51 protein-coding genes and 1 tRNA gene (1 of these 52 only partly in view) are annotated in these 56975 nt (G+C 70.0%); 37 read left to right on the top strand and 15 right to left on the bottom strand.

Going from position 1 to position 56975, the window contains the following annotated elements:
* On the top strand, positions 1–3069 hold a 3069-nt coding region (locus RG19_RS01680; RefSeq protein ID WP_202905307.1), incomplete at its 5' end, for a YadA-like family protein.
* Between the two features lie 138 nt (positions 3070–3207).
* Positions 3208–5097: a S8 family peptidase gene (locus RG19_RS01685; RefSeq protein ID WP_058833743.1), complete on the top strand. Its 1890-nt coding sequence runs from the start codon at positions 3208–3210 to the stop codon at positions 5095–5097.
* 65 nt (positions 5098–5162) lie between these two features.
* Here RG19_RS01685 and RG19_RS01690 read toward each other — a convergent pair whose 3' ends face one another.
* The gene (locus tag RG19_RS01690; protein WP_058833744.1) at positions 5163–5681 is read right to left on the bottom strand and encodes an adenine phosphoribosyltransferase; all 519 of its coding nucleotides are present in this window, start codon (positions 5679–5681) and stop codon (positions 5163–5165) included.
* A 156-nt stretch (positions 5682–5837) separates the two neighbouring features.
* On the opposite strand from RG19_RS01690, the gene RG19_RS01695 reads away from it, so the two are divergent.
* Positions 5838–6206 (top strand): glycine zipper 2TM domain-containing protein, encoded by a 369-nt coding sequence (locus RG19_RS01695; RefSeq protein ID WP_058833745.1) that lies wholly within the window; start codon positions 5838–5840, stop codon positions 6204–6206.
* A 256-nt stretch (positions 6207–6462) separates the two neighbouring features.
* On the opposite strand, the gene RG19_RS01700 is transcribed toward RG19_RS01695, so the two are convergent.
* Positions 6463–7701, bottom strand: coding sequence for a PQQ-dependent sugar dehydrogenase (locus RG19_RS01700; protein WP_058833746.1), 1239 nt, complete (start codon positions 7699–7701; stop codon positions 6463–6465).
* 73 nt (positions 7702–7774) lie between these two features.
* On the opposite strand from RG19_RS01700, the gene RG19_RS17085 reads away from it, so the two are divergent.
* From RG19_RS17085 to RG19_RS01715, 4 genes are all read left to right on the top strand, one after another.
* Complete coding sequence (locus RG19_RS17085; protein ID WP_082672415.1) at positions 7775–7966, top strand: CPXCG motif-containing cysteine-rich protein; 192 nt, start codon at positions 7775–7777, stop codon at positions 7964–7966.
* 304 nt (positions 7967–8270) lie between these two features.
* The gene (locus RG19_RS01705; RefSeq protein ID WP_058833747.1) at positions 8271–8606 is read left to right on the top strand and encodes an EF-hand domain-containing protein; all 336 of its coding nucleotides are present in this window, start codon (positions 8271–8273) and stop codon (positions 8604–8606) included.
* A 212-nt stretch (positions 8607–8818) separates the two neighbouring features.
* Positions 8819–9619 carry an HAD family hydrolase gene (locus RG19_RS01710; protein ID WP_058833748.1) on the top strand — a complete coding sequence of 267 codons (801 nt, stop codon included), beginning with the start codon at positions 8819–8821 and terminating at the stop codon, positions 9617–9619.
* A gap of 249 nt (positions 9620–9868) precedes the next feature.
* On the top strand, positions 9869–10297 hold the full coding sequence (locus RG19_RS01715; protein ID WP_058833749.1) for a hypothetical protein: 429 nt from the start codon (positions 9869–9871) through the stop codon (positions 10295–10297).
* Positions 10298–10333: 36 nt separating this feature from the next.
* Here the strand turns inward: RG19_RS01715 and RG19_RS01720 are convergent, their stop codons facing one another.
* On the bottom strand, positions 10334–10549 hold the full coding sequence (locus RG19_RS01720; protein ID WP_058833750.1) for a hypothetical protein: 216 nt from the start codon (positions 10547–10549) through the stop codon (positions 10334–10336).
* A gap of 112 nt (positions 10550–10661) precedes the next feature.
* On the opposite strand from RG19_RS01720, the gene RG19_RS01725 reads away from it, so the two are divergent.
* The 8 genes from RG19_RS01725 (at position 10662) to RG19_RS01760 (ending at position 17094) form a co-directional block, all read left to right on the top strand.
* Positions 10662–11069, top strand: a complete 408-nt coding sequence (locus tag RG19_RS01725; RefSeq protein WP_058833751.1) for a copper resistance protein NlpE N-terminal domain-containing protein — start codon at positions 10662–10664, stop codon at positions 11067–11069.
* Complete coding sequence (locus tag RG19_RS01730) at positions 11066–11602, top strand: hypothetical protein (RefSeq protein WP_058833752.1); 537 nt, start codon at positions 11066–11068, stop codon at positions 11600–11602. The genes RG19_RS01725 and RG19_RS01730 overlap by 4 nt, the downstream gene beginning before the upstream one ends.
* A 96-nt stretch (positions 11603–11698) precedes the next feature.
* Complete coding sequence (locus RG19_RS01735; protein WP_058833753.1) at positions 11699–12547, top strand: hypothetical protein; 849 nt, start codon at positions 11699–11701, stop codon at positions 12545–12547.
* A 26-nt stretch (positions 12548–12573) separates the two neighbouring features.
* A complete protein-coding gene (locus RG19_RS01740; RefSeq protein ID WP_157515129.1) occupies positions 12574–13041 on the top strand; it encodes a hypothetical protein in 468 nt (155 codons plus the stop codon).
* Positions 13042–13247: 206 nt separating this feature from the next.
* Positions 13248–14276, top strand: coding sequence for a tRNA dihydrouridine(20/20a) synthase DusA (gene dusA / locus RG19_RS01745; RefSeq protein WP_058836353.1), 1029 nt, complete (start codon positions 13248–13250; stop codon positions 14274–14276).
* 222 nt (positions 14277–14498) lie between these two features.
* Entirely contained in the window at positions 14499–14846 is a 348-nt protein-coding gene (locus RG19_RS18105; RefSeq protein ID WP_238376571.1) for a hypothetical protein, read from the top strand.
* A gap of 56 nt (positions 14847–14902) precedes the next feature.
* The gene (locus RG19_RS01755; protein WP_058833755.1) at positions 14903–15589 is read left to right on the top strand and encodes a response regulator transcription factor; all 687 of its coding nucleotides are present in this window, start codon (positions 14903–14905) and stop codon (positions 15587–15589) included.
* Between the two features lie 77 nt (positions 15590–15666).
* Positions 15667–17094, top strand: a complete 1428-nt coding sequence (locus RG19_RS01760; protein ID WP_058833756.1) for an ATP-binding protein — start codon at positions 15667–15669, stop codon at positions 17092–17094.
* Between the two features lie 36 nt (positions 17095–17130).
* On the opposite strand, the gene RG19_RS01765 is transcribed toward RG19_RS01760, so the two are convergent.
* Together RG19_RS01765 and RG19_RS01770 are read right to left on the bottom strand one after the other, a co-directional pair.
* A complete protein-coding gene (locus RG19_RS01765; RefSeq protein WP_338037907.1) occupies positions 17131–17886 on the bottom strand; it encodes a M90 family metallopeptidase in 756 nt (251 codons plus the stop codon).
* Positions 17887–17899: 13 nt separating this feature from the next.
* On the bottom strand, positions 17900–18160 hold the full coding sequence (locus RG19_RS01770; protein WP_058833757.1) for a hypothetical protein: 261 nt from the start codon (positions 18158–18160) through the stop codon (positions 17900–17902).
* Between the two features lie 134 nt (positions 18161–18294).
* On the opposite strand from RG19_RS01770, the gene RG19_RS01775 reads away from it, so the two are divergent.
* From RG19_RS01775 to RG19_RS01820, 10 genes are all read left to right on the top strand, one after another.
* Positions 18295–19284 carry a biotin--[acetyl-CoA-carboxylase] ligase gene (locus RG19_RS01775; protein WP_058833758.1) on the top strand — a complete coding sequence of 330 codons (990 nt, stop codon included), beginning with the start codon at positions 18295–18297 and terminating at the stop codon, positions 19282–19284.
* Positions 19277–20068, top strand: coding sequence for a type III pantothenate kinase (locus tag RG19_RS01780; protein ID WP_058833759.1), 792 nt, complete (start codon positions 19277–19279; stop codon positions 20066–20068). The genes RG19_RS01775 and RG19_RS01780 overlap by 8 nt, the downstream gene beginning before the upstream one ends.
* A gap of 9 nt (positions 20069–20077) precedes the next feature.
* Entirely contained in the window at positions 20078–20854 is a 777-nt protein-coding gene (locus RG19_RS01785) for an SPOR domain-containing protein (RefSeq protein ID WP_058833760.1), read from the top strand.
* Positions 20855–20943: 89 nt separating this feature from the next.
* Positions 20944–21019, top strand: a tRNA-Thr gene (locus RG19_RS01790).
* A gap of 456 nt (positions 21020–21475) precedes the next feature.
* Complete coding sequence (rocF, locus tag RG19_RS01795; protein ID WP_058833761.1) at positions 21476–22399, top strand: arginase; 924 nt, start codon at positions 21476–21478, stop codon at positions 22397–22399.
* A 165-nt stretch (positions 22400–22564) separates the two neighbouring features.
* The gene (locus RG19_RS01800; RefSeq protein ID WP_058833762.1) at positions 22565–22720 is read left to right on the top strand and encodes an entericidin A/B family lipoprotein; all 156 of its coding nucleotides are present in this window, start codon (positions 22565–22567) and stop codon (positions 22718–22720) included.
* A gap of 235 nt (positions 22721–22955) precedes the next feature.
* Complete coding sequence (locus tag RG19_RS01805; protein WP_058833763.1) at positions 22956–23153, top strand: CsbD family protein; 198 nt, start codon at positions 22956–22958, stop codon at positions 23151–23153.
* 306 nt (positions 23154–23459) lie between these two features.
* Positions 23460–24812: a tryptophan--tRNA ligase gene (locus RG19_RS01810; RefSeq protein WP_058833764.1), complete on the top strand. Its 1353-nt coding sequence runs from the start codon at positions 23460–23462 to the stop codon at positions 24810–24812.
* Positions 24809–25123 carry a hypothetical protein gene (locus RG19_RS01815; RefSeq protein ID WP_238376572.1) on the top strand — a complete coding sequence of 105 codons (315 nt, stop codon included), beginning with the start codon at positions 24809–24811 and terminating at the stop codon, positions 25121–25123. The genes RG19_RS01810 and RG19_RS01815 overlap by 4 nt, the downstream gene beginning before the upstream one ends.
* An 86-nt stretch (positions 25124–25209) precedes the next feature.
* Positions 25210–26151, top strand: a complete 942-nt coding sequence (locus tag RG19_RS01820; protein WP_058833765.1) for an MBL fold metallo-hydrolase — start codon at positions 25210–25212, stop codon at positions 26149–26151.
* Here the strand turns inward: RG19_RS01820 and RG19_RS01825 are convergent.
* The 7 genes from RG19_RS01825 to RG19_RS18110 all read right to left on the bottom strand — a co-directional run bounded on the left by RG19_RS01825 (position 26135) and on the right by RG19_RS18110 (position 35226).
* Positions 26135–26518 (bottom strand): VOC family protein, encoded by a 384-nt coding sequence (locus tag RG19_RS01825; RefSeq protein WP_058833766.1) that lies wholly within the window; start codon positions 26516–26518, stop codon positions 26135–26137. The genes RG19_RS01820 and RG19_RS01825 overlap by 17 nt on opposite strands.
* A gap of 100 nt (positions 26519–26618) precedes the next feature.
* Entirely contained in the window at positions 26619–27434 is an 816-nt protein-coding gene (locus RG19_RS01830) for an SDR family NAD(P)-dependent oxidoreductase (RefSeq protein WP_082672418.1), read from the bottom strand.
* 2 nt (positions 27435–27436) lie between these two features.
* Positions 27437–28918: a dihydrolipoamide acetyltransferase family protein gene (locus tag RG19_RS01835; RefSeq protein ID WP_058833767.1), complete on the bottom strand. Its 1482-nt coding sequence runs from the start codon at positions 28916–28918 to the stop codon at positions 27437–27439.
* Positions 28911–29264, bottom strand: coding sequence for an SH3 domain-containing protein (locus tag RG19_RS01840; protein ID WP_058833768.1), 354 nt, complete (start codon positions 29262–29264; stop codon positions 28911–28913). Before RG19_RS01840 ends, RG19_RS01835 begins: the two co-directional genes overlap by 8 nt.
* Position 29265: 1 nt before the next feature.
* Positions 29266–30309 carry an alpha-ketoacid dehydrogenase subunit beta gene (locus tag RG19_RS01845; RefSeq protein ID WP_058833769.1) on the bottom strand — a complete coding sequence of 348 codons (1044 nt, stop codon included), beginning with the start codon at positions 30307–30309 and terminating at the stop codon, positions 29266–29268.
* Complete coding sequence (gene pdhA / locus RG19_RS01850) at positions 30306–31379, bottom strand: pyruvate dehydrogenase (acetyl-transferring) E1 component subunit alpha (protein WP_058833770.1); 1074 nt, start codon at positions 31377–31379, stop codon at positions 30306–30308. Before pdhA ends, RG19_RS01845 begins: the two co-directional genes overlap by 4 nt.
* Before the next feature lie 280 nt (positions 31380–31659).
* Positions 31660–35226 (bottom strand): pre-peptidase C-terminal domain-containing protein, encoded by a 3567-nt coding sequence (locus RG19_RS18110; RefSeq protein ID WP_082672419.1) that lies wholly within the window; start codon positions 35224–35226, stop codon positions 31660–31662.
* 244 nt (positions 35227–35470) lie between these two features.
* On the opposite strand from RG19_RS18110, the gene RG19_RS01860 reads away from it, so the two are divergent.
* The 3 genes from RG19_RS01860 (at position 35471) to RG19_RS01870 (ending at position 39725) form a co-directional block, all read left to right on the top strand.
* A complete protein-coding gene (locus tag RG19_RS01860; RefSeq protein WP_058833772.1) occupies positions 35471–36322 on the top strand; it encodes a tryptophan 2,3-dioxygenase in 852 nt (283 codons plus the stop codon).
* Positions 36323–36448: 126 nt separating this feature from the next.
* Positions 36449–38023, top strand: coding sequence for an AbgT family transporter (locus RG19_RS01865; RefSeq protein ID WP_058833773.1), 1575 nt, complete (start codon positions 36449–36451; stop codon positions 38021–38023).
* Positions 38024–38144: 121 nt separating this feature from the next.
* Positions 38145–39725: a peptide MFS transporter gene (locus tag RG19_RS01870; protein WP_058833774.1), complete on the top strand. Its 1581-nt coding sequence runs from the start codon at positions 38145–38147 to the stop codon at positions 39723–39725.
* Positions 39726–39908: 183 nt separating this feature from the next.
* Here RG19_RS01870 and RG19_RS01875 read toward each other — a convergent pair whose 3' ends face one another.
* The gene (locus RG19_RS01875; RefSeq protein WP_058833775.1) at positions 39909–40469 is read right to left on the bottom strand and encodes a Dps family protein; all 561 of its coding nucleotides are present in this window, start codon (positions 40467–40469) and stop codon (positions 39909–39911) included.
* 89 nt (positions 40470–40558) lie between these two features.
* Here RG19_RS01875 and hrpA point away from each other — a divergent pair, with 89 nt between their 5' ends.
* From hrpA to RG19_RS01895, 4 genes are all read left to right on the top strand, one after another.
* The gene (hrpA, locus tag RG19_RS01880) at positions 40559–44737 is read left to right on the top strand and encodes an ATP-dependent RNA helicase HrpA (protein WP_058833776.1); all 4179 of its coding nucleotides are present in this window, start codon (positions 40559–40561) and stop codon (positions 44735–44737) included.
* Positions 44738–44873: 136 nt separating this feature from the next.
* On the top strand, positions 44874–45167 hold the full coding sequence (locus RG19_RS01885) for a hypothetical protein (RefSeq protein ID WP_157515130.1): 294 nt from the start codon (positions 44874–44876) through the stop codon (positions 45165–45167).
* A 138-nt stretch (positions 45168–45305) separates the two neighbouring features.
* Complete coding sequence (locus tag RG19_RS01890) at positions 45306–45530, top strand: hypothetical protein (RefSeq protein ID WP_058833778.1); 225 nt, start codon at positions 45306–45308, stop codon at positions 45528–45530.
* 91 nt (positions 45531–45621) lie between these two features.
* Positions 45622–45840 (top strand): hypothetical protein, encoded by a 219-nt coding sequence (locus RG19_RS01895; RefSeq protein WP_157515131.1) that lies wholly within the window; start codon positions 45622–45624, stop codon positions 45838–45840.
* A gap of 59 nt (positions 45841–45899) precedes the next feature.
* Here RG19_RS01895 and RG19_RS01900 read toward each other — a convergent pair whose 3' ends face one another.
* Positions 45900–46412 (bottom strand): hypothetical protein, encoded by a 513-nt coding sequence (locus tag RG19_RS01900; RefSeq protein ID WP_058833780.1) that lies wholly within the window; start codon positions 46410–46412, stop codon positions 45900–45902.
* Between the two features lie 86 nt (positions 46413–46498).
* Between RG19_RS01900 and RG19_RS01905 the strand changes: the two genes are divergently transcribed.
* Both RG19_RS01905 and RG19_RS01910 read left to right on the top strand, forming a co-directional pair.
* Positions 46499–48616 (top strand): RelA/SpoT family protein, encoded by a 2118-nt coding sequence (locus RG19_RS01905; protein WP_425599716.1) that lies wholly within the window; start codon positions 46499–46501, stop codon positions 48614–48616.
* A 164-nt stretch (positions 48617–48780) separates the two neighbouring features.
* A complete protein-coding gene (locus RG19_RS01910) occupies positions 48781–50334 on the top strand; it encodes a hypothetical protein (protein WP_157515132.1) in 1554 nt (517 codons plus the stop codon).
* 7 nt (positions 50335–50341) lie between these two features.
* On the opposite strand, the gene RG19_RS01915 is transcribed toward RG19_RS01910, so the two are convergent.
* Positions 50342–52462, bottom strand: coding sequence for a glycosyltransferase (locus RG19_RS01915; RefSeq protein WP_058833782.1), 2121 nt, complete (start codon positions 52460–52462; stop codon positions 50342–50344).
* Between the two features lie 105 nt (positions 52463–52567).
* Here RG19_RS01915 and mrcB point away from each other — a divergent pair, with 105 nt between their 5' ends.
* The 3 genes in view from mrcB to yoaA are tightly spaced (at most 44 nt apart) and all read left to right on the top strand, a layout consistent with a single transcriptional unit that may run on beyond the window.
* On the top strand, positions 52568–55105 hold the full coding sequence (mrcB, locus tag RG19_RS01920) for a penicillin-binding protein 1B (protein ID WP_082672420.1): 2538 nt from the start codon (positions 52568–52570) through the stop codon (positions 55103–55105).
* A complete protein-coding gene (locus RG19_RS01925; RefSeq protein ID WP_058833783.1) occupies positions 55102–55644 on the top strand; it encodes a hypothetical protein in 543 nt (180 codons plus the stop codon). Before mrcB ends, RG19_RS01925 begins: the two co-directional genes overlap by 4 nt.
* 44 nt (positions 55645–55688) lie before the next feature.
* Positions 55689–56975 carry the 5' portion of a DNA repair helicase YoaA gene (gene yoaA, locus RG19_RS01930; RefSeq protein ID WP_058836360.1) on the top strand. Its footprint extends 720 nt past the window's final position, so 1287 of the gene's 2007 nt are visible here — the first part of the coding sequence; its start codon is at positions 55689–55691; its stop codon lies beyond the right edge, outside the window.

A 56975-nucleotide genomic window follows, 5' to 3' on the forward strand; every position in this document is an offset into this window, starting at 1 on the left:
GCATTCGGCAGCGGCGCGTTCGCCATGGAGCAGACCTCGACGGCGATCGGCTTCAACACGGTGGCCGCCGGCGTGGACGCGGTGGCGCTGGGCGCGTACTCGGAAGCCTGGGGCGAGGGCAGCCTGGCGCTGGGTGCGAATGCTTACGCAGCCGACGACGGCGCGATCGCGCTGGGTGCGGGTGCGAGCGCCGACGCGGCGTACGCGACCGCGGTCGGCCAGGAAGCGACGGCCTCGGGCCTGCAGTCCACGGCCAGCGGCTTCCGCTCGGAAGCCAACGGCGACGGTTCGTCGGCCTACGGCGGCTACGCGGTGGCCGATGGCTTCGGCGCGACCGCACTGGGCTACGGCTCGGAGGCGTTGGCGGAGTCGAGCACGGCGGTGGGCTTCGGCGCCAGCGCGGGCAACTTCGACGCCACGGCGATCGGTGCGAATGCTCAGGCGACCGGCGACAACAGCGTCGCGGTGGGTGGCGCGTTCTGGGGCCTGATTCCGACGGTGGCGTCGGGCGACTACGCCACGGCGGTGGGCGGTGCGGCGAGCGCGAGCGGATTCGACAACAGCGTCGCGGTGGGTGGCGCGTTCTGGGGCCTGATTCCGACGGTGGCGTCGGGCGACTACGCCACGGCGGTGGGCGGTGCGGCGAGCGCGAGCGGATTCAACAGCACGGCGCTGGGCAACTTCTCGGACGCCTCGGGCGACGACACGGTGGCGCTGGGTTCGGACAGCGTGGCGCTGGCGGACGGCAGCGTGGCGCTGGGCCAGGGTTCGGTGGCCGATCGCGAGAACACGGTGTCGGTGGGCAGTGCGGGCAGCGAGCGGCAGATCGCGAACGTGGCCGCGGGCACCGAGGATACCGATGCGGTGAACGTGGCGCAGCTGCAGGCGGCCACGGCCGACAGCCGCTACTTCAGCGCGACCGGCGACAGCGATGCCTACGCACTGGGCGAAGAGTCCACGGCCGCAGGCTCGGGCGCCTACGCCGAGGCCGATTACGCCACCGCGGTGGGCTCGGCGAGCAGCGCCTACGGCTTCGGTGCTTCGGCGATCGGCAGCGGTGCGACCGCGGACGGTGACAACAGCGTCGCCGTCGGTCTCAACAGTGCTGCGTCCGGCGACGGCGCAGTCGCCATCGGCGGCATGGGCCAGGCCTACGACGAGTTCAACTTCCCGATCGTCGACGAGAACGGCGAGCCGGTGCTCGTCGCCACCCAGGCCGAAGCCAACGGCACCGCCGTGGGCGGCGGCGCGCTGGCGACGGGGTTGAACGCGTCCGCCTTCGGCAACGGCGCGCAGGCGCTGGGCGACAACAGCGTCGCCAACGGTCACAAGGCGCGCGCCACCGGCAACTGGAGCACGGCGGTGGGCAGCAACGCCTGGGCCAGCGGTGGCGACGCCACCGCGACCGGCGCCTACGCCTGGGCGACGGCCAACGGTGCGACCGCATACGGCACGTCCGCCTGGGCCACCGCGACCAATGCATCGGCGTTCGGTTACGGCGCATGGGCGGCGGAGGCCGGTGCCACTGCGCTCGGTATGGACACCTGGGCGAACGGCATCAGTGCGATCGCCATCGGCCGCGGTGCGCTGAGCACCGCCGACTACGCCATCGCAGCGGGCTCGGCGTCGTTGGCCGACGGCACCAACGCCGTGGCCCTCGGACGCGGCACGCTGAGCCTGGCCGACAACGCCGTGGCGATCGGCTGGCGGGCGACGGCCCATCGCGACGGTACGAACGCGCTCGCGCTGGGTGCCAACGCCTTCGCCAACGCGCCCGACAGCGTCGCCCTGGGTGCGGGTTCGCTCGCCGACCGGGCCGATACGGTCTCGGTGGGTGCCGCGCAGTCGTGGACCGACGACTACGGCGTCGTTCACGAGGCGCGCGACCGCCAGATCGCCAACGTGGCCGCGGGAACCGAAGACACCGATGCCGCCAACGTCGCCCAGCTCAACGAGGTGGCCGGCAGCGTGGGCGAACTGGCCGAACGTGCATTGACCTACGACGACGATTCGCGCTCGGTGATGACCTTCGCCGGCGAAGGCGGCACCCGTCTGACCAACCTGGCTGCGGGCGCGGTCTCGGCGGGCAGCACGGACGCCATCACCGGCGGTCAGATGTACGGCGCGCTCAACGCGACCGCCGATGCATTGGGTGGCGGCGCCACGGTCACGGCTTTCGGCACGATTTCGGCGCCGACCTACACCGTCCAGGGTTCCAACTACTACAGCGTCGGCGATGCGCTCGGCGCGCTGGATGCGCAGATCGGCGATCTCGACAACCGCGTGTCGGGCATGGAAGGCCGTTCGGGAACCGCCGCGGCCGGGCAGTCGCGCGTGGCGGCGGCGTCGAGCGATGCGCTCGATACGCCGACCGAAACCGCGGCATCGTCCGAGACCCCGGCGGCCGTCACCGGCAACGCCGCGGTAGCGGCCGAGTCGCAGGGCAGCACCGCGGTCGGTGCCACGGCCAACGTCTCCACGAACGCGACCAATGCGGTGGCGATGGGCGAGGGCAGCAACGTCAGCGCCGCATCGGGCACCGCGGTCGGTCAAGGCGCTTCGGTGACCGCGCAGGGTGCGGTCGCGCTGGGCGAGGGCTCGGTGGCCGACCGTGCGAACACAGTGTCGGTGGGCAGCGCCGGGAACGAGCGCCAGGTCACCAACGTGGCGGCCGGCACCGCGGACACGGATGCGGCCAATGTCGGTCAGGTGCGCTCGAGCGCGACGCAAACGTTGAACTCGGCCAACTCCTACACCGATGCGAAGTTCGCCGCCTGGAACGACAACTTCGAGTCGTTCCGCGGCGATGTCGACCGTCGCTTCCGCGATGTCGACCGCCGGGTGGATCGCCAGGGGGCGATGAACGCCGCGATGCTCAACATGGCCACCAGTGCGGCAGGGGTGCGGACGCAGAACCGCGTCGGCGTCGGTGTCGGCTTCCAGAGCGGCGAGAGCGCGCTCTCGATCGGTTACCAGCGTGCGATCAGCGACCGCGCCACGGTGACCGTGGGCGGTGCGTTCAGCGGCGACGAGTCGTCGGTCGGCGTGGGTGCGGGCTTCGGCTGGTAAGCGCCGGAACGGAACAGGCATGCGGCCGCGGACCCGGCGGCCGCATGCGCAACGGGGAACTCCAGGGATTCGCGATCCCCGGTCGAGACGCCGGGATCGCTGGTGCGGCATTCCACATCAACAAGAGGTAGGACCGTGATGAAGCAGAGCAAGATCAGTGTGGCCATCGCCACGGCGATCGTCGTCGGCGGCATGGGCATCGGCGTTTCCGCCGCCGACCGGATCCAGGGCGCTCAGGTATTGGACCGTTCCAATGCGCCCGAGATCGCAACCACCGGCGACCGGTATGCGGTCAAGTACCGCACCACCACGAAATCGGCCTCGGCCCGGAGCGCGGAAACGGCCGCGCTGCAGAGCGCGCTGGGACGCGCGGGTCTGGATCGGCCGTTGAATGCGACTGCGAATGCCGCGGCGCGCGCCGGTGTGACTGCGCAGATCAAGCGCGAGATGGCGTCGCCGGGTTGGCGTGTGGTCACCACGTCGCGCCCGCTGAGCGCCGCAGAGTCGGCGAGCTTCCTGCGTGAGCTGCAGGCCGATCCGAACGTGCTGTCCGCCGAGGCGGATCTCATCTTCCGCCACATGAGCACGGTCGCACCGGCGGCTGCGCCGAACGATCCGAACTACGCGCAGTACCAGTGGAACTTCAACAATGCCGCTGGCGGCGTGCGCGCGGAGGAGGCCTGGGAGATCGCGACGGGCGAGGGCGTGGTGGTGGCGGTGCTCGACACCGGCATCGTCCAGAATCATGTGGATCTGGCCGCCAATGTGATTCCCGGCTACGACATGATCACCGACGCACGTATCTCGCGGCGCGATACCGACGACCAGGTTCCCGGTGGTTGGGACCTGGGCGACTGGATCGAGCAGGATTACTGCACGGGCTGGGCGACGGCCCTGCCGCACCCCGCCGACATCAGCTCCTGGCACGGTAGCCACGTCGCCGGCACGATCGCGCAGGAGACCAACAACGGCACCGGCCTGGCGGGCATCGCCCACGATGCACAGGTGATGCCGGTGCGTGTGCTCGGATCTTGCGGCGGCTTCGGGACCGATATCGCCGATGGCATGTTGTGGGCGGCCGGCCTGGACGTCGAAGGCGTTCCCGCCAACGAGAATCCTGCCGAGATCCTCAACATGAGCCTCGGAAGCGGCGGCCGCACCACCTGCTCGGCGCTGTATCAGGATGCGATCGACGACGTCAACGCCGCCGGCTCGATCATCGTCGTGGCTGCAGGCAACTCCAACGACGATGCAGCGCTCTACACGATGTCCGCGTGCAACAACGTCATCAGCGTGGGCGCGACCCGGATCACCGGCGGCAGGGCGAGCTACTCCAACTTCGGCGAGCGGATCGACCTCTCCGCGCCCGGTGGCGGTGGTGCGGTGGACGGCAATCCCAACGGGTATGTGTGGCAAGTGACCAACGGGGGCGAGGAAGGCCCTGAAGACGGCAACTGGATCCTGCGCGGCATGATTGGCACCTCGATGGCGTCTCCGCACGTCGCGGCGGCGGCGGCCATGGTGCAGAGCGTGGCGGAAACGCCGCTGGACTGGCAGGAGATGCGCGACCTGCTCACCTCCACCGCACGTGCGTTCCCGGTGTCGATCCCGGCGTCCACCCCGATGGGTACGGGCATCCTCGACCTGAAGGCGCTGCTCGACAAGGCCACGGAAGAGCCGTGCGACCCCGAGGTCGAAGAGTGCGGTCCGACCGCCACGCCGATCCAGAACCAGGTGCCGGTGCGGGCGCTGAGCGGCTCGGCCGGGCAGGAAACCCTGTACGCGATCGAAGTGCCGGCCGGCGTGACCGGTCCGCTGAGCATCAGCACCAGCGGTGGCAGCGGCGACGTCTCGCTCTACGTCAGCTACGAGGCCGAGCCGACCGCGGACGCGGCCGACTACCGCTCGACCCGTCCGGGCAACAGCGAGGCCGTACGCATCGCCGCCCCGCAGGCCGGTGTGTACTACATCAAGCTGGTCGGCGTGCGTGCCTTCAGCAACGTCACCCTGCAGGCTCGCCACAACTGACCCGACGATCCTCGTGAGGGTCCGCGAGAAACCCCGGCCCCGGCCGGGGTTTCTCGCGTTGGGTCTCAGGATGTCAGCGCCGCACGCAACGGCGCATCGGACGACCAGCGCGCCCGTCCCGCCAACGAAGCGATCTCGACCAGCACCGCGGCGCCCACCAGATCCGCCTCCAGGCGTTCGAGGAGGCGGGCAGCCGCACACAGCGTGCCGCCGGTCGCCAGCACATCGTCGACGAGCAGCACCCGTCGGCCGGGGCCAAGCGCATCGGCGTGCATCTCGAGGCGATCGGTGCCGTACTCCAGTGCGTACTCCACTTGCAGGGTGGTGCCGGGCAATTTGCCCGGTTTGCGGATCGGGACGAAACCCGCACCCAGCGCGTGCGCCACCGCCGCGCCCAGGATGAAACCGCGCGCCTCGATCCCGGCGACCGCCTCGATACCCGCATCGCGCCAGGGCGACACCATCGCGTCGATGCAGTCCGCGAAGCCGGTGGCGTCGGCCAGGACGGGCGTGATGTCGCTGAAGGCGACGCCGGCGGCGGGGAAGTCCGGAACGGTTCTGATCAAGGTGTGCCAGGCGGGCATCGTCGTGTTTACGGTCGGCTGTAGAAGCGGCGATGTTAGCGCTGCGGACGCAGGCGATTAAGTCGGCAGCCATGTTCGGAAGCGATGTTTCACCGCTCGTTCGCGTCGTGAGGTGGAGCATCGTTCCCACATTCGAGCGAGTAAACGGAGGACACCATGAAGAAGATCAATCGCCTCGCCGGTGCCGCCGTGCTGTCGCTGGCGGCCATCGGTACCGCGTATGCGCAAACCCAGTACGGGCCCCAGGACGAGGGTCGCCGCTTCAACGATGGCAGCCGCGTGGTGTGCGAGAACGTCGAGGTCCAGCGCGCCCACAGCGATCCGAACCGGATCGGCGGCACGGCTGCGGGTGCGGTCATCGGTGGCCTGGTGGGCAATCAGGTCGGCGGCGGTACCGGACGTCGTCTGGCGACCGTCGGCGGTGCAGTGGCCGGCGGTGCGATCGGCCGCAACGTGCAGGGCAACCAGCAGGAAGCGCGCGGCGACCGTGTCGTCGAGCAGCGCTGCAGTCGCGTCTACAACTGATCGCGCTCACGTGTGTCACGCGCTCCGGTCCCGGCATAACCACAACGACACGACCGCGCTGATCACGACAACAACGCAACGGCGCTTCACAGGGGTCCGCTCATCGCGGACCCTCTTTTATGCATCGTCGTCGTGTTCCGGCGCGTCGATGGGCGCCATGCGAAGCCAGAGGCGGGCCGTGTCGCCATCACCTGAACGAAGAAGGGCGCCCCGAGGCGCCCTTCTTTTTTCGTTCCTGGAACCGGCAGCGAAGGTGTCAGCTCGCCGTCGCGTCGGCCGCGGCACCGTCCTGCTCGGGTACCAGCCGGAACATGCGGCCGTTGCCGCCGCGACCGCCATCTTCCAGTAACCAGATCGCCCCGTCCGGGCCCTGCTCGACTTCGCGGATGCGGGTCTCCATCGCGAAGCGCTCGGCCTCGCGGGCGTTGTCGCCATCGAAGGCGACCCGCACCAGCGACTGCGAGGACAGGCCGCCGATGAAGCCGCTGCCCTGCCAAGCCGGGAACTGGTCGCCGCTGTAGATGATGAAACCGGCCGGCGAGATCACCGGCGTCCACACGATCACCGGCGCGCGGAACTCCGGTCGGGTGCTGTGATCCGGGATCGGTCGGCCGTCGTAGTGCTCGCCTTCGGAGACCAGCGGATACCCGTAGTTTTCGCCGCGCTCGATCAGGTTGAGCTCGTCACCGTGCTGGGGACCCATCTCGTGCACCCACAGGCGGCCGTCGCCGTCGAAGGCCAGCCCCAGCGGATTGCGGTGGCCGAGCGACCACACTTCCGCGGCCACGCCGCCCTGGTCCGCGAACGGATTGTCCGAGGGCACGCTGCCGTCGTCGTTGAGGCGGATGACCTTGCCCAGGTTGGACGCCATGTCCTGGGACGGGTCGAAATGCTGGCGCTCGCCGGATGTCAGCCACAGCATCCCGTCGCGGTCGAAAGCGATGCGATGACCGTAGTGCCCCTCACCCGACATCTTCGGCACCTGCCGCCAGATGACTTCGACGTCGCGCAGGGTGCCGTTGCCGTCATCTCCGATATCCAGGGTGCCGGACGCGACGGCGGCGCCATTGCCGCCCTCACCGGATTCCGCGTAGCTGATGTACACGCGCTGGTTGCTTTCGAAACCGGGATGCAACACCACGTCGCCGAGTCCGCCCTGACCACCGTAAGCCACCTCCGGGATGCCGGCGATTTCGCCACGTGCGCCGGACTGGGGGTCGAACAGGCGGAGCGTGCCGCGCTTTTCGGTCACCAACAGCCGGCCGTCCGGAAGGAACGTCATCGCCCACGGCTCATCGAACGTGGCGACCTCCTCGGTGACGAAGGGGCGTCCGTCTTCCGCCGGCAATGCCACCGGGCGGGTCTCGGCCGCGACTGCGTCGGACGAAGCGCCGGCGTCAGCCGTGGGGGACGAGTCGGCGGGCGTGCTGGAATCGGCGCCGCAGGCGCTCAACAAGGCGGCGAGACAGGCAGCGGCGAGAAGATGTCGGGTCATGCGGGGCTCCGGAACGGGCTTGGATGGCACGTAAGATAACGTGAGTCGGCAAAGTGCGTGCGGAGGCTCGAGAGTGGATGCATCGGAATGGACCCGGGTGGATTGCCCGTACTGCGGTGAGTCGATCGAGCTGCAGGTCGATGTCGGGTCAGGCGCGTATCGGACGGTGGAGGACTGCGCGGTGTGCTGTCGCCCGATCGAAGTGGCCGTGGACGTCGGGGTCGACGGCGCGGAAACGGTTACGATCGCCAGAGGCGACGAATGAAGGCATCAAGGTTGTGTTGTGTTCATCGCGAACGGGTGCGGCGGCGTATGCGCGATCCGTCGTGCGGGCGGGTGCGGTCGCGGTAACCGCCTGATTCGGCTCGATCGCGCGAAGGCGGTCACAGTGCCGCCTAGTACAGGCACCCGACGTCGGGGTTAAGGAAACGTAGCCTTAACGGCCGCCTTCCCCTGCGTGTTCATCTGCGTGGCGGCACTGTTCGGGCCGTGCGGAAGGGACATCTGGATCGACGAATCTCGCATCGCTTCTGCCGCACGCAACCTGTTCCGAATTTCTGGAGAGTTCCATGACGAATGTTCGCAAGCCCCTGACCGGTCTCCTCGCCCTGGGCGCCGCGCTGGCGATGCCGCTGGCCTTCGCGCAGGACCCGACGCCGACGGAGGCTCCGCCGGCCGGCGGCGCGACGCAGCAGGCGGAGCCGCTGACCTGGGCCGATCTCGATACCAATGGCGACGGTAACCTGAGCCGCGAGGAAGCGGCGGCCTATCCGCCGCTGGCGGCCGTCTTCGACCAAGCCGATGCGGACGGCGACGGTCAGCTCACCCCGCAGGAATACCAGGCGTTCGCCGCGGCGCAGGGCGCAGGCGATCCGGCCGGCGGTAGCGCCGAAGGCGAGTACTGACGGCGCCACACGGCGGCGCTGCGTTCCGGTGCCGCATCCATGACCGCCTGCATGACGCAGGCGGATCGTGTGGAATCAGGAAAAGGCGGCCCTCCGGGTCGCCTTTTTCCATCTTCTACAGGGGTGTTCCACCTGTGGGCGCCGAAGCGCCAAGCAGGCGCGGGCATCCGACGAGGAAACGCCGTCGTGGTGCAAGGCCCTAGAATGCGCGCATGGCATCCTCTCCCGCTCCCGTGTCGTCGGCAGGTATCGGATTGGTCGGCTTCGACGCCGACGACACGCTCTGGCGCAGCGAAGACTATTTCGTCGCTGCGCAGTCCGCCTTCGAGCGCATCGTCGGCGAGTACATCGATCTCGACGACGCGCGCGCGCGGCAGCGTCTGTTGGCGATCGAGAAGAGCAATCTCGCGTTGTTCGGGTACGGTGTGAAAGGCATGGCGCTGTCGATGATCGAAGCGGCGGTCGACATCACCGGACAGCGCATCGACGCGCGCCATGTGCACGAAATCGTGAGCATCGCCAAGGACATGCTGCGACATCCGGTGGAACTGCTGCCGGGCATCCGCGAAGCGGTGGATGCGATCGCCGCCGATTACGCCATCGTGCTGATCACCAAGGGCGATCTGTTCCACCAGGAAGCCAAGGTGCGTCAGTCGGGGTTGGCCGATCTGTTCGGGAGGATCGAGATCGTCAGTGAGAAGGACGACGCGACCTATCACCGGGTGCTGAAGGAGTTTCAGCTGCTGCCGGAACGCTTCTGCATGATCGGCAACTCGCTGCGGTCCGACATCGCACCCGTGTTGCGGCTCGGCGGTTGGGCGGTGCACATGCCCTACGCGCTGACATGGGCGCATGAGCTCGACGCGGAGATCGCGCCCGCGTCGCGCCGTCGCCTGCGCGAGGTCGACGCGCCGCACGCATTGCCGGACGCGGTGGCGGCGCTGCAGCGCCTGGCGCGCGGACAGGAGGGCGGTACGCCGATGGGCGGCGACGAGGCCGCCGAGACGCCCTAGTCGCGCCAGCATTCACGTGGAGTCGGCGGGACCGGCCCCTGCGCGGCTACCCGGCGCAGGCGGTGCGGTCGTTCAGTGCGTTCGAGGCGCGCTGACCTGGCGGTCGCGATGGAAACGATTACGTCTGAACACGCGCGACGTCGCGAGCCGCGCCGCCGTTCGCGATGCAGTATCGATTCACGAACGCGGCGGCATGTTGGGGTCGCGGTGCGCATGCACCGGTCCCGACAGACTGCAGGAGGTATGCCCATGTCCTTGCTCGTTCGCTGGTTCGCACCCGTCGCCCTGGCCGCCGGTCTTGGCGGTACCGCCGCCTTCGCGCCGGCCACCGCGCATGCCGACGACGAACTGGTCCGGGTGATCGTCGATGCGGCCGATGTCATCCTGCGCGGCGGCGATCCTTATTACCGCGACGGTCGCCACGGGTACAGCGACCGCCTGGTGGTCGAGCGCGACCGCCACGGCCGGCCGGTGTACTACCGGAACGTGGCGCGCAGCGGGAATGGCCACCATCGTCACCGCCGGTCGGGACCGCCTGCACACGCCCCCGCGCACGGCTACCGGGCGTCGTACGGCCATCGCGATCGCGGCGCCACGCGCTGCGACAAGCGAGGACGCTGTACGGTGCAGTATTACGATCCGCGCTTCGATCGCGATCACCGCGGCCGTCGTCGCTGACACGGCGCGCGGCGGCCCCGGCCCCGACGCGTTCGATCAGGGACGCGGCGCCGCACGATGATGGTGATCCTCCAGGACCGGGAGGCTGCGCAGGTCGCCTTCGATCCGGTCGCCGATCTGCCCGCTGACGTTGAGCACCACCAAGGCATACGCGGCCAAGAACACCGCGAGCGTGCCCAGTCCGACCAGCCAGCGCAGCCACCGCCGCCGCGCAACGGGGCGGCCGTCCGAGGAAGGATCGCGGTTCGACATGGCTGACTCCTGTATCGGCAGGCCGGCCTCGGGACCGGTCGGGCAGTGTAGGAACCGGAGGCGTCGCTGCCGTGTGCAGACGCGCGCGCCGGCCCTGCGGCACAATCGACCCATGGACCGTGTCATCGCCCTGATCGCAGCCCTCCTGCTGGCCGGCTGTGGTGTCGCTCCGCCGCCCGGGACCACCGCGCTGCCGGACGCGCACCGTATGGCCTGGGAAGGGTTGCAGGCCTGCGCCGACTGTTCCGGCATCGAGACCCTGCTGGTGCTCGAGCACGACGAGGCCGAGCGCCGCTACGAACTCACGGAGACCTACCTGACCGCGGACGGCGGCGAGCCGTTCGTCGAGACCGGGGCCTGGCAACTGCAGGATGCGTTGCTGCTGCTCGAGGGCGACGCGGGTGGCGCTCGCGCTTACGGCGTGCTCGCCGACGGGCGGTTGCGCTCGCACGGGGCGGGCGGCGAGGCGCCCGCGAGCGGAGGCCATGTCCTGATGCCGGTCGGAGGGGCGGTGCCATGACGCGCCCGGCCCGAGTCGGTGTCTGCTGGGTGCTCGCCAGCGCGTTGGCCGCCGCCGGCGCCTGGGCGCAGCCGGCGCCGGCCACCGCCGGCGATCCGCCGGGCGATGCCGGCGAGGAAGTCGCGACGGTCGGGACCGGCGACGCCTGGCTCGATGCGCGGCTTGCGGACATGGATCGCTACGCCGTGCGCCACCGTGCCACGTTCGTCGACGAACTGGTCCGTTACCGCGACGCGCCGCGGGCCCTGGTGGAGGAACTGCAGTCGCGCGAGGACGCGGCCTGGACGCCAGGCGACCTCTACATGGCCTGTGCCCTGGCGCAGGTGGTCGGCCGTCCTTGCCGGGCGGTGGTGACGCAACGTGAGGCCGATCGCGCCGCGCCCTGGGCGCAGTTGGCCGAGCAACTCGGCGCGGCGCCGGGCTCGGCGTCGTTCCAGCGGATCAAGCGCGGCGTGGCCGACAGCTACCGGCATTGGGGGCGTCCCCTGGTGCCCGATGCCCCGTCGCCCGCGACCGCCGCCGACGACGCGTGAGCCCGCGACCGGCGGACGCCGCGTTGCGGATGCGTGCCGTGCGAGGCGCGTACGCGGCGGCCCGATTGCGCGTCCGGCAGCCCGACCGGACGACCGATGCCTGAGCGTGCCGTGCGGCGCCTGGCCGTCTACGCTGCGGGCATCGCGGCCTGCGCGTTCGCGCTCGGCTGGCTCTGCGGGCGTTCGCCGCCGCCGGCCAGCATGCCCGCTTCGCAGGGGCCTGCGATGGCGGTCGCGGACGGCGCCCGCGAAACCGCACGCCCGGCGGTCCCCGCACGCGTTCTCCGCGCCCCTGCGCCCATCGAGGCGCGCGCGGGCACGGGGCCGCGCGCCGATGCATCGTCCATCGATCCTGGGCGCGATCTCGGCGCCGCGCTGGCCTGTGCGCAGGATCCCGATCCCGATACGCAACTGCAGTGCCTGCGCGCGCTCGATACGCACTCGCTGCACCGGCCGGAGGTCCTGCAGGCCTTCGTCGCGGCCCTGGACCGCGCGTCCACGCTCGAGCACAAGGCGCGCATCGCGAGCCTGATGACCCCGGTGCCGCTGTCCGACGAGGACAAGAAACCACTGCTCGACGCGCTGGACGACCTGCGTACCGCGCCATCGCCGGAGATCCGCGCCCACGGCCTGCCGCTGGTCATCCAGTTCGACCGGGGGCCGGGCGCCGAGATGGCGCTCCTGCAGGGCCTCTACGATCCCGAGCCGGCGGTGGTCGATGCCGCGATCGGTGCCGTCGGGCTGAGCACCGTGCGTTCACAGGCGGTCAAGAATGCTCTGCTGGTCTACGCCAACGACGCAGCCGCGGACGCGCGCCGCCGTTTCCTCGCGCTGGAGGCGTTGCATGATTTCGCGCTGGATGCCGACGATTACCGGCTCTACCGCGCAGCGCGCGACGCCGCGCCCTGGGCCGGCGAGGTCGGTGCGGGCGGACGCGGCCGATGATGACCCACGTTTCAAGGAGGATCTCCATGAAGTATCGATTGTTGGCCTGTCTCGCGCTCGCGGGTGCCTCGGCATCGGGAGCCGCGGTCGCCTCGACATGCGCCGGGACCCTGGTGGCTGAGCGCAAGATCGCCAGCTATTCGCCCGACGGCCCCTACGTGCCGAGCCTGGGCACTCTGCGCATCTACCGGCAGGCCAGCGGCACCGGCGCCCGGTACTGCGCCATGACCGTGCATTCCAACCGGACCTGGGGCGAACGGCTCCACACCGGCGTCTTCATCAGGCGCTGCTGGCAGAGCGAGCGGATACAGGGGCGGTGCCCGGGTCCCGGGCAGATCGTCCAGGACCAGGGCGATTACGCCTACTACGCCGGACCCGTTTCCCTGCAGGTCTCCAGGAATCAATGTTTCTCCGCGCAGGGTTGGGTCATGCATCCCAACGCGCCCGCGGACCGGGCATACCGCTGGGCCGGTGTAGACCACTGCGTTCGGTAGACGGCGACCGCACGCGTTGACACCCGCGGGCGTGCCGACATGCGCGGATGGCTGGCCCGGCCCCCGTGACACCACGCGCACTCGCTCGCGAGCGCATCGGTGGTCGCGGGGGCGAGGGCAGGCAGTGACGATCGGGCCGGGTGGCCGGGTACCGCGGTGGCCGCCGGTTGCGGGACAATGAGCGCCGGGTGTCGTACGAGGCGGGCATGCAGGACGAAGCGTTGAATCAGGTGGACCGGGCGCACCGGCGGCTGTCGGTCGCCCCGATGATGGATTGGACCGACGCCCACTGTCGGGCCTTCCACCGCTTGCTCGCCCCCGACGCGCTGCTGTACACCGAGATGGTGCACGCCAACGCGGTGCTGCTGGGCGACCGGGGGCGCCTGCTGGCCCGGGGCCCGGACGAGCACCCGGTCGCGCTGCAACTGGGCGGCAGCGAGCCGGCGACGCTGGCACAGGCGGCGCGTATCGGCGTCGAGTACGGTTTCGACGAGATCAACCTCAACTGCGGCTGCCCGTCCGACCGGGTGCAGGCGGGCCGGTTCGGCGCCTGTCTGATGCGCGAGCCCGCCCTGGTGGCGGCGTGCGTGGCGGCCATGTGCGACGCCGTCGCCGCGCAGCCTGGCGGAGCGCCGCCGGTGACGGTGAAATGCCGGCTCGGTGTGGACGATGACGACGATTACGCCGTGTTTCTCGCGTTCGTGGACACCGTGGCCGCCGCCGGCGCCCAGCGGATCGTGGTGCATGCGCGCAACGCCTGGCTCAAGGGGCTCAGTCCGAAGGAGAACCGCGAGGTCCCGCCCTTGCGCTACGACTGGGCCCGGCGGCTGAAGCAGGAGCGGCCGGCGTTGACGGTGGTGCTCAACGGGGGACTGCAGGACGAGGCCGGCACCCTGGCGCAGCTCGCGCACGTCGACGGCGTCATGCTGGGTCGCGCGGCTTACCACGACCCGTATCTGCTGCATCGGCTGGACAGTGCGCTTGCGGGACGCACGCCGCGGGCGCGGGGCGATCTGCTCGCGGCCTGGCGACCCTATGTGGCGCATCGGCTGGAGGCGGGCGTATCGCTCAAGCATCTGGTCCGTCACGTGTTGGGTCTGTTCCACGGTCAACCGGGTGGGCGCGTGTTCCGCCAGATCCTCAGCGAGGGCGCACACCGCCCGGAGGCGGCGTGGCCGCTGGTCGAGCGTGCCTTGGCCGCGACCGGCTGGACGCCGCAGGCCGTCGCCGCCTGACGGCCTTGGAGCGGGGCGTGACTGCGCGGTGCCGTCGCCGTGGCGCACTCCGCGGTTCGCGTCGATGACGCGACGACGTGCCGAGCGCTCAGCTGAACGCCCTCAGGGTGTTGACGAAAAAGTTAAGGACGGATTCACTGCGTGACTTCGAGACTGGTGGCGTGCGCAAGTGCTCCGGCATTCCGCACGTCTCCTCGCTCCGTCATATGGGTTCGTTCCGCAATGCCGACGCTGTTTCGACTGCCGCTGTGTAGCCTGTTCGCCGCCACCTTGCTGGTGGGAGCGGTCGGTACTGCACAGGCCCAGGCCAGGGAGTCGCAGGAGCGGCAGGCGCGGGCCGCGCAGGCGACCTGGCCGAGAGGGCAGGACGGGATGAGCGATTCGATCCGCCGGGTGCGCAACGAGTCGCGCGGTCAGGTGTTGAGTGCCGAGCGCATGCACATGGACGGACGCGAGATCAACCGCATCAAGGTGATGGACGAACGGGGCCGGGTCCGCGTCTACGAGGACGATCCTCATCGCCGCGGCTCGGCCGAGGCCCGTCCGCGTACACGCGGCCGCGACGACTGAGTTCAGATACTTGAACGCAAGGGCTGTCCCGGCCCTCTGACACGGAGTTTCCATCCATGCGTATTCTGCTCGTCGAAGACGAAGCGCCGCTGCGCGAGACCCTGGCCGCCCGCCTCAAGCGGGAAGGCTTCGCGGTCGATGCTGCGCAGGACGGCGAGGAAGGCCTGTACATGGGCCGCGAAGTCCCGTTCGACGTGGGCATCATCGATCTGGGTCTGCCGAAGATGTCGGGCATGGAGCTCATCAAGGCTCTGCGCGACGAAGGCAAGCAGTTCCCGGTGCTGATCCTCACCGCGCGTTCGAGTTGGCAGGACAAGGTCGACGGGCTGAAGCAGGGCGCCGACGACTATCTGGTCAAGCCGTTCCATGTCGAGGAGCTGCTGGCGCGGATCAACGCGCTGGTCCGGCGTGCCGCCGGCTGGAGCAAGCCCACGCTGGAGTGCGGCGCCGTGACGCTGGACCTCGCCGCGCAGACCGTGAGCGTCAACGGGCACAACGTCGATCTCACCAGTTACGAGTACAAAGTGCTCGAGTACCTGATGATGCATGCCGGCGAGCTGGTGTCCAAGGCCGATCTCACCGAACACATCTATCAGCAGGACTTCGATCGCGACTCCAATGTGCTCGAGGTCTTCATCGGTCGCCTGCGCAAGAAGCTCGATCCCGAGGGCGGTCTGAAGCCGATCGAGACCGTCCGCGGCCGTGGCTATCGTTTCGCGATTCCGCGCACGAACGAAGGGTGAACGCGGCGGGGCCATCGCCACGTCCGGCGTCGCATTTCGACCCCGTGCGATGAGCGGCGTGTGATCATGTCCGCGCGATGAGCTCCAACCTCCGACCCAAGCGGGAGTTGCCCTGGCGGCCTCGTTCCCTGCAGGCGCGACAGATGCTGGCGGCCAGTCTCGGACTGGTCGCCTTCCTCGCGTTGGCCGGCTACGCGCTCGACCGCGCCTTCGTCGACGTCGCGAGCCAGGGGCAGCGCGACCGGCTGCGTGGTTTCGCGCTCAACTACGCCGGCGATGTCGAATTCGCCCGCGACGACAACATCATCCCGCCGGAGGCGCCGCCGGACGAACGTTTCGAACGCCCCGGCAGCGGGACCTACGCGGTGGTGGTGGCCGAAACGAGCGTGTGGATGTCCGGCTCGGCGCACGGTCCGACCCTGCCGGAGTCGGAGTTGCTCGAACCCGGTCAGGAACGCATCGACGGACCCATCGCGATCATCGACAGCGCCGGTCGCCCCGGCGAGGTGATTCGCTACGGGCGTGGCTTCGCGCTCGTGCGCGAGATCGGTGGTGTGGAGAGCGAACTGCCGTATACGGTCTACATCCTCGAGGACGCCGGAACGCTGCCGCGTCAGGTGCAGGTGTTCCGCCAGGCGCTGTGGCGCTATCTGGGCGTGTCGGGCGTGATCCTGCTGATGCTGCAGGCCCTGGTGCTGCGCTGGAGCCTGCGCCCGTTGCGCAACGTCATTGCCGAACTCAAGCGGGTCCAGCGCGGGCAGGCCAACCGGATGGGCGAACTGCATCCGCGCGAGCTGGAGCCGCTGACCGACAGTATCAACGCGCTGATCGAGAGCGAACGGCAGAATCTCGAGCATCAACGCAACACCATGTCGGATCTGGCGCACAGCCTGAAGACCCCGTTGGCGGTGTTGCATGCGCGGCTGGAGGCCGGCGCGGGCGACGATGAGCTGCGCGCCGAGCTGGCGATCCAGCTTCGCCGCATGAACGACCTGGTCGGTTACCAGCTCGGGCGCGCCGCCTCGAGCGGACACAAGCTGTTCTCGGCACCGGTCGAGATCGAGCCGTATGCCGAGGAACTCGTGCGCGGTCTGGAGAAGATCTACGCGGCCCAGGGCGTCATCTGCGAGTTCGATCTCGACGCGGAGGCACGCTTCCACGGCGAGCCCGGCGATCTGCAGGAACTGCTCGGCAATCTGCTCGAGAACGCGTTCAAATGGGCCAAGCGCCGCGTGCTGCTCACCGTGCGCCCGAGTGCGCCGCAACCGGACCGGCGGCCGGGACTGGTCATCGCCGTGGACGACGACGGTGCCGGCATCGCGCCGGACCGGATCGCACACGTGCTCCAGCGCGGCGTGCGCGGCGACGAGCGCGTGCATGGCCACGGCATCGGGCTGGCGATCGTGCAGGACATCATCCGCAGTTATCGCGGCGAACTGCACGTGGGACGTTCGGAAGAACTGGGCGGGGCGCGTTTCGAAGTGGTGCTGCCGCCCGGCCTGTAATCGTCGTGTCGTCCCGCGGGTACCGCCCGGCGTCGCTCAGCGCTCGAACGGCGATGGGCCGTAGAACCGTCGCAGGTGGGCGGCCACGCCGGGGACGGTGTCGTGCAGCACGTCGGGTGCGCTGAAGTGGTATTCGCTGCACACCGCGAAGAACTCCTCGGGCGCTTCGGCCGCATACGGGTCGATCGCCAGCGAGTCGTCGCTGCGGTCGACCCGTTCGACGAACGCGTCGAACGCCTGCTGGAAGTCACGCGCCCAGGCCCGTTGCCATTCGCGGGGAAGGGCCGGCGTGCCATCGAGGACGCCGTCCAGCGCATCGAGCTTGTGCGCCATCTCGTGCACGGCCACGCAGAAGCCCGCGTCGGGTGCGGCCAGGTCGGCTTCCACATCGGCCCAGGAGAGGATCAGCGGCCCGCTCTCCCAGGCTTCGCCGATCAGCTCGTCTTCCCACTCGTGCAGCACCCCGGCGGCGTCGAGGTGGGTCCGGTTCACCCGGAAGGCGTCGGGATAGACGATCAACTGCGACCAGCCGTGCAGGCCTTCCTCGCCGAATTCCAGCAACGGCAGACAGCACAGCGCGGCCAGCAGGACACGCTGTGCGTCGTCGAGTTCGAGATCGGCGACCGGGGAAATCGTCTTCTGGTGCAGAAAACGCGACGTCAGCGCCTGCAGCGTGCGATCACGGGTGTCGTCGAGGCGGCCGATCCAGGCCGCGCGCCGTCGCACGGCCGTCCACATCGCAGGTGCGACCGGCTCGGGTCGGCGCCGCAGGCCACGGAGCCAGTCGATCACCGGGGCGAAGGTTTCAGCGGAACATGCCCGGCAGGAAACTGTGCCAGCGCGGGGTCCGTGCGCCGCCATCCGGATTGCTCCCGGTGACGCCGCCCACCGGCTCCCGTGCGTGCCCGCCGCCGCCGCTGCCATCCGTGCCGACGTTCGGGTTGGTGGGATCACCGCCGACCACCTCGCAGCCATCGGGGCTGGGCGCCTGGCGCACCTCGTCCGCGGCCCAGGCGGGCAGTGCGGCGGATAGGGTCAGCAACAACAACGCGAGTCGCAGGCTCATGAGGCGGCTCTTGCGTGGCAAGGGGCAATCTTGAACTATAGCGCGGTTGCGCGCCGTCTGCAGGCCCGGCATGCTGCCCGGCCCGTGTCGCCGAGCGACGCTGCCATCGGCCATGCGGCGTCGGATCTCATTTTATGTCCTTCGAACGAGCATTGCTTGAGCGGCTGGCCGCCGGGCCCGTGTCCGGCGATCTGCTCGCACGTGAGCAGGGCCTCAGCCGGGCCGCGGTCTGGAAGCGGATCGAGGCGCTGCGCGCGGCCGGTGTCGAGGTGATCGCACAGGCCGGCCAGGGCTATGCGCTGGCGCAGCGACCGGATTTGCTGGATGCGGACACGATCCGCTCGGCGCTGCCCTCGGACGTACGCGATGGGCTGGCCGAGCTGGAGGTGCTCTGGTCGATCGATTCGACCAGTTCCGAGCTGTTGCGGCGCGCCCGGCCCGCGGCCGGCGCCAGCGCATTGCTGGCCGAACGGCAGACGGGTGGGCGCGGCCGGCGCGGTCGGTCCTGGCGCTCGCCCCTGGCCGCCAATCTCTACCTGTCGGTCTCGCGTCGTTTCGCAGGCGGTCTGGCTCGCCTGGGCGGTTTGAGCCTGGTCGCCGGCGTGTGCGTGGCCGAGGCGGTGCAGGCGCTCGGGGTGGAGGCGCGCTTGAAGTGGCCCAACGATCTCGTGGTCGACGACGGCCTGGGCGGCCTGCGCAAGCTGGGTGGGCTGCTGGTGGAAGGCGGCGGTGAGCACGCCGGCCCGGTCGCTGCGGTGATCGGGATCGGGATCAATGTCGCCATGCCGGCCGACGCCGGGGCGGAGATCGATCAGCCATGGAGCGATCTGCGCGCGCTGGGGGTGGCAGGCCCGGTCCGCAACCGCCTCGCCGCAGCGGTGCTGAGCCGTCTGCTGCCGACGCTGGATGCGTTCGATCGCGACGGCCTGGGCCCGTGCCTACCGCGCTACGCGGCGCTGGATGCCCTGCGTGATCTGCCCGTGGTCGTCCACGACGGCGACCGCATCTGTGCCGGAGTGGCATCGGGTATCGCCGCGGACGGCGCGTTGCGGGTGCGCCTGGCCGATGGCGAGCGGACCTTCCATGCGGGCGAGGTCAGTGTCCGGCGGCATACGCATGGTTGAGTGGCTGTTCGACCTGGGCAACACCCGTCTCAAGTGCGCGCCTTTGCGTACCGATGGCAGTGTCGGCGAAGGATTCGCGGTGGCCCACGATGGACGTGCGTTGCCCGCCGACTGGCTGCAGCGACTGCCGACCCGGCTCGACGCGGTCATGCTGGCGAGCGTAGCCGCGCCCGCGCTGCGGGTGGCGTTGCTGTCCGCGCTGGCCGGGCGCTGCGGCCGGGTGGTCCGGGTGGCGACGCCGCACCGGTTCGGCGACTTACGCATCGCCTATGCGGTACCGCAACGACTCGGTGTCGATCGTTTCCTGGCGCTGCTGGGCGCACGCACGCGCGTGCCGGGCGCGGCTTGCCTGGTGGTGGGGGTCGGCACCGCGACCACGATCGACCTGCTGGATGCCGCGGGCGTACATCGCGGAGGCCGTATCGCCCCGTCTCCCGCATTGATGCGCGAGAGCCTGCACCGACGCGCGCCGCACCTGCCGGCCACGGGCGGGCATTACCGCGCCTTCGCCGACGACACCGACGATGCGCTGGCGTCCGGGTGCGAGGGCGCCGTGCGTGCACTCGTGGCCGCCAGCGTCGGCGATGCGTGCCGCCTGCTCGGTGCGTCGCCGCGCGTGTTCGTCCACGGTGGCGGCGCGGAGGCGATCCTCGCCGGAGTGCCCCGGGCAGAGTCGTCGCCGCATCTGGTGCTCGAGGGGCTGGCGCGGTGGGCGACGGCGCTTCGTGCCGCGCCCGCGCCGGATGCCAGCGCCCCCGACGCGGCCGTCGGACGCGCGCCTTAGAATGCGCCCATGCTCGCCCGCGCCGCCGTCATCCTGCTGATCGTCCTGAACCTCGGTGTCGCCATGTGGTGGGCGCTGCGTCCGCCGTCGCCGCCACCCGCCGCGCCGGAACAGCCTCAGGGCGTGCCTCGGCTGCAATTGCTCGCCGAAGCGTCACCGGATGCCCGCGGCGTGGCTGCGGAGGCGGCCCGGTCGACACCGGCGCAGGAGGGGCCGCTGGCTGAGCGCGATGCGACCGGCGACGCGGTCGCGGCGGGCGAACCGGCGCCGCCGTCGCTTTTGCCGGAGGAGGAAGAGGCGGCGCCGGCCACGTCCGCCGTGGCGGAGCCGTCGCGCCGTCAGTGCCAGCGTCTGGGCCCATTCGCGGACCGTGCCGCCGCCGTGCAGGCGCAGGCCGCGCTGCCGGCGCACCTCCGGCACTCGCGTCTGCGCGAGGAGACGGTGGCCGCGCGCGGTTGGCGGGTGCTGATGGGGCCCGAGGCGGATCGCGAGGCGGCGCAGGACGCGACCGCCCGTCTCTCGGCCGCCGGTTTCGACGACCACTTCATTCTCGGTGGCGACGATGCCAATGCGATCGCGCTGGGCCGCTACAGCAGCGAAGGCGCCGCGCGCGGCCATGCCGACCGACTTCGGGCCGCAGGCTTTCCCGCGCGTGCCGAGGCCGTCGGTGGCGACGCCCGCCACTGGCTGGACGTGGCGGTCGACGATTCGGTTCAGGCGGACGCCGCGCGCCGCGCGAGCGGCGCCGACCGGGCCCGCGCGATCGACTGTGCGGACATGACGTAGGGACCGGCGCTCTCCTGTATTGCGTTCGTCGCCGTCGACGGTGCCGCTTCCGCTAGAATCCTCCCCGCACGCGTTCACTGCGCACCCGTGCCGGCATAGCTCAGCTGGTAGAGCAACCGCCTTGTAAGCGGTAGGTCGTCCGTTCGATTCGGACTGTCGGCACCATCCTGGTCCCATACGTTGTTCGGCCGCGCACCGTGCGCAGCGCGGGTGCCGGAAACGTGCAGCCCGGGCATGACTTTCGGCAGCCGGGAAGCGCCCGACATCGTGGGGAACGCCCCGACAGACAGCGCGCCGCGCATCGCGCATTCTTTGCGGGCCGGTAGCACGGTGCTGCGACTCCCCATCCCCTTGTCGCTGTCACGGTCCAACGTGTGCCGCTTCCGCAATGGAGGCGGCCGGCACGAAGGAGGCGCCGTATCGCCAGTCGATACGGCGCCTTCTCTCTTTTCCGGGTGTGGTGCGATCGGTCCGAGGACGCCGCGGCTTCCCGCGCGCAGGGGCGGAAAGGCGCCGATGCTAGACTCCGCGCTGCCCTGGGCGCCCCACACCGCACGTTCCAACGCTGCACGAGCGCGTGCGCTCCGCGCCGGGTCCGAGACCATCGCCGCAGGAGTCCACATGAGTCGTTCGTATCCCCCCGTGTCCCTGATCGGAGCGCCCACCGACATCGGAGCGGGGCATCTCGGCGCACGCCTCGGGCCTGATGCGCTGCGTATCGCGGGCCTGGCCGAGGCGTTGCGCGCGCGCGGCGTGGACGTCGTCGATCGTGGCGATCTGGCCGGTCCGGCCAACCCCGTGCGGCCGCCGGTCGAGGGCTATCGCCATCTCGACGGTGTGGTGGCATGGAACGAGGCGTTGATGCAGGCCTCGCTCGCGGAGCTCGAGGCCGGCCGCATGCCGCTGGTGATGGGCGGCGACCATTCCCTCGGGATCGGTTCGATCGCGGCGGTGGCCGCGTACTGCCGCGCGCAGGGACGCAAGCTCCGCGTGCTGTGGCTCGATGCGCATTCGGACTTCAACACCAGCCACGTCACGCCGTCGGGCAATATCCACGGCATGCCGGTCGCCTGCCTGTGCGGACTGGGGCCGGATGTGCTCACGCGGATCGGCGGCCATGTTCCGGCCATCGTGCCGTCGCAGGTGCGGCAGGTCGGCATCCGCTCGGTGGACCAGGACGAAAAACGCCTGGTGAAGGAGCACGGTCTCGACATCTACGACATGCGCTACATCGACGAGGTGGGCATGAAACGCACCATGGAGGCGGCGCTCGACGGGCTGGACGAGAACACCCACCTGCACGTCAGCTTCGATGTCGACGTGCTCGACCCCACCATCGCACCGGGGACCGGCACCACGGTGCCCGGCGGCCTCAACTACCGTGAGGCGCAATTGGTGATGGAGATGATCGCCGACAGCGGTCGGATGGGGTCGCTCGACGTGGTCGAGGTCAGTCCGGCGCTGGATATCCGGAACACGACCGCGGAACTCGCGGTGGATCTGGTCGAGAGCCTGTTCGGCAAGTCGACGCTGATGCGGAATTGAAACGCCTCAGGAGAATATGAACAGGAGGGCGCGTCGGGGTCGCGATCGCGCGTGATTCCACGCGGCGTTCACGCCTGACTGGGCTTTCATGCAGGTGCGGGCCGCGGGTCGACGCGGGTTGCGTCGAAAGGAACGGCCCCTCTTTCCGATCAGGAGACTTCCAACATGAAGCGTTTCACTGCCCTGCTGCTGCTCGCCCTGTTCTCCGTCGGCACGCTGACCGCGTGCAACACCATGAAGGGCGCCGGCCAGGACGTCCAGAAGGTGGGCGGCAAGCTCGAAGATGCGGCCGACAACACCGGTGGCACCGGCCGCAACTGATCGGCCCGCCTTCAGGCATCAGAGAGAGCCGGCGCAAGCCGGCTTTCTTTTTCTGCGGCAGGGCCGTCTGCGACGGGCCTGTTCGCGGCAGGCCGACCAGCAATGGCGATGCGCGACCGGATGAAGCGTTCATCGAACTGATGGCGCAGGCAACGCAATCTTGATGCGCTTTGAAGCTGCCTTGCGTGACGCTGGGAACACGGTATTCCACCGTGATCCGACGATCGAGGCCCACATGAACAAAGACATCATTTCCGGGAAGTGGACGCAGCTGAAGGGCAAGGCCCAGGCGAAGTGGGGCGACCTGACCGACGACGTGTTCGATGTCGCGGAAGGCGACAGCAAGTACCTCGCCGGGAAGCTCCAGGAAACCTACGGCTGGGAGCGCGAGCGCGCCGAGAAGGAAGTGCGCGATTTCGAACGCGATCTCTGAGCGTCGGTCGGGCGCGCTCCGGCACCTCGCGGACGCGCACGTTCGATCACACCAGACCCCAGACGAAGGGCCGGCATCGCCGGTCCTTTTTTATTGCCTGGAATTGTCGGCCGTGGGCGGCTGATCGGGAACGGCCGGCCGGGGCGCGTCGCCAGCGATCTGGCGCGCTCGTCCGCCCTGGTCACCGGTCGTCCGGCTGCGGTCGGCGAGCGGACCCCCGCATCGGCGGCCATGGGCGTGGAAGGCGGAGGCGGTCGCCCGACCGGGCGGCTACACCGGACCGCTGTCCACGACGATCCGTATCCGATGTCCGCTGCTCGCGCCACCCGTGTCCTGACCGGCATCACCACCTCCGGGACGCCCCATCTCGGCAATTACGTGGGTGCAGTGCGGCCGGCCATCGCCGCCAGCCGGGCCCCGGAAACCGAAAGCTTCTACTTCCTTGCCGACCTGCACAGCCTGATCAAGGCGCAGGATCCGGTGCGGACCCAGCGGTCGACGCTCGAGATCGCGGCGACCTGGCTCGCGGCCGGGCTTGAGCCGGACAAGGTCTGGTTCTACCGCCAGAGCGACATTCCCGAGATCCCCGAGCTGACCTGGTTCCTGACCTGCGTGGCCGGCAAGGGCATCCTCAACCGTGCGCACGCCTACAAGGCCGCGGTCGATCGCAATCGCGCCGACGGCGAGGACGACGACGCGGGCGTCAGCGCCGGTCTCTTCATGTACCCGGTGTTGATGGCCGCCGACATCCTGATCTTCGGCGCCGACAAGGTGCCGGTCGGGCGCGACCAGATCCAGCACATCGAGATGGCGCGCGACTTCGGCCAGCGCTTCAACCACGTCTACGGCCGCGACTGGTTCACGCTGCCGGAGGTGGTGATCGACGAACAGGTGGCGACCCTGCCGGGCCTGGACGGCCGCAAGATGAGCAAGAGCTACGGCAACACGATCCCGCTGTTCGCGCCGCGCGAGACCCTGCGCAAGCTGGTGTTCTCGATCGTGACCGACTCGCGCCCGCCGGGCACGCCCAAGGACACCGACGGCTCGGCGCTGTTCCAGCTCTACCAGGCGTTCGCCACGCCGGCCGAGACGGCCGCGTTCGCGCAGGCGTTCGCCGACGGCATCGGCTGGGGCGACGCCAAGCAGCAGTTGTTCGAGCGCATCGACGCGGAGATCGCGCCGATGCGCGATCGCTACGAGACGCTGATGGCTCGGCCCCAGGACATCGAGGCGATTCTGCGCGACGGCGCCCGCCGCCTGCGCGAGCGCTACGCGACCCCGCTGCTTGCCGAACTGCGCCATGCCGTCGGCTTGCGCGACCTGTCGGCCGGTGCCGCCGAGGCGTCCGGCGACGACAGCGGCGACACCGCGATCCGGCCGGCACCGCCGGTGTTCAAGCAGTACCGCGAGGCGGACGGCCGGTTCTCGTTCAAGCTGGTCGACGGCGACACCCTGCTGCTGCAGGGCGCGGCCTTCGCCGCGCCGCGCGATGCCGGGCAGTGGATCGGCCGGCTGAAATCGGGCGCGGTGTCGCCGGACGTCGATGCCGACGGCGTGGTCCGTACCGACGGCATCGAGATCGGGCGCCTCGCCGAAGGTGTCGACGCCGCCGCGTTCGCTGCCGCGCTGGCGCGCCTGGCGGAGGACGCCGCGACGTGAACGCGCTGGTCGAGGTCAACCTCGCCCTGATCCTGTTCCTGCCGTGGTTCGCGATCCTCGGCACGCTCTACTGGGCGTATCCCCGGCAGCCGCGCGACGCGGCCCGCCGCGTGTTCGACATCGGCTCGCTGCTGCTCGCCGTGGCGGCGTTCCTGCTAGCCGTGCACTGGGCGCATCGTGGCGCGGACCCTGCGTTCGGCGGGATGTGGCGGCAGGTGCTGGCCACCGCCGTCGGCTACGGTGTGTTCCTGGGCGTGATGCTGATCGCATTCCTGGTGCGCAGGCGTTGGCTGCACCGGCGCGCGCGCTGAGCGGGTCTGCGACCAAAGCCGCATCCCGGTTCCCGCCGCGCTTGCCTAGACTGGTTGCAGTCCCCGAACGCAGCACGAGTCACCCCATGAGCGAGCCGAATGGCATCGTCACCATCGACACCGGCTACCAGCGCCCGGCGTTCTGCGCGGCGTACCTGGTGGTGCAGGACGGCCGCGCGGCCTTCATCGACAGCGGCACCGGGCGCAGCGTGTCGCATCTGCTCGGCGCGCTCGACGCACACGGGGTGGCGCGCGACGCCGTGGACCGGGTGATCCTGACCCACGTCCACCTCGACCACGCCGGCGGCGCGGGCCTGCTGATGCAGGCCCTGCCCAACGCGACCCTGGTGGTGCACCCGCGCGGCGCGCCGCACATGATCGATCCGGCGAAACTTTCGGCCAGCGCGCGCCAGGTCTACGGCGACGAGGAGTTCGAACGCAGCTACGGCAACCTGACGCCGGTGCCCGCCGAGCGGGTGATCGCCGCCGAGGACGGCCACGTGGTCGAGCTGGCCGGCCGGCGGCTGGTGTGCGCGCACACCCCCGGGCACGCGAAGCACCATCTGTCGGTGTGGGACGGGCGCAGCCGCAGTTGGTTCAGCGGCGACGTGTTCGGCATCTCCTACCGCGAACTGGACACGCCGCGCGGTCCGTTCGTGATCCCGACCAGCTCGCCGGTGCAGTTCGATCCCGACGCGATGAAGCAATCGGTGCGCAGGATGCTGGCGGAGGCGCCGGCGCGGGTGTACCTGACCCACTTCGGTGCGGTGTCCGACTGCCAGCGGTTGGGCACCGACCTGATCGCGCAGATCGACGCGATGGTGTCGCTGGCGCGCCAGGCCGGCCCCGAGGGGCACGCGCGCCTGGTCGACGGCCTGCAGCGCCTGTACACCGACCGCGCGCAACGTCACGGCATCAAGGAGGCGGCGCAGCGGATCCCCGCATTGCTGGGCACCGACATCGAGCTCAACGCGCAGGGCCTGGCGGTGTGGCTGGCCCGCGAGACGGCCCTCAGTCCCAACGGTTGAGGTGCGGGCCGAAGGCTTCGCGTTGCGGCCGCACCACACAGAAGCGGTGGCCGCTCGGCGCCTCCATCACCCACCAGGTGCTGATCTGCTCGATGCGCTTCGCGCCGAGGCCTTCCAGGCGCGCGACTTCCGCCTCGATGTCGTCGGTTTCGATGTCCAGGTGGATGCGCGACGGATGCGCGACCTTCTGCAGCAACAACATCGGCTCGTCGGCGGCGGTGCGCAGTTCGCCGTACCTGCCGTCGCCGTCCGCATCGGCGGTGCCGACCGGCTTGCCGAGGGCCTGCGACCAGAACGCGACGTGCGGGGCGAGATCGTCGACCTCGCAGTCGAGCACGAACGTGGACAGGCGGCTGTGGTGCGGCATGGCGGCGGCTCCCGGGGCGTGGTCCGCACACCATGCCGGATCCCGCTCGCGGAGGGTGCGAACGCGGTCGCGGTCGCAGGCAGGGCGACACCGCGCGGGGTCAGGCGCCGAGCGACTGCCCGCCGTCGACGGCCAGCACCTGGCCGGTGATCCAGGCGGCCGCCGGCGAGCACAGGAACAGCGCCGCGGCGGCGACATCCGCCGGGTTCCCGAATCCGCCGAAGGGGATGCTGTCGCGCACGCGTGCGTACAGCGCCGGGTCGTCCTGGCGACGGCGCTCCCACAGGCCGCCGGGGAACGCGATCGAGCCCGGTGCGACGGCGTTGACGCGGATGCGCGCGCGCGCGAGTTCCGCGGCCAGGGTCACCGTGTAGTAGTTCAACGCGGCCTTGGCGGTGGAGTAGGCGACCGCGCGCGGCGTGGGCTGCAGCGCGTTGATGGAGCTGACGTTGAGGATCGCGGGCGCGTCGCCGGCGCGCAGGTGAGGCAGGGCGGCGCGGTTGCAGCGCACGGCGGCCATCAGGTCGAGCTCGAAGCCCGCCTGCCAGGCCGCGTCGTCGGCGCCGTGGGCGAGTGCGGAGGCGTTGTTGACCACCACGTCGATGCCGCCGAGCGCGGCGGCGGCGGATTCGACCCAGTCGGCGATGGCCGACGCGTCGACCAGGTCGCAGACCTGCCGGTGGACGCTGCCGCCATGCGCCGCCAGCCGCTGCGCGGCAGCCTCCAGGTCGGTGCCGCCGCGGGCGCACACCGACACCGAAGCGCCGGCCGCGGCGAACGCCTCGGCGATCGCCAGGCCGATGCCCCGGCTGCCGCCGGCCACGAGCACGCGCCGGCCACCGTGCGGGCGCGCCGGCTGCGCCGGTCCGGCGGGAGCGGGATCGGCGCGATCGTGGAGGTCGCCCGGTGCGGTCATGCTCAGTGCGGGCGCGCGAGGTCGTCGAGCAGCGCGCGCAGGAAGCGTGCGGCTTCGCCGCCGGTGCAGGCGCGGTGGTCGAAGGTCAGCGACAGCGGGATCACCTTGTGCGATTCGAAGCCGCCGATCACCGGAGTGATCTGGTGGCGCGCGCGGCCGGCGGCGACGATCGCCACGCACGGCGGCACGATGACCGGTGTGGCGTAGCGGCCGGCGAACATGCCGAAGTTCGACAGCGAGATCGTGTAGCCGGTGAGTTCGCCGGCCGGCAGGCTGCGGTCCAGCACCTGGGTGCGCAGGCGGTTCACGCCCTCGCGCACGCCGGCGGCATCGAGCACGTCGGCGTTGCGCAGGGCGGGCACGAACAGGCCGTCGTCGGTGTCCACGGCGATGCCGATGTCGACGTGCGGGTGCAGGGTGCGGGTGAGCTTGTCGCCGTCGAACCAGGCGTTGAGCGCGGGCACGGCCGCAGCGGCGGCGCAGATCGCGCGCACCAGGCGCACGGTGACGTCGTTGCCGGGCGTCCAGGCGTGGATGTCGGCGTCGTCGGTGAGTGTGGTCGGCACCACCTTGGCATGGGCGTCGGCCATGACCCGGGCCATGTTGCGGCGCACGCCCTTGAGCTGTTCCGGTTGCCCGCTGGCGGAGACCGACGGCGGCTGCGTACGCATCGGCTTGCCGGATGCGGACAGCGCGGTGCGTTCGTGTTCGCTGCGTCCGCGCGCGGAGGGCGCGGCTCGCGCGGTCGTTCCCTCGCCCGAAGCGGGTGTCGCGGCCCGCCCGCCTGCAACGGGCGGGGACGCTGCATTGCCGCCGGTCGAAGACGACGACCGGCCCGCCGGTGCGCTGCCGTCGGCTGCGGCCTGTTTGACGTCGGCCATGGTGACCACACCATCGGCGCCCGTGCCGCGCACCTGTGCGATGTCGACCTTGAGCTTGCGCGCCATCGCGCGCACGGCCGGCATCGCCTTGACCCCACCCGCAGCGCTGGCGCGCTCCGCGTGTACGGTGTCGGAGGACTGCATCGCGCCGACCACGGTGCCGCTGTCGGCGCGTTCGCCACCCGCCGAGGATTTCTCCTCGGGAGGCGCGTCGTCACTGGCGTCGATCGCGCCGCCCTCGGTGGAGGCGACGACCTTGTCGTCCGGGGCGGGGTCGGGCTGGCCGACGCCCTTGCCGGGCTTGGGCGGTCCGTGGTGATGGCCGGTGTCCTGGCCTTCGGCACGCTGCGGCAGGTCGGGATCGATCTCGAATTCAGCCAGCACCGCGCCGGTTTCGACGATGTCGCCGGGGTCGCCGGCGAGCTTGAGCACCTTGCCCGACACGGGCGAAGGCACGTCCACGACGGCCTTGGCGGTCTCCATTGAGACCAGCGGGTCGTCGAGTCGGATGACGTCGCCGACCTGGACCGCCCATTCGACGATGGTGGCATCGGGCAGGCCTTCGCCGAGATCGGGAAGCTTGAAGGATTTGGTGTCAGCCATGGTGGTCCTCGGATGATGCGATGACGCGTTTGGGTATCCAGCCGGTCGCGCCGGCGGCGTTGCGAGCCCACCACCAGCCGGCGAGCGCTTGGTCGAGCTCGACCCGCTCGCCGGCCGCGACGGAAAGCTCGCGGGTGTCGTAGTCGTCCAGCGCGGTGGCGGTGCCGTGGGCGCGATCGAACAGGCTGGCCGGCACCCAGCCTCCGTCGCCGGCGGCGTTCACGGTCCAGACGAAGTCCGGCCATTCGGTGTCGCGCTCGCCCAGCGTGACCTGCTCGCCGACGCGGATGCGGATCGGCGGCCGGTCGGGCGGACGATGGTCGGCGAGGATGCGCGCGCGGCGCACGTCAGCCCGCCGCCAGGGCCCGCTTCGCCGCCTCGACCACGCGCTCGGTGCTGGGCAGGTACTTCATCTCCAGCCGGAACAGCGGGATGTGGGTGTCGTAGCCGGTGACGCGCTCGACCGGGGCGAGCAGGTCGTACATGGATTCCTCGGCCAGACGGGCGGCGATCTCGGCACCGAAACCGGCGGTCTTGGCGGCTTCGTGCACGATCACGCAGCGGCCCGTCCGGGACACGGACTCGGCGATGGTGTCGAAATCCAGCGGTTTGAGCGTGGCCACGTCGATGACTTCGGCGCTGATGCCATCCTCGGCCAGGCGGTCGGCGGCTTCCAGCGCCTCCTTCACCTGAGCGCCCCAGCTGACCAGGGTGACGTCGGTGCCGTCGCGCAGTACGTAGCACACGTCCAGCGGCAGCGCCTCGCCGTCGTCGGGCACGAGCTCCTTGTACTGGCGGTAGATGCGCTTGGGCTCGAAATAGATCACCGGGTCGGGCTCGCGGATCGCCGCCAGCAGCAGGCCGTAGGCGCGCGCGGGCGACGACGGCATGACCACGCGCAGGCCGGGCACGTTGGTGAAGATCGCCTCGTTGGCCTCGCTGTGATGCTCGGGGGCGCGGATGCCGCCGCCCCACGGCACCCGCAATACCATCGGGCAGTGCAGGCGACCGCGGGTGCGTGTGCGGAAGCGCGCGGCATGGCAGACGATGTGGTCGACCATCGGGTACATGAAGCCGTCGAACTGCGCTTCGGCGACGGGCTTCATGCCTTGCAGCGCCATGCCGACGGTGAGGCCGGCGATGGTGGTCTCGTCGAGCGGGGTGTCGAGCACGCGCTCGGAACCGAACCGCGCCTGCAGGCCAGCGGTGGCGCGGAACACGCCGCCGTTGACGCCGACGTCCTCGCCCAGCACCACGACGCTGTCGTCGTGGCGCATCTCCCAGGCCATGGCCTGGGTGATCGCCTCGATCAGGGTGATCGGGGTGTCGGTCTTCGCCGCCGTATCGGCGCCGGTCTCGGCGGCGGGCTTCGCATTGGTCGCCACGTTCATCGGCGCGCCTCCCGGGCGATGGCCGCCTCGCGCTGGGCGAGCAGGTCGGCCGGTGGGTCGGCATAGAGATAATCGAACATCGCTTCGACCGGCTGCACCTTGGATTCGAGATAGGCATTGATCTCGACGTCGATGCGCTTGCCGCAGTCGACGGCCCAGGCCTTTTCCTGTTCCTCGTCCCACAGGCCCTGGGCGGTGAGCCAGGTACGCAGGCGGGCGATGGGTTCCTTGTCCCACGCGGCCTTGACCTCGGCTTCGTCGCGGTAGCGGCGCGCGTCGTCGGCGGTGGTGTGGTCGTGCAGGCGGTAGGTCATGAATTCGATGACGCTGCCGCCCTCACCGTTGCGGGCGCGCTCCATGGCGCGGCGCATGCCTTCGAGCACGGCGAACAGGTCGTTGCCGTCCACCTGCAGGCAGTGCAGACCGCCGGCCAGACCCTTTTGCGCCAATGTCTTCGCGCCGGTCTGCGCCTTGCGCGGCACCGAGATCGCCCAGCCGTTGTTGATGATGCACTGGACGAACGGCAGCTCGTAGGCGCCGGCGGAGTTGATCGCGGCGTAGGTATCGGTCTTGGAGCTGCCGCCATCGCCGCAGCAGGTCACCGCGACGCGCGGTTCGTTGCGCAGCTTGAACGCCAGCGCGGCGCCCGCGGCGTGCAGGCACTGGGTGGCGATCGGCACGCACCAGGGCAGGTCGTGGCGCGGGATCTCGAAGTCGTTGCCGCGCTCGTCGCCGCCCCAGTACATCAGCACTTCGCGCGGATGCACACCACGCATGAACTGGGCGCCGTACTCGCGGTAGCTCGGGGCGAACAGGTCTTCCGGGCGCATCGCGGCGCCGATGCCGACATGGGTCGCCTCGTGCCCCAGGCAGGCGGCGTAGGTACCGAGCTTGCCGGTGCGCTGCAGGGCGATCGACTTGCTGTCGAAGGTGCGCACAAACAGCATCTGCTTGAACAGTTCGAGGATGCGCCCGGGGTCTGCGATGTCCTTCGGCGGTTCGGCGACGAAGCGTCCGTCAGGGCCCAGGTACTGCAGGTATTCGATTTCGAAGGTGGCGGCGACTGTCATGCGTATTTCCAGTTCTCTGCGCGCTCCACGGGGCCGACGATGATAGCGAGCGGCCCGTAAAGTCCCGTTGCGCAATGCGTCATGACAGCGGAGCGGTCGGCGTGGCATCGCGGGGGGGTCCGGCACGTGTGGTGTGCAGGGATGCCGCGCCCCGGCCGCCGGGGCGCGGGTCATCGCGGCGCACGAGGTGGCGTTTCGGTGCGGCCCGGAAACGAAGAACCCCGGCCGAAGCCGGGGTTCCGTCGACCGCCTCGGAACAGGCGGGGTCTGGTGGCCGGGCCTACTCGACCCAGTGCCCGCTCAATGTGAGCCGGGCGAAGGGACGCACGCCCTCGACGCGCACGTACCACGTGCCCGCGGCCGGCGTCGCGACGTGGACGACCTCGTTGTTGCCCGGGCGGGCCGAACGGGCGTCCCAGTCCTGCGCGGTCGGCTGTTCGCCGTGGCGCAGGGTAAGGGTGACGTCGCCGCTGCCGCCGTAGGTCTGCACCCGCAGTTGGCGGCCCCCGACAGTCACCTCGATGCGGTACATGAGCGCGTCGCCCGCTTCGCCGGACAGTGCTGTCACCGGCACGCCGTTGGCGAGTGCGGGAAGCGCCTGCGGGTCGTCCACGACCGTCGTGCGTGCCTGTGCGGCGTTGTCCGTCTCGTCCGGATCGGCGGTCTGCGAGGTGGCCGCGACGGCCAGGGTCACGGTGTCGCCGAGTGCGGTGTCCGGTGCAGTGGCGGCGAGACCGAACACCGCGTCCGCATCGGCGTCGAGGATGTCGACCGTGCAGGCGACGGTGGTGGTGTCGCTGCCGTGGGTCGGCGTATCGCAGCTCCAGCCTGCCGGGGCATCGACCTCCAGGTCGGGCAGGGCGAGGTCGAACGCGAAGCCGACGCCGGCGAACGCCGCGGCATCCGGACCGGCGTTGGTCACGGTGGTCGCGAACACGAGTGGGGTGCCGACGATCGTCTCCGCGTTGGCGGCCTCCGCCTGGACCGACAGGTCGGCGAAACGGACCGGTTGCAGCCGCACCAGCAGCAGCACCGGATCGTGGTCGGCCAGCCGGGTCGGCGTATCGGGCTCGTTGCGCGCGATCTCCGGGAAGTCGGCGTTGATGCGCGCGTGGCTGACGTCGTAGCCGGCGACCAGCGGCGAATCGATCAAGGCCTGGTTGACCAGGATGTGGTCGATCGATTGCGCCTGGTAATCGAACACGAACGAATAGCGCTCTTCCGGATCCGCATCGAGGGTGACGTTGCGCAGCACCGGGTCGACCAGCACCGCGCCGTCGCCGTCCACGGCGGTGGTCTCGTCGGCCGACGGCAGGCCGGTCACCGTGCCCATGGCGTCGACGAGGCCGTCGTTGAACTCGAACGCGTTGAAGTCGCCCAGCACCACCAGTTTGCGGGCAGGGTCCGCATCCTGCAGGCCCTGTACCAGGCCGGCCAGGTACTCGGCCTGCGCGTGACGCTTGGCACGCACGCGTGCGCCGGTGCTGATCCAGCCGGCGCTGCCGTTGGTGTCGTTGTCGACCCCGCTGAGCGAGCGCTGATGCACCACGATCACCGCCAGCGGCAGGGTGCGTCCATCGGCGAATTGCACGGTGGCGTCGAGCAGCAGCGGCGGACGGTCGTTGAGCGTGCTGGTCGAGCCGTCCGGATTCTGCAGTCTTTCCTCGGCGCCGTGCTGGGTGACGCCGTGGACGTCCACGCGCGCCGCGCCGGCACCGTTGTCGCCACTGCGGACCAGGAAGCCGACATCGATGCCGCCGATGTCGAGGCCTTCCTCCAGCCAGGCGACGTAGCCCGGGTCGGGCTGGCCGGCGGCGACGGCGTCCTGGTTGATGCGCCCGGCCAGCCGCTGCAGTACGTCCAGGTTCTCCACCTCGGTCACGCCCAGCACGTCGGGCATGTGCAGATAGCCACGGATGCCCAGCGACGCCTTGGCGAGACGCTGCTCGATCGCCTCCGGGGTCAGGACCGGCTCGCCGATGGTCGGGTCGTCGATGTCGTCGAAGAAGCGCTCGAGGTTGTAGGCGGCGAACGTCGCGTGGTCCGGATCCGGCAACTGTGCCGGGCGCGGTTGATCGGCCCCGTCGCACTCGACCTGGAGTTCGGCTTCCGGATAGATCGTGAAACGGCGGAACGTGTAGTCGAGCGGCCCGACCAGGCTGCCGTCGACGATCCGGCAGCCGACGGCGAGGTTCGCGGTCGGGGCGCCGATCGTGGTGCTGTTGACCGCGATCAGTTCCGGATTGAAATCCCAGCGCGGGATGTCGGTGGCGGTGCTGCCCAGCGGCTCGGGATCGAGCAGCGGGATGCCCGGCTCACGGAACGGGCGTGCGGTGCCGGTGACCACGACCGCGAAGCGGCCGTTGCTGGTCGCGCTGGCCTGGCGCTCGTTGACGTTGCCGCCGGTGGGCGCGACCACGGTGAAGCTCGGCGCGGTCACGCGCATGCCCTCGAGGTGCTCGAGCTGGTCGAGGCCGCCCTCGGCATTGGGCACGGCGGTGGTCAGGACCACCGGTGCCGGCAACGGATGCCCGCTCGACAGCGCGATCACGCTGGCATCGGTGATCTCGGTCAGCGGCAGCTGGTGCGGGTCGGCGGCCGGCACGTACTCGATCACCGTGCCCTGCACGAGAACGCGGTTGCCGACGGCAGCGGCATCGGGCGGCGTGCTGGAGGTGAACACGAACACGCCTTCGGAGGTCATGGGATCGCCGTCGTCCTCGCCGTCGGCGGTCTGGATGAAGAAGCCGTTGTTCTTGCGCCCGGTGACGATGCCCTCGGTCGCCACGGCCTGGCCCTCGTAAGGCGAGCGACCGCCACTGCCCTGGATCGCATGGATCGGCAGGGTCACGACGTCGTCGTTGAGGATGGTGCCCGTGGCCTGCGCGCGCTGGATTTCGGCGCCGACCGCATTCGACAGGTCGACGAAAAAGGTCTCGTCGGGTTCCGGCGTGGTGTCGCCGACCACGTCGACGACGATCGTCTTCGAGCGTTCGCCCGCGGCGAAGCGCAGCGTGCCGGACTTGGCGACATAGTCGTTGTCGGCCACGGTGGCGGTGCCGTCGGCGGTGGCGAAGTCCACGGTCACGCCGTCGGCGTCGGCCGGCTGGTTGAGCGTGACGGTGAAGAAGAACGGAGTGAGCCCGCTGTCGCCCTCGGCCGCGGCGGTGTCGGCGATCGACAGCCACAGGGTGCCGCCGCCTCCGCAGGGCGCGTACGGCGTCTCGCCGTTGCGCGGCCCGGGTGCGCGTGCGCCGAAGTCGCCGGCGTTGTCGTCGGTGTCGCGGCAACCGTCGTCGCCGCGCCATGCGGCATTCGCCGCCGACAGGACCGGCGCCGGACCGCTGCCTTCGAAATAATTGGCGCCGCCGAAGCCGACCAGGTCGAGGATGCGATCCTCCTGGGTGGCGTTGCAGGGCGTGCTGCCGCCGTTGCAGCCGAGGCCGGCGGTGCCGTCGACCAGCGCGACCTTGCCGGCGCTGGCGGACATGTTGATGGTGCCGCTGGCGTCCGGCGTGGGCAGAGCCGCGCCGGTGCTGCCGCCGGCCAGACCGATCAGGAAGTACTGGCCGGGCAGCAGGGTGGTCGCCGGCAGGACGACCAGTTGCCCGGCGCCGCTGCCGAAGTTGCCGGTGCCGGTTGCGCTGGCGTACTGCAGCGAGGTGCCGCCCAGCGGGACCGGCGTGTCGCCACGGTTGAACAATTCCACGTAATCGGCGTTGTACGCCGCACCGCTGTTGCCGCCCGCCCCGTAGATCTGGCTGACGACCACCTGCGCCTGGGCGGTTCCCCCCAGGGCGCACACTCCCCCGATGGCCAGCAAAAGCCGGCCCATGAGCCTGCGCATCGCGCTTCTCCCCTTGAAAGACCACCCCCTGCCGGACCGATTCTGCAACGTTCCCGTGGCGGCTGCATGACGGGGGGCGATGACCGGGGAGGGTGAGGGCCGAAGCCGCGGCTGTTCACCGCCGGCCGCGCGTGGCGACGCGTCGAACCGCGGCTTCGCGTCAGCGGACACCTGGCGCGGCGGCGCGTTCGATCGATCGCACCGCGTCCGGAAGCGCCTGGCGCGATCGGTTACCCTTCGCCGGATGAGCACCGAACGCAATGCGCGGCCGCTGGAGGACGGGATCCATACCGACCTCGACGGCCGGACCACCTATGCCGGCTATCTGCGCCTGGACCGCCTGCTGGCCGCCCAGGAGCCGCTGTCGGTTCCCCCGCATCACGACGAGATGCTGTTCATCGTCCAGCACCAGGTCTCGGAGTTGTGGATCAAGCTGATGATCCACGAATTGACTGCCGCCGCCGCGCATCTGCGCCGCGACGAGGTCTGGCGCTGCCGCAAGGTGCTGGCGCGCTGCAAGCAGGTGCTGCGCCAGCTCACCGAGCAGTGGTCGGTGCTGGAGACCCTCACCCCGTCGGAGTACATGGAGTTCCGCGAGGTCCTGGGGCCGTCGTCGGGCTTCCAGTCGCTGCAGTACCGCACGGTGGAGTTCCTGCTGGGCAACAAGAACGCCGACATGCTGCGGGTGTTCGGTCACGACGCGGCCGGCCAGGCGCAGCTGCGCGAGACGCTGGAGGCGCCGAGCCTGTACGACGAGTTCCTGCGCTATCTCGCGCGCTGGGGGCACGCGGTGCCCGCCGCGCACCTGGAGCGCGACTGGTCCGAGCCGCACGCGATGGACGAGACGCTGGTGCCGGTGTTCGAGGCGATCTACGGCGACACCGACCGCCACTGGCGCGAGTACGCGCTGTGCGAGGATCTGGTGGATCTGGAATCCCAGTTCCAGCTGTGGCGGTTCCGCCACATGCGCACGGTGATGCGGGTGATCGGTTTCAAGCGCGGGACCGGCGGTTCGAGCGGGGTGGGCTTCCTGCGCAAGGCGCTGGAGCTGACCTTCTTTCCCGAACTGTTCGAGGTCCGGACGCGCCTGGCCTGACGCGCGGTCTGGCCGGACCGCGTGCACGCGCGGAGGGCCGTCCCTAGGCGTGCCGGGGGCGGCGGATGTTCGCGGGGCTGCTAGGATGCGGGCCTGTCATCGCCGACGATCAGGGGATTCCCGAGCATGAACCAGCCAGGTCCGGAGGCCGCGCCGACGCCGCGCGGCGGCATCGCCCGTTTCCTCGATACGGTCGAGCGGGTAGGGAACAAACTGCCCGATCCGGCGATTCTGTTCCTGGGACTGATGATCGTGGTCTGGCTCGTGTCGGCGTTGCTGGCGCAGGTGAACTTCGCCGAGATCGATCCCCGCAGCGGCGAACCGATCCAGATCAACAATCTGTTGGCCGGCGGCAGTCTGACCGCGTTCATGGCGACGATGGTGTCCACGTTCGTCACCTTCGCCCCCCTGGGGGTCGTGCTGGTGGCGATGCTGGGGCTCGGGGTTGCCGAGCACACCGGATTCATCAATGCATCGCTGCGCGCGATTCTCTCGGTGACGCCGAAGATGCTGCTCACACCGGTCCTGATCGCGGTGGGTATCTTCAGCCACGTGGCGGTCGACGCCGGCTATGTGCTCGTGATTCCGCTCGGTGCTGTGATTTTCTATGCCGCCGGACGGCATCCCCTGGCCGGCATTGCGGCAGCGTTTGCGGGTGTCTCGGGTGGCTTCTCGGCCACCTTCATCCCGTCCAGCCTCGATCCGCTGCTGGCGGGCCTGACGCAAGAGGCGGCCCGGATCATCGATCCCGCGATGGTGATCAACCCGCTCAACAACTACGTGTTCACCACCGCGTCGACGGCGTTGATCGTCCTGGTTGGCTGGTTCCTGACCGACCGGATCATCGAGCCGCGGCTGAAAGGCACCGTCGTCGACGGCGACATGAGCGAGATGCCGACGATGGAGCACCTGTCGCCGCGAGAGCGGCGTGGCCTGGTTCTGGCGGTGGGCTCTGCGCTGCTGCTGGTGGCCGCCTTGGTGGCGACCAGTCTGCCGCTCGGTTCACCGTGGAGGGCTCCGGCCGACGCGGCCAGCGGTGCGGGGGAACTGCTGGTGGCGTCCGCGCCGTTGATGCAGTCGATCGTGCCGTTGATCTTCGTGGTGTTCGTGATTCCGGGCATCGTCTACGGCGTCGCGGCCGGTACGGTCCGGACGCACCGGGACGTGGTCGAGGGCATGAGCAAGGCGATGAGCGGCATGGGGTATTACATCGTCATGGCGTTCTTCGCTGCGCAGTTCATCTACGCGTTCGGACAGAGCAACCTCGGCGCGTTGCTGGCGATCAAGGGCGCCAACGGCTTGCAGGCGATGGGCCTGCCGATGGGGGTGACGCTGATCGGCATCGTATTGCTGTCGGGGTTCGTCAATCTGCTGGTGGGTTCGGCGTCGGCGAAGTGGGCGCTGATCGGCGCGATCATGGTGCCGATGCTGATGCAACTCGGTATTTCGCCTGACCTCACCCAGGCGGCCTATCGGGTCGGCGACTCGAGCACCAACATCATTACCCCCCTGCTGCCGTATTTTCCGCTGATCGTGGTGTTCTGCCAGCGCTACGTGAAATCCAGCGGTATCGGCACGTTGCTGGCATTGATGCTGCCCTATTCGCTCACTTTGCTGGTGGTGTGGACGCTGTTCCTGCTGGCGTTCTGGGGACTCGGCCTGCCGCTGGGGATCGGTTCGAGCTACCGCTACCCGGGATGATCCCGGATCGCAAACCGACTGTTTTAGTCACTCTCTTCCCTGAATAGGGGGGAGAGGGCTAGCTTTGCGCGTCGATCAGGCCGCCCACGGGGCGGCCGCTTACGTCAGGAGTCTACCCGCCTTGTCCAGCAATCCCTACGCCGCCGAGGAGCAGAAGACCATCCTCGGTCATCCGCGCGGCCTGTTCGTGTTGTTTTTCGCCGAAATGTGGGAGCGGTTCTCCTACTACGGCATGCGCGCGCTGCTGATCTTCTATCTCGTCCAGCACTGGATGTTCTCGGATTCCGAGGCGTCGGTGATCTACGGCGCGTACACCGCGCTGGTCTACATCGCGCCGGTGATCGGCGGATATCTCGCCGACCGGTATCTCGGCCAGCGCAAGGCGGTGCTGTTCGGCGCCGTGCTGCTGACCTTCGGTCATTTCCTGATGGCGTTCGAGGGCGATGGCGGGCAGGGGGCAGCCGAGCTCAACATCTTCTGGCTGGCGCTGGCCTTCATCATCGTCGGCTCCGGCTTCCTGAAGGCCAACATCTCGGTGATGGTCGGTCAGCTGTACCCGCGCACCGACATCCGTCGGGACCCGGCGTACACGATCTTCTACATGGGCATCAACCTGGGCGCGTTCCTGGGCTCGCTGATCGCCGGCTACCTCGGCCAGACCTACGGCTGGGCCTGGGGCTTCGGCGCTGCCGGCGTCGGCATGCTGCTGGGGCTGATCGTGTTCATCATCGGCAAGCCGCTGCTGATGGGCCGCGGCGAGTCGCGCGATCCCGAGCGCCTGGCGCGCCCGGTCGCCGGCATCAAGTTCGAGTGGCTGCTGTATGCCCTCGGCTTCGCCGCGGTGCTGCTGGTGTGGTTCATGATCCAGCACCAGAAGCTGGTGGGCTTCCTGCTCGGCGGTTCCGGCGCGGTGCTGGTCGGCTACGTGCTGTACACGTCGGTGTTCCGGCTGCCCAAGGAAGACCGCGACCGCATCCTGGCGGCGCTGTACCTGATCCTCGGTTCGATCCTGTTCTGGGCGCTGTTCGAACAGGCGGGCGCCTCGTTGAACCTGTTCACCGACCGCTCGGTGGACCGCACGATCTTCGGCTGGGAAGTGCCGGCGTCGATGTTCCAGTCGCTCAATGCGGCCTACATCGTGTTGCTCGGACCGGTATTCGCCTGGTTGTGGACGGCGCTCGCGCGACGCGGCATGGAGCCCTCGGCCCCGGCCAAGTTCTCGCTCGGCGTGATCCAGGTCGGCCTGGGCTTCCTGGTGCTGGTGGCCGGCGCGCACGCCACGGGCGCGGGCAACATGACGCCGGTGATCTTCATCTTCCTCATCTACCTGATCCACACCACCGGCGAGCTGTGCCTGTCGCCGGTCGGGTTGTCGGCGATGAACCGGCTGACCCCGGCGCACATGGCCAGCCTGATCATGGGGACCTGGTTCTTCGCCGCCGCCACCGGCAACTTCGCCGCAGGCCTGATCTCGGCCGCCACCGGCGGCGAGGGCGCGGGGCCGGAGCGGGTGCTGGAGGTCTACAGCAACGTCGGCTGGCTGGCGGTGGGCGTGGGCATCGGCATGTTGGTGATCTCGCCGTTCGTGCGGCGCCTGATGCACCTCGATACGTTGCGCGACGATGAGCCGGTCGCGGGCGAGCCCGGCATCGGCGAGCCGGCGGCGGCGGGCACCACGGTCGAGGACGCGGGCAAACGCTGACGCGGTTCGCGCGGTTTCGCCATAACAAGGGGGCGGCTTCGGTCGCCCCTTTTTTGGGTCTTCTCCCGGGCGAGAACGTGTCGGCTGCGGCGATGCTCTGCGCGAAAAAAGGCCCCGCGGCCAAACGGCGCGGGGCCTTTTCGGCGACCCGTCCAGGGAGGCGGGTCGGTCGCGCCGGCAGGCTTACTGCAGCAGCGAACGCAGCATCCAGGCGTACTTCTCGTGGGTCTGCAGGCGCTGGGTCAGCAGGTCCTCGGTCGGATCGTCGTCGCCGTCGTCGGCCACGTCCAACGCGGTCCGTGCACTGCGGCAGACGGCTTCGTTGCCCTCGACCAGTTGGCGCACCATCTCACGCCAGTCCGGTGCCTTTTCCAGACCCGGCTCTTCCTTGATCGAGGACAGCGCGATGAACTCCCCGTACGAACCGGGCGCGTTGAAGCCCAGCGCGCGGATACGTTCGGCGATGTCGTCCAGCGCGTTCCACTGCTCGGTGTACTGGTCCTCGAACATGTTGTGCAGCGCGTTGAACATCGGGCCGGTGACGTTCCAGTGGAAATTGTGGGTCTTCAGATACAGCGTGTAGGCATCGGCGAGAAACACCGAAAGGCTCTGGGCGATCTTCTTGCGTTCCCTGTCCGGAATCCCGATATCGATGGCCGGCGCCTTCGACTGCGGTGAGGGCGAGGCGGCCGGATGCGGCGCCTTGGCGCCGGACTTCTGCTTCGGGGACTTGCTCTTGGCCATGGGAAGCTCCGGTTGGGGATGGAAAGCGGCCACAATACGTCGGCCTTCGTAGCGGATATGTGACTTACAGCTGTGGATTGCAAGACGCCATGAAGACCGGTTCTCCGACCGCCCCGCGCCGGTCCGGCGGGCGCCCCGATGCCATCTTGAGCCAGGCGCGCGCCGCGATCGACGGTGCCTTGTCGCGCGATCGAGGGCGGCTATACGGACTGTGGACACGCTGGCGCCAGCGTGCCGACGATGCCGCCGCGCGGACCGCGTTCGAGGCCGCGCTGACCGCTTCGGTCGATGCCCGCCAGGCCCGTGCGGCGATGCTGCCGCGTGCGGATGTCGATCCCGCGCTGCCGATCGCCGGCGAAGCCGAGCGCATCGTCGCGCTGATCCGCGAACACCCGGTGGTGGTCATCGCCGGCGAGACGGGCTCGGGCAAGACCACCCAACTGCCGAAGCTGTGTCTGGCGGCCGGCCGGGGCCAGGCCGGCATCATCGGCTGCACCCAGCCGCGCCGGATCGCCGCACGCGCGGTGGCGCGCCGGGTGGCCGAGGAGTTGCAGGTACCGATGGGCGACGTGGTCGGCTACCAGGTGCGCTTCAACGAGCAGGTCGGTGCGCGCACGGCGGTGAAGTTCATGACCGACGGCATCCTGCTGGCGGAGATCGCGTCCGATCGCTGGCTGTCGGCCTACGACACCGTGATCATCGACGAGGCGCACGAACGCAGCCTCAACATCGATTTCCTGCTGGGGTATCTCAAGCAGTTGCTCACGCGCCGCTCCGACCTGAAGGTCATCGTGACCTCGGCGACCATCGACACCGAGCGCTTCTCGAAGCATTTCGACGACGCGCCGGTGGTCGACGTGGAAGGTCGCGGTTATCCGGTCGAGGTCCGCTGGCGACCGCTGGGCGAAGGCGCCGACGCCGCGTCGGACGCGCCCGGCGGGCCCGCGGCCCGCGGCCGGGGAGACGGCGAGGGCGGGATGTCGGTCATCGACGGCATCGTCGCCGCCTGCGACGAGATCATGCGCGAGCGCGGCATCGGCGACACGCTGGTGTTTCTGCCCGGCGAGCGCGAAATCCGCGATGCGCATCGTGCACTGGAGCGTCGCGACTACCGCCATACCGAGGTGCTGCCGCTGTATGCGCGCCTTTCCGCGCGCGACCAGGACCGGGTGTTCAATCCCGGCCCGAAGCGGCGCATCGTGCTGGCCACCAACGTGGCCGAGACCTCGCTGACGGTGCCGCGGATCCACTACGTGGTCGATCCCGGGCTGGCGCGGGTGAAGCGCTACAGTCCGCGGCAGAAGCTCGATCGCCTGCACATCGAGCCGGTGTCGCAGGCGGCCGCCGACCAGCGCAAGGGCCGCTGCGGCCGGATCGCGCCGGGGACGTGCCTGCGCCTGTACGCGGAAGCCGATTTCCAGGCGCGCGCGCCGTATACGGATCCCGAGATCCGTCGCGCCGCGCTGGCCGGCGTGATCCTGCGGATGCTGTCGCTGGGGCTGGGCGATATCGAGACGTTTCCGTTCGTGGAGCCTCCGGATCCGCGTGCGGTCGCCGACGGCTGGCAGCAGCTGACCGAACTGGGCGCCATCGACGCCGAGCGGCGCCTGACCGCGATCGGGCGCAGCATGGCGAAACTGCCGGTCGACGTGAAGCTCGCGCGTATGCTGGTGGCCGCGCAGGCCCATGGTTGCCTCGACGACATGCTGGCGATCACGGCGTTTCTGGGTATCCAGGATCCGCGCGAGCGCCCGGCCGATCAGCGCGCTGCGGCCGACAATGCGCACGCGCTGTTCGCCGATCCCAAGTCGGAGTTCGTGGGCATCCTCAGGCTGTGGGCAGGCTATCGCGAGGCGCACGAGGCGATGACCCAGTCCCAGCTGCGCCGCTGGTGCGAGACCCGGTTCCTGGGCTTCCTGCGCATGCGCGAATGGCGCGAACTGCACCGCCAGCTCAAGCTGCAATGCGAGGGCCTGGGCTGGCGTGCCGAGGGCGGCCGTGTCGCACCGCGGTCGGTGCCGCTGGCCGCGGATGCGCCGTCGACCATATCGGGCGACGCGCCCCCGGCATCGTCGCCACCCGGCGCGCGTCGCCGTCGGCGCCGGGGTGGGCGTGGCGCGTCAGCCCCGACGCACACCGACCAGGCGCAGGCCGGGGGGGCACCGGATGGCGCATCGCCCGCAGCGGACACCGGCACGCCCTACGCGATTCTCCACCGCGCGTTGATCGCCGGCCTGCCGACCCAGATCGGCCATCGCGGCGACCGTGGCCAGTACGAGGGTCCGCGCGGTCGCCGGTTCCAGTTGTTCCCCGGCTCGCCACTGGCACGCAAGCCGCCGCCATGGGTGCTTTCGGCGAATCTGCTCGATACCGAACGGGTCTGGTCGTTGACCAATGCCGCGATCGAGCCGGACTGGGTCATCGCCGAACTGCCGCATCTGCTGGCGCGCCGGCATCACGATCCGCACTGGTCGCGCGCGCAGGGCCGGGTGATCGGCAGCGAGCAGGTGAGTCTGTTCGGCCTCGTGCTCGCGCCCAAACGGCCAGTCGATTATGGGCGGTTGTATCCGGACGAGGCGCGCGCGATGTTTCTGCGCGACGGTCTGGTCACCGGCGAGATCAACCTGCGCGCGCCGTTCCTGGCGGCCAATCTCAAGGTGCTGACGCAGGCGCGCGAGGAAGAGGCCAAGCAGCGCCGGGTCGGGCTGGTGGTGGACGAGGACTGGATGGCGCAGTGGTATCACGCGCGGCTTCCGGCCGGCATCGTCGATGCGCGGACGCTGGACACCTGGTGGCGCACGGCCGACGCCGCCACGCGGCGCGCGCTGGCGTGGACCCGCGACGATCTGCTGGTCGGTGACGAGACCGATGCCGAGCGCTTTCCGCCCGTGCTGGCGGTCGGCAACGCGCGCCTGGAGGTGCGATATCGGTTCGAACCCGGCGCACCGGACGACGGCATGACCGTACGCGTTCCGCTGCACCTGCTCAACGCGCTCGATCCCGCGCGACTGTCCTGGCTCGCGCCCGGGTTCGTGGAGGACAAGGCCGCCGCGCTCATCCGTAGCCTGCCGAAGGCGCTGCGGCGTAACTTTGTGCCGGCACCGGATTTCGCGCGCGCTTTCGCGCAGGCGCATCCGGCGCCTTCGGCCGATGCGATCACCGGCACGCTCGCGCGTTTTCTCGCGCGGCTCGTCGGCGTGGCGGTGGCCGCGACCGACTACGACGAATCCGGGCTGGACCCGCACCTGCGCATCAATCTGCGACTGCTGGCACGTGATGGCCGCACGGTGCTGGCGGAGTCGCGCGACCTCGCCGCGTTGCGCGCCCGTTTCGGCGCCGAGGCCGACGCCGCGTTCGCGTCGCGAGCCGCCGAGGGGCTCGCGCAGACCGGGCTGACCGCCTTTCCCGAGCAGCCGGTGCCGCGCGAGGTGCCCGGCGCCGGCGGCATCATCGCGTACCCGGCGCTCGACGACACGGGCGACAGCGCCGCCCTGGCGGTCTACGCCGATCCGGCCGAAGCGCGGCGACGTCATCCACGCGGCGTGCGCCGGTTGCTGCGCATCGCGCTCGAACAGAAGTTGCGGCAGGCCCGCAAGCAGTTGCCCGCCAAGCCGAAGGCCGCCTTGTCGTACGCCGCCATGGAGGCGAGTGCGCCGCGACCGGACGTGTCCGGCGACCCGTTGCGGACGGACCTGGTGGAGGGGGCGTTCGCCGCACTGACGACCGAGGGGCTGGATGACATCCGCGACGCGGCCGCGTTCGCCGAGCGTCGCGATGCGGTCGGGCGTGCGCTGTTCGGTGAAGCGATGCGGCGCCTCGCGTTGGCGGAGACCGCGCTGGAGCGCATCGCCGAGATTCGCGGCCGGCTCGACGGCGGCCTGATGGGGTGGGCGCGGGCGAACCTCGACGACATGCGCCTGCACCTGGACACGCTCGCGCCGTCCGGTTTCCTGGGCACGGCGCCGGATGCCTTGCTCGAGGACATGCCGCGCTACCTGCAGGCGCTCTCGCTGCGCGCAGAGCGCGCGCTGCGCGACCCGCTGCGCGATCAGCAGCGCATGCTGGAACTCAAGCCGTTCGTCGATGCGCTGGCCGAGGCCGGCGCGGCGGGCCTGACGGACCGGCCCTCTTACCTCGCCTTCCGGCACGATCTCGAAGAACTCCGGGTGTCGATGTTCGCGCAGGAACTGGGCGCGCGCGGGGGCGTGTCGCCGAAGAAGCTCGCGGCACGGCTCGCCGGCTTGGAGGACCTGGACCGGGAATCGTGACAGTCGCCTCGACCGGGGCGGGGCGAGCGTGCTAGCGTCGTCGCCGCACACGATGCACCGCCCTCGCGGCGGACGGCCGGCGCACGATGCCCGGCGGCCTGCAGGTTATCGACCCGCAACGAACATGGAGGTTGGCTTGGCCCAGGTTCTGCTCGCCCCTGTTCTTACCGACGCCCCGCTGCGTTCGCGCCGCCAGCGCGTCTCGTCCGGTGTGGCGGCGCATTCCGGCGTCGCCGGGTCGACAGAGCGATCCACCGCCCTGACGGTCTTCCCCAACCACGAGACGTGTCCGATGGGAGCACGAGCGAAGTGGCTGGTGTCCGGTGTCATGGCGGGGGGCTTCCCCATCGGTTTGGTGTACGACTGCATCGGCGGACACGGGCCGCCGATCGGTTGCTGCCCGCCGGACGTGTTCCGCAGCCTCGGCTAGCACATCCCGCTCCGATCACGTAGGCGGGTGGCTCGCGCACGGGCCACGCCGCGAGATCAGGGTCGCCACGGACGCCGCCCCGGGCACCCCGCACGACATCCACGGCGGCTTGGCTCATCGACACAGGGAGAAGAGAAGATGAAGAAGCAACTGGCCTTGGGCGCGCTGCTGGCGCTTTCGCTCGGATTCGTCGGTAACGCCGCGGCATTCCCGACCACGCCGTGCACCGCCGAGAACGAGGGCGCGGAAGAATACGTGCCGAACAACTTCCCCAGAGGCGGGGGGGCGATCTTCCAATGCTGGGACGGGCGCTGGCACCGCGTCGCGATCTGCGACGACTTTGGAGGCTGTATCTGGATCTGACGCGGGACCGATGGGTGGCGCAGACGCCGTCCCGCGCCACTGGCATGGGAAGAAATCCGACGGCCGCATTGTCGATCTCAAGGAGAACACGATGAAGAAGCAACTCGCTCTGAGCGCATTCGTGGCGCTTTCGTTAGGGTTCGCAGCCAGCGCAGCCGCAGCTCCGACCACACCGTGCACCGCGGACAATCAGGGCGCCCAGGAAATCGTGCCGTTCGGTGCTGGGGGTGGGGCGCTCTACATGTGTCTGGGGCCCCAGTGGGTCCTCGTGGGCACCTGCGATGCGCAAGACAACTGCGTCCTGCACTGAGGTCGCGAGCGTCCTGCTTCCCGGCCGCCGCGCTGTGCGCGGCGGCTTTCGAGAGTGGCTCACTCCACCCGCTGGACCTTTGCGGTCGAGTTGTAGCCGTCCACCTGCAGCCACCACACGCCCATGAAGCCAGGCCGGATGCGCACGCCGACGTCCTGACGGCGCACGCCCGCCAGGCGCGCATTGTCGGTCTGCTCCCACACTTGGCCGTTGGCCAGGGTGTAGCGGCGGCCCTTGCCGAAGCCGGTGAACTCGCCGGCGATCGTGCTCTCGATGGGCTCCTGCGAACCGAAATGGAAGAAGCCGCGGTTCTCCTCGACCACTGCGCGCCGGCCTTCCGCGCGCGCCTGCTCGACCGCGGCGGCGGTTTCCACGCCCACCCGGCGCTCCAGCCAGGTGTTGAGGGCGGCCAGTTCGGCCGACGAGAGCTTGTCGAGGCCCGCCGCGCGGAATTCGTCGGCGCTCATCTGCTCCTGCAGTGGCGGGGCCTGCTGGGCGGCCACGGTGCCGACGGCCGCCAGGGCGATCGCGGCGCACAGGGCGCGGAGGGCAACACTGTGGTGACGGCGCATGGTCTGTTCCTCGTGGCGGTGGACGGCTAGTGTAGATCGTCCCTTTTCCACCGCGTACGTGTCCGGCCGTGTCCGTCGATCCGCCCCTGTCGTTGCCGCCCCCCAGTGTCCTCGGCCCGCCGCTGCGTGACCGGCTGGAGGCGATACTGCGTCCGGCGGGGGCGGTCTTGGAGCCGCTCGAACCCTGGCCGGTGATCGCCGACATGCTGGAAGCGCTCGGCCGATTGAACGCCGAGGGCGACGTGATCGCCGCGGCCATCCTGTTCTCCCTGCCCGAGGACGATGCTGGCCTGCAGGCATCGCTGGTCCGGGAACATCCTGCCGTGGCGGCGCTGATCGACGGCCAGCGCGCCGCGCGCCAGGTCTGGGCGCTGCACGCAGAGCGTGCCGGCCACGGCAACCAGGAGGGACTGCGCCGCCTGCTGCTGTCGATCGTGCGTGACCTGCGGGTGGTGCCGATCCTGCTGGCGCGCCAGCTCGCCTACCTGCGCGCGGCGGCGAAAGGGCCCGAAGACGAGCAGCGGGCGCTGGCGCAGCTGACCCGCGACATTCACGCGCCGCTGGCCAACCGCCTGGGCATCTGGCAGCTCAAATGGGAGCTGGAGGACCTGGCGTTCCGTTTTCTCGACCCCGACACCTACCGCCGGATCGCACGTCTTCTCGACGACAAGCGCGGTGGGCGCGAGCGTTACATCGATGCAGTGCGGCAGCGGCTGGACGAGGCGCTGGATGCACAGGGCCTGCGTGCCGATGTCGCCGGACGGCCCAAGCACATCTACAGCATCTGGAAGAAGATGCAGCGCAAGGACGTTCCCATCGGCGAGCTCTACGATCTGCGCGCGGTGCGGGTGCTGGTGGACGACGTGCCCGCCTGCTACGCCGCGCTGGGGGTGGTGCACGCCCTGTGGACCCCGGTGCCGGGCGAGTTCGACGACTACATCGCGCGCCCCAAGCGCAACGACTACCGCTCGCTGCACACCGCGGTCGTCGGGCCCGAGGGCAAGACGCTGGAGGTGCAGATCCGCACCTTCGCGATGCACGAGCAGGCCGAACTGGGCGTGGCCGCGCATTGGCGCTACAAGGAAGGCGGCAGCGGCGACGCCGCGCTGGAACGCAAGATCGAATGGATGCGGCGGTTGCTCGAGTCGCATCAGGAGAGCGGCGACGAGATGGCCCTGGCCGGCGCCCTCGACACCGAGCTGGTGGAAGACCGCATCTACACCCTGACCCCGCGCGGCGAGGTGATCGACCTGCCGCGGGGTGCCACGCCGCTGGACTTCGCCTATCACGTGCACACGATGGTCGGGCACCGCTGCCGCGGCGCGAAGGTCAACGGACGCATCGTGCCGCTCGGCCACACCTTGCAGAGCGGGGACCGGGTGGAGATCCTGACCGCGAAGACGCCCGAGCCGCGACGCGACTGGCTGGTGCCGGCCAACGGGTATCTCGCCAGTGGGCGCTCGCGCGACAAGGTGCGCGCGTGGTTCCACAAGCTCGATCGCGAGCGCAACGTGCAGGCGGGGCGCGAGTTGCTGGAGCGCGAACTCAAGCGGCTGGGGTTTCAGCAGGCGGATCCCGCACCCGCGCTCAAGCGTTTCCACGCCGCCACGCTCGACGACCTCCACGTGATGGTGGCGCTGGGCGATGTCGGGCCGCACCAGGTGGTGCGCGCACTGGGCGAGGCCGAGGCGGAGGCGCGCAAGCCCGAACCGCAGACCACGGACTTCGCCCGCGCGCCGCCGCGGCAGTTGCCCAAGGCGAGCTCCGAATTCACGGTGGTCGGCGTGGACAACCTGCTGGTGCAGATCGCCCGCTGCTGTCGCCCGCTGCCGGGGGAGGCGATCACCGGGTACCTGACCCGCACCCGCGGGATCAGCGTGCATCGCCCGGATTGCGCCGCCTTCCAGCGCCTGGCGGCCCGCGAGCCGCAGCGGGTGCTGCCGGTGGCCTGGGGACGGGCTGGCGGTGCGCACGAGGCCGAGGCGCTCGTCGATGGCGTCGATCGGCGGCATCTGCTCAAGGACCTGACCAACCTGATCGCACAGGAAGACGCGCACGTGCTCGCGATCCGCAGCGAAGGGACGCGGGGCGTGGGACGGATCCGCCTGCGGTTGCACTTGCGGGTGCAGGACCACGGCCAGTTCGCGCGTCTGCTCGGCAAGCTGGAGGCGGTGCCGGGCATCGAGCGCGTGCGCCGCGCCTGAGGCAGCACCGCCTCGGTCTGCGGGCCGGGCCGGGAACTGTGGCTCGAGGTCGCCATCGCAGCTTGCAGGCGGATGCTGCTGACGGCGCATGCCGACCGGTGACGCACGCATTCATCGGCATCTTCTATGCTGCGCCGGTGAGCCGCCGCCCCGATCCTCCGACCATGCCCGATCCGGACCGCCGCGAACCCCTCGCGACCCGGCGGCATCCGTCTGCGACAGCCGCCGGGCGCCTGTCGGACCGGATGGCGGGCTGGCCGCGTTGGGTGCGGCCGACGATGGCCGGTGCGGGTGCCCTGTTCCTGATCCTGTTACTGGTACGGCAACCCCTCGCGGACCGGCTGTGGCCCGAGACGCGGGCGCAGGTCCTGCGCGAGGAGGCGGCGATCGCACTGGCCGAAGGGCGATTGACCGCCGAGGACGGGAGCGGCGCGCGGGAACTGTACGAAGCCGCGCTGGCCATGGACCCGGATCGCAACGAGGCACGCGAGGGCCTGGCGCGTGTGGCGCTGGCGGCGCTGGCGCAGGCCGAGGCCGCGAACGATGCCGGTGATGTCGATGCGACCACGGCTGCGCTCGCACTGGCGCGTGCGCTGTCGGCGCCACGCGCGGAGGTCGAGCGTGTCGCCGCCGCGTCGCACGCCCGCCAGGCCGGGCTCGCCGGCCGCGAGGAACTGCACGCCCGTGCCGAAGCCGCTTACGCGCGTGGCGATCTGTACGGCAGCGCCAACGCCGCACTTCCGCTCTATCAGCGGATCCTCGGGTTCTGGCCGGACGACGCCGATGCGTTGCGCGGTCGCGAAGATGCGCTGGGCGACCTCCTGCAACAGGCACGCGATGCGTTGCGCCGCGGTCACTATGCGCAGGCCGCACGCGCGGTCGCGGTGGCGCGTTCGCACGATGCCGGCCATGTCGATCTTCCCGATACGCAGGCCCGGCTGGGCGAGGAGCGCGATGCACTGCTCGCACGCGCGGATCGCGATCGGGACGCCGGGCAGCTGGAGCGCGCCGAGGCGACCTATCGCGATCTGCTCGAAGCCGATCCGGATGCGGTCGATGCCGGCGAAGGTCTGGCGCTGGTGGCCGCGGCGCACGGAAGGCGCGCCGAGCGTGCGGCGGCCGACTTCCGCTTCGCGGATGCGGACGCCGCACTCGCGGAAGCGGCCCGGATCGCGCCCGACAGTGCGGCGGTCCTGGCGGCGATGCGTCAGGTCGACGGTGCGCGGCAGGCGCATGCGCGCCTGCGTCCGGAAGGGAGCCGCGACCAGCGCCGCGAGCAGGTCGCGACCCTGCTCGCGCAATTCGAAGCCGCGGAACGCCGGGGCGACCTGTTGACCCCACCCGGCGAGAGCGCATACGACCGGCTGCGCGCCGCACGCGCGCTCGCCCCCGACGATCCGGAGGTCCGAGCGGCATCGGAGCGGCTGCTTCCTGCCGCGGTGGCGTGCTTCGATCGTGAGTTGCGCGCGAACCGTCTGGCGCGCACCCGCGCCTGCCTGGACGCGCGGGTCGCGCTCGCGGAGACGGAGTCGGCCCTGGCGACCGCGCGCCGGCGGCTGGCGCAACGCTGGCTGGCGGTAGGCGCCGAGCGGCTGGGAGCGGGCGAGATCGGCGGCGCGCGCGCTGCCTACGATGCCGCAAGGGAGCTGGACCCGGGGCTGCCCGAACTGAGCGAGTTCGCCGAGCGTCTGCGCGTGGCGGGATCTGTCGCGCGGTGATCAACGACTAGCGGGGCGCCAGAAACAACGCCTGAACGACATCCCGTGCGGCGTTCGTGGAGAAATGCTCGTTCACGTTGTCGAGTCCCCGCTCCGACAGGTGCTTCCACAGATCGCGGTCTTCGTGCAGTCGCACGATCGCCTCGGCGAACTGCTTGGCGTCGTCGGCGAGCAGAACGTCATGGCCGTCCAGCAAATGCATGCCTTCGGCAGCGATGGTGGTGGCGACGACGGGCTGGCCCTGGGCCATGCTCAGGTTGATCTTGCCCTTCACGCCGGCTCCGAAACGAAGTGGGGCAACCGCGACACGGCATCCCTCCATCCAGGCGGTCAGATCGGGGACATGCCCATGCACGTGGACTCCGTTGTGTCCGTGATGTGCGGTGATCGTATCTGGTGGCGCATTCCCGATGCAGTGAAACGCCAATGCCGGCAGGCGAAGCCGTACCAGCGGCCATACCCGGTCCAGAAACCAGCGCATCGCATCCACGTTCGGTGGGTGTGCAAAGCCGCCGACGAACACGACACCATCCCGCTCGGACCAATCAGGTCCGCCATCGCCAGCGACATGGAGGTTGGACAGCAGCCTGACCTGTGCATGGGGTGCATCTTCGGCCAATACACGGGATTCAGCAGTGCTGACCACAAGGGTTACGTCGGCCTGGGCAATCACGGCGAGTTCGCGGGATCGAGTGCGGACTGCCGCGGCGAGCATGGCGGGATCCGCATGCACTTCGGCGGATCTTCGTTCGCGGACGTAGTGCAGATCCACGCTGTCGAAAAGAATGCGGGTCTTCGGTGCATGCTTGCGCAGCAACGGGATAAGGGGTGCAGCCACGAAGTGCCTGCTGAGCATCGCCACATCGAAGCGCGCACCGTTGCGCTCCACCCAGCGGGCGAGTCCGCCGAGGAAGGGGGCATACCAAGTCTCGATGCCCCGCGCCTGCAAGGCGCGCGTGTGATGGCCTGCGTGATGGCCGTCAGCGGGCACAAACACGACGTGGGCGCCATCGTCGATCAGCATATGCATCAGCGTCACCAAGCGCAGCGAGCCGGAGTCGTGGTCGGGCCGTGGGGTGGACTCGTCCACGATCAGGATCTGCCGTTGGTTGCGATGCAACGAGGCCGGTGAGGGGGTCTGTCTAGGCGAGAGTTGATGCGAAAGCGAGTCCGCGTAGTGGCGGGCGAAAACATCCCGATTACGTATCTGCGCGGCCTTCATGCCAGTGGAGAGATCCGTGCCTGCGCTCGTGCCTTCATCGTGAAGGACGCGGGCGCGCGGCTGATACAGGACCTTCAATCCCGCCTTGCGGACAGCGAATGCCAGCGCGGCATCTTCGTAGTAAGCCGGCGCATAGCGTCGATCGAAACCTCCCAGACGGTGGAACAGTTTAGCGGGAATCGCGATCGCCGCACCGCTTGCATAGTCGGTCTCGCGGACATATCCGTAACGCGGATCGTCGGGATTCTCGAAGCGACCATAGTTCCAGGCGTTGCCATCGCTGAAGATCGTGCCCCCTGCTTCCTGCAGGCGGCCGTCGGGATAGAGAAGCTGTGCACCGACCAGACCGACATCGGGAACTGCCGTGAAGGTTTCCAGGAGCATTTCCAACCAGCCCGGCTGGGGCACGGTGTCATTGTTGAGGAACACCAGCATGTCGCCGCGCGCGGCAGCGGCGCCATCGTTACAGGCCGCGATGAATCCGCCGTTGTGCTCCCTGCGTAGATAGCGCAGGCCGTCGATACGGGGAAGCAAGGTCGGGGTCGAATCGGAGCTGGAATCGTCGACTACCAACACCTCAGCCGCTACATGTGGCGGCTGGAGCGACAGGCTGCGAAGGCAGGCCAGTGTGTGGGTGAGCTGGCCGTATACGGGAATTATGATGCTGACCCGTGGTGCATCCGAACGAGGCAGCGAGAACGGCGCGAAGGTGTCGGGCGTCATCGGCTCGGGCCGCCAGAGGGGGTCTGAGGGCGGAGTCGACGGGCGTAACGCCTTGGCCATGCGTGTTCTGATGCGCTCCCAGGTGGCTCGCCCGCCACGGGTATGCAGGCTGGCCCACGTACGGCGGAACAGGCCGAGCGCCCGGGCCAGCCGGAAGCGCGCATCAGTCAGCGAAAACGACATCCTGTGGAACTCCAGCTGACTGGGCGAGGGTGTGGCCGTCAGCGCGAAACGAGGCTGGGCTAGACTGCGGCCTGCCATTGTCGCATCCCGGAGAGCGTCCTGCAGATGCCCAAGCGTCAGGACTCGTTAGCGCGCATCGATTACGACGAAGACGACCACGGCGGCGGTGGCGGTGGCGGCGATCGCCCCGGCCGGACGTGGTTGCGCAGGGCGTTGATCCTGATCCTGGCGTTCGCCGGGCTCGGGCTCGGCTTCCTGGTGCCGTACACCATCCACCTCAACCAGCAGGTCAACCAACGCTTCGGCGAGTTGCGCTGGCAGGTGCCCACGCGCGTGTACGCGCGGCCGTTGCAGCTCGCGCCGGGGCTGGCTCTGGACGCCCAGACGCTCCGCCTGGAGCTGGAGTCGGCCGGCTATCGTGAAGGCGACGGTGAGCGGCCCGGCACCTACCTGGCCGGCGACAACGGCCGCTGGACGATTTCCAGCCGTGGCTTCCAGGATGTCGATGGCGCGGTCGCGCCACGGCGGGTCGAGGTGGGACTGTCGGGCGGTCGCATCGCCCGCCTGCGCGATGTCGGCGGGGATGCCGGGATCGAACGCGCGCGCCTGGATCCCGCCCGTATCGCCACGCTCTACGGGCAGAACCAGGAGGAGCGTCGTCTGGTTCGCGTGGAGGACGTGCCGGTGCTGCTCACCGATGCCCTGCAGGCGGTGGAGGATTCGGACTTCGCCCATCACCGGGGTATCGACGTGCCCGGCATGCTGCGCGCGGCCTGGATCAACCTGCGCGCCGGCGAGGCGCGCCAGGGCGGCAGCACGCTGACCCAGCAGCTGGCCCGTTCCGGCCTGCTCGGGATCGGCCGCGAGCAGACCTACACGCGCAAGTTCAACGAGATTCTCTACGCGATGCTGATCGAGGCCCGTTACGACAAGGGCACGATCCTGGAGGCGTACCTCAATCAGGTGTACCTGGGCCAGCGCGGCGCGCAGGCGATCCACGGCGTGGCCGCGGGAGCGGAGTACTGGTTCTCCCGGCGCCTGGAGGATCTCGACACCGAGCACGTCGCCCTGTTGGTGGGCATCATCCGCGGCCCGTCCTACTACGACCCGCGGCGTCAGCCCGAGCGCGCCAAGGTCCGCCGCGATTTCGCGCTCTCGCGCATGTTCGGCGCCGGACTGATCGACGAGGCCGAGTACCGCCGCGCACTGGAGGCGCCGCTGGGGATCAGCGACACACCGGGCATGCTGGCGGCGAACCGCTTTCCGGCGTATGTGGATCTGATCCGCCGGCAACTCGCCGCCGACTATCCGGCCGATGTGCTGCAGAGCGCAGGACTGAGCGTGATGAGCGCGATGTCGCCCGCCGCGCAGGGCTATGCCGAAGGCGCGGTGCGGCGCACGATCGAGGCGCTCAGCAACGACAAACGGCCCGAGCTGCAGTCCGGCGTGGTGGTGACCGACGCGCACAGCGGCGAGGTCATCGCCGTCGTGGGGTCGTCGCAGCCGACGGTGCACGGCTTCAACCGGGCCATCGAGGCGCAGCGCCCGGTCGGTTCGCTGCTCAAGCCGTTCGTCTATCTGCTGGCGCTGGCCCGGCCGACCGAGTTCTCCCTGGCCACCTGGGTCGAGGACGCGCCGGTCAACATGGTGCTGCCCAACGGTCAGCGCTGGAATCCCGCGAACGCGGACAACCGCAGCCACGGCACCGTGCGGTTGATGGATGCGCTGGCGCGCTCCTACAACCAGGCCACCGTGCGTGTGGGCATGATGGTGGGGCCGCAGGCGCTCGCGGATCTGGTCCGCGAACTGGCGGGCATCCGCTCCGAGCCCAACCCCGCGTTGATTCTCGGATCGGTGGACCAGAGTCCGTACGCGATGGCGCAGCTGTATCAGTTCCTGGCCTCGGGCGGCGAGCGTCAGCCGCTGCGCATGGTGCGCGGCGTGCTCGACAGCGAAGGCCGGGTGCTGCGCCGCTACGACGCGGCCCCGCCCGATGCGCAGCCGGGCGATGCGGTGGCCGTCGGTCTGATCACCCTCGCGCTCCAGCACGCGGTGAGCTCCGGCACCGGCCGCCAACTGGTCAACGACGGACTCGGCCGCCTGCAGCCTGCCGGCAAGACCGGCACCAGCAACGACGGCCGCGACAGCTGGTTCGCCGGCTGGACCGGCGATCACCTGGCCGTGGTCTGGATCGGCAACGACCAGAACGAATCCACCGGGCTGTACGGGGCGACCGGCGCGATGCGCGTGTGGTCGGACCTGTTCGGCCGCCTGCCCAGTGCGCCGCTGCAGGTCGCCGACCGCGGCCTCGACTGGCAGTGGGTCGCCCGCAGCGCGGCGACCGACGCCGGCTGTCCGGAGGCCCGGCGGTTCGCCTTCATCGATGGCTACGCACCGCGCTATGAGGCGTGCTACGCCTATCCGTCCGCACCGTACGCGACCTATCCGGGCGAACGTCCGCTCCCGCAGGACGTGCCGACGCCGCCGCAGGACGCCTACGGGCCGGCACCGCCGCCGCCTCCGCAACAGGTCCAGGAGCCCCAGCGCGAGGGCTTCTGGCGTCGCGTGTTCGGCAGCGGCGATCACGACCGCGGCGAGCCGCCGCCCACACCGCCGTCTCCTGAAGGAAGTTTTCCGCCATGACCTTGCGTTTCCGCACCGCCCACGGCCTGTTGGGCTGCATTCTGTCGACGGCGTTCCTCGCCGGTTGTGCGATGGGGCCGGCATCGTCGCCCCGGTCGGCGGGTGCGCCGGCGTCGGTATCTGCCGTCGAGGCGGTGACCGCCATCCGCGCGGCGGCCGGCGACGGCGAAGGCGAACTGTCGGTGCAGCCGCTGCGCGACGGGCGGGTGGAGGACCTGCGTCACCAGGCCGCGCAGCAGGAAGCGGCGGGCGATGTCGCCGGCGCCGCGGCCCGCCTGGACGAAGCGCTGGCGATCGTGCCGGAAGATCCGGCGATCCTGCAGGAACGCGCGGAAGTGGCGATCCTGCAGGGCGACACCGCTACGGCCGACCGTCTCGCCCAGCGCGCCTACGCGCTCGGTTCGCAGGTCGGTCCGTTGTGCCGTCGGCACTGGGCGACACTGCAGCACCTGCGGCAACGGCAGGGCGACGACGCCGGCGCGGCGCAGGCGCAGGCACAGATCGAGGGCTGCCGGGTCGGGGCACTCGACCGGTTCTGATCGTGGGCGACGACGTACGGCTGCCGGACGCGGCGGGCGGCGATCTGCCGGGTCGCGTCCACGCGGCCCTGGACGAGGGCGGTGCGCTCGCGCAGGCCCTGCCCCAGTTCCATGCGCGGCCGCCGCAGCAGGCGCTCGCGGCAGCGGTGGCGGATGCGTTCGCGCGCGGCGATACCCTGCTGGCGGAAGCCGGCACCGGCACCGGCAAGACCTTCGCCTACCTCGTGCCGGCGCTGCTGTCGGGGCTGCGCACCATCGTCTCGACCGGCACCCGTGCGCTGCAGGACCAGCTTTACCATCGCGACCTGCCGCGGGTGCGCGATGCGTTGGGCGTCGGGCTGAAGGCCGCGCTGCTCAAGGGGCGGGCGAACTATCTGTGCCTCTACCGGATGACCCGCACCCGCGGCGAGCCGCGCTTCACCGCGCGCGACCAGGTGGCCCTGTTCCAGCGCATCGTCGCCTGGAGCGGGCGCACCCGCATGGGCGACTTGGCCGAGATCGAGGCCCTGCCCGAGGACTCGCCGCTGATTCCGATGGTGACCTCCACCGTCGACAACTGCCTGGGCAGCGAATGTCCGTTCTGGAGCGAATGCTTCGTGGTCCAGGCCCGGCAGCGCGCGCAGATGGCCGACGTGGTCGTGGTCAACCACCATCTGCTGCTGGCCGATCTCGCGCTGAAGCAGGAGGGCTTCGGGGAGATCCTGCCCGGCGCGCAGGCGTTCGTCGTCGACGAGGCGCACCAGTTGCCGGAGCTGGCCGTGCAGTTCTTCGGCGAAGGCCTCAGTGCGCGGCCGCTGGTCGAGCTGGCACGCGACGGCATCGGCGAATGCCGCGACGTGCCCGGTGCGCGGGCCACCCTGCAAGATCCCGCCCTGCAGCTCGAACAATCGGTGCACGGCTTGCGTGCGGCCATGGAGACACTGCCCCCGCGCGGTACGCTCGATCGCGCACTGCACGATGCCCGGGTGCAGGACGGTCTGGAAGGGCTTTCCGATGCGCTGCACGGTTTCGCCGATGCCGTCGCGCCGCTGCGCGAGGCCAGCCCCGGGCTGGATGCGGCGCATGCGCGCGCGCAGGACTTCCTGGCCAGGCTGCGGCGCTGGCAGGCCTGGGACGGTCCGGGCGCGTTCGACACCCCGGACGGAGTTGGCGACGGGCACGACGCCGACACAGGGGGCGGTGGCCCCGTCGCGGCCGATGGCGACGTGCGCTGGTACGAACTGTCGCCGCGGGGATTCCGGCTGCAACGCACGCCGCTGGATGTCTCGGCGCCGTTGCGCGCGCATCGCGAGCGGTCCGCCGCCGCCTGGGTGTTCACTTCGGCCACGCTG

The sequence above is a fragment of the Luteimonas abyssi genome (assembly GCF_001482195.1).
Lineage (GTDB): Bacteria > Pseudomonadota > Gammaproteobacteria > Xanthomonadales > Xanthomonadaceae > Luteimonas > Luteimonas abyssi.

Excerpts from the sequence above, each read along its gene's own strand:
- RG19_RS01685 (WP_058833743.1), top strand. The coding sequence starts at position 3,208 with ATGAAGCAGAGCAAGATCAGTGTGGCCATCGCCACGGCGATCGTCGTC.
- RG19_RS01690 (WP_058833744.1), bottom strand. The coding sequence starts at position 5,681 with ATGCCCGCCTGGCACACCTTGATCAGAACCGTTCCGGACTTCCCCGCC.
- RG19_RS01695 (WP_058833745.1), top strand. The coding sequence starts at position 5,838 with ATGAAGAAGATCAATCGCCTCGCCGGTGCCGCCGTGCTGTCGCTGGCG.
- RG19_RS01700 (WP_058833746.1), bottom strand. The coding sequence starts at position 7,701 with ATGACCCGACATCTTCTCGCCGCTGCCTGTCTCGCCGCCTTGTTGAGC.
- RG19_RS01705 (WP_058833747.1), top strand. The coding sequence starts at position 8,271 with ATGACGAATGTTCGCAAGCCCCTGACCGGTCTCCTCGCCCTGGGCGCC.
- RG19_RS01710 (WP_058833748.1), top strand. The coding sequence starts at position 8,819 with ATGGCATCCTCTCCCGCTCCCGTGTCGTCGGCAGGTATCGGATTGGTC.
- RG19_RS01715 (WP_058833749.1), top strand. The coding sequence starts at position 9,869 with ATGTCCTTGCTCGTTCGCTGGTTCGCACCCGTCGCCCTGGCCGCCGGT.
- RG19_RS01720 (WP_058833750.1), bottom strand. The coding sequence starts at position 10,549 with ATGTCGAACCGCGATCCTTCCTCGGACGGCCGCCCCGTTGCGCGGCGG.
- RG19_RS01725 (WP_058833751.1), top strand. The coding sequence starts at position 10,662 with ATGGACCGTGTCATCGCCCTGATCGCAGCCCTCCTGCTGGCCGGCTGT.
- RG19_RS01730 (WP_058833752.1), top strand. The coding sequence starts at position 11,066 with ATGACGCGCCCGGCCCGAGTCGGTGTCTGCTGGGTGCTCGCCAGCGCG.
- RG19_RS01735 (WP_058833753.1), top strand. The coding sequence starts at position 11,699 with ATGCCTGAGCGTGCCGTGCGGCGCCTGGCCGTCTACGCTGCGGGCATC.
- RG19_RS01740 (WP_157515129.1), top strand. The coding sequence starts at position 12,574 with ATGAAGTATCGATTGTTGGCCTGTCTCGCGCTCGCGGGTGCCTCGGCA.
- dusA (WP_058836353.1), top strand. The coding sequence starts at position 13,248 with ATGCAGGACGAAGCGTTGAATCAGGTGGACCGGGCGCACCGGCGGCTG.
- RG19_RS18105 (WP_238376571.1), top strand. The coding sequence starts at position 14,499 with ATGCCGACGCTGTTTCGACTGCCGCTGTGTAGCCTGTTCGCCGCCACC.
- RG19_RS01755 (WP_058833755.1), top strand. The coding sequence starts at position 14,903 with ATGCGTATTCTGCTCGTCGAAGACGAAGCGCCGCTGCGCGAGACCCTG.
- RG19_RS01760 (WP_058833756.1), top strand. The coding sequence starts at position 15,667 with ATGAGCTCCAACCTCCGACCCAAGCGGGAGTTGCCCTGGCGGCCTCGT.
- RG19_RS01770 (WP_058833757.1), bottom strand. The coding sequence starts at position 18,160 with ATGAGCCTGCGACTCGCGTTGTTGTTGCTGACCCTATCCGCCGCACTG.
- RG19_RS01775 (WP_058833758.1), top strand. The coding sequence starts at position 18,295 with ATGTCCTTCGAACGAGCATTGCTTGAGCGGCTGGCCGCCGGGCCCGTG.
- RG19_RS01780 (WP_058833759.1), top strand. The coding sequence starts at position 19,277 with ATGGTTGAGTGGCTGTTCGACCTGGGCAACACCCGTCTCAAGTGCGCG.
- RG19_RS01785 (WP_058833760.1), top strand. The coding sequence starts at position 20,078 with ATGCTCGCCCGCGCCGCCGTCATCCTGCTGATCGTCCTGAACCTCGGT.
- rocF (WP_058833761.1), top strand. The coding sequence starts at position 21,476 with ATGAGTCGTTCGTATCCCCCCGTGTCCCTGATCGGAGCGCCCACCGAC.
- RG19_RS01800 (WP_058833762.1), top strand. The coding sequence starts at position 22,565 with ATGAAGCGTTTCACTGCCCTGCTGCTGCTCGCCCTGTTCTCCGTCGGC.
- RG19_RS01805 (WP_058833763.1), top strand. The coding sequence starts at position 22,956 with ATGAACAAAGACATCATTTCCGGGAAGTGGACGCAGCTGAAGGGCAAG.
- RG19_RS01810 (WP_058833764.1), top strand. The coding sequence starts at position 23,460 with ATGTCCGCTGCTCGCGCCACCCGTGTCCTGACCGGCATCACCACCTCC.
- RG19_RS01820 (WP_058833765.1), top strand. The coding sequence starts at position 25,210 with ATGAGCGAGCCGAATGGCATCGTCACCATCGACACCGGCTACCAGCGC.
- RG19_RS01825 (WP_058833766.1), bottom strand. The coding sequence starts at position 26,518 with ATGCCGCACCACAGCCGCCTGTCCACGTTCGTGCTCGACTGCGAGGTC.
- RG19_RS01830 (WP_082672418.1), bottom strand. The coding sequence starts at position 27,434 with ATGACCGCACCGGGCGACCTCCACGATCGCGCCGATCCCGCTCCCGCC.
- RG19_RS01835 (WP_058833767.1), bottom strand. The coding sequence starts at position 28,918 with ATGGCTGACACCAAATCCTTCAAGCTTCCCGATCTCGGCGAAGGCCTG.
- RG19_RS01845 (WP_058833769.1), bottom strand. The coding sequence starts at position 30,309 with ATGAACGTGGCGACCAATGCGAAGCCCGCCGCCGAGACCGGCGCCGAT.
- pdhA (WP_058833770.1), bottom strand. The coding sequence starts at position 31,379 with ATGACAGTCGCCGCCACCTTCGAAATCGAATACCTGCAGTACCTGGGC.
- RG19_RS18110 (WP_082672419.1), bottom strand. The coding sequence starts at position 35,226 with ATGCGCAGGCTCATGGGCCGGCTTTTGCTGGCCATCGGGGGAGTGTGC.
- RG19_RS01860 (WP_058833772.1), top strand. The coding sequence starts at position 35,471 with ATGAGCACCGAACGCAATGCGCGGCCGCTGGAGGACGGGATCCATACC.
- RG19_RS01865 (WP_058833773.1), top strand. The coding sequence starts at position 36,449 with ATGAACCAGCCAGGTCCGGAGGCCGCGCCGACGCCGCGCGGCGGCATC.
- RG19_RS01875 (WP_058833775.1), bottom strand. The coding sequence starts at position 40,469 with ATGGCCAAGAGCAAGTCCCCGAAGCAGAAGTCCGGCGCCAAGGCGCCG.
- hrpA (WP_058833776.1), top strand. The coding sequence starts at position 40,559 with ATGAAGACCGGTTCTCCGACCGCCCCGCGCCGGTCCGGCGGGCGCCCC.
- RG19_RS01890 (WP_058833778.1), top strand. The coding sequence starts at position 45,306 with ATGAAGAAGCAACTGGCCTTGGGCGCGCTGCTGGCGCTTTCGCTCGGA.
- RG19_RS01895 (WP_157515131.1), top strand. The coding sequence starts at position 45,622 with ATGAAGAAGCAACTCGCTCTGAGCGCATTCGTGGCGCTTTCGTTAGGG.
- RG19_RS01900 (WP_058833780.1), bottom strand. The coding sequence starts at position 46,412 with ATGCGCCGTCACCACAGTGTTGCCCTCCGCGCCCTGTGCGCCGCGATC.
- RG19_RS01910 (WP_157515132.1), top strand. The coding sequence starts at position 48,781 with ATGCCCGATCCGGACCGCCGCGAACCCCTCGCGACCCGGCGGCATCCG.
- RG19_RS01915 (WP_058833782.1), bottom strand. The coding sequence starts at position 52,462 with ATGTCGTTTTCGCTGACTGATGCGCGCTTCCGGCTGGCCCGGGCGCTC.
- mrcB (WP_082672420.1), top strand. The coding sequence starts at position 52,568 with ATGCCCAAGCGTCAGGACTCGTTAGCGCGCATCGATTACGACGAAGAC.
- RG19_RS01925 (WP_058833783.1), top strand. The coding sequence starts at position 55,102 with ATGACCTTGCGTTTCCGCACCGCCCACGGCCTGTTGGGCTGCATTCTG.